General features: G+C 71.0%; 43 protein-coding genes, 1 tRNA gene, 1 rRNA gene and 3 pseudogenes (1 of these 48 running past the window's edge). 17 read left to right on the forward strand and 31 right to left on the reverse strand.

Annotation, left to right across the window (positions count from 1 at the left end):
• The 5 genes from IE212_RS17935 to miaA all read right to left on the reverse strand — a co-directional run.
• On the reverse strand, nt 1-1,351 hold the 5' portion of the coding sequence (locus tag IE212_RS17935) for a M1 family metallopeptidase (protein ID WP_190198871.1). Its footprint begins 140 nt before the window's first position; the window shows 1,351 of its 1,491 coding nt (coding positions 1-1,351); it begins with the start codon at nt 1,349-1,351; the stop codon falls past the left edge of the window.
• A gap of 118 nt (nt 1,352-1,469) precedes the next feature.
• A complete protein-coding gene (locus IE212_RS17940) occupies nt 1,470-3,638 on the reverse strand; it encodes a RelA/SpoT family protein (protein WP_190198872.1) in 2,169 nt (722 codons plus the stop codon).
• Nucleotides 3,639-3,936: 298 nt separating this feature from the next.
• Nucleotides 3,937-4,809 carry a diaminopimelate epimerase gene (gene dapF / locus IE212_RS17945; RefSeq protein ID WP_190198873.1) on the reverse strand — a complete coding sequence of 291 codons (873 nt, stop codon included), beginning with the start codon at nt 4,807-4,809 and terminating at the stop codon, nt 3,937-3,939.
• Between the two features lie 93 nt (nt 4,810-4,902).
• Nucleotides 4,903-5,412, reverse strand: coding sequence for a hypothetical protein (locus IE212_RS17950; protein ID WP_190198874.1), 510 nt, complete (start codon nt 5,410-5,412; stop codon nt 4,903-4,905).
• A 108-nt stretch (nt 5,413-5,520) separates the two neighbouring features.
• Nucleotides 5,521-6,459, reverse strand: a complete 939-nt coding sequence (miaA, locus tag IE212_RS17955; protein WP_190198875.1) for a tRNA (adenosine(37)-N6)-dimethylallyltransferase MiaA — start codon at nt 6,457-6,459, stop codon at nt 5,521-5,523.
• 228 nt (nt 6,460-6,687) lie between these two features.
• Here miaA and IE212_RS17960 point away from each other — a divergent pair, with 228 nt between their 5' ends.
• A complete protein-coding gene (locus IE212_RS17960; RefSeq protein WP_373301402.1) occupies nt 6,688-6,927 on the forward strand; it encodes a hypothetical protein in 240 nt (79 codons plus the stop codon).
• A gap of 28 nt (nt 6,928-6,955) precedes the next feature.
• Nucleotides 6,956-7,354, forward strand: coding sequence for an antitoxin (locus IE212_RS17965; protein ID WP_190198877.1), 399 nt, complete (start codon nt 6,956-6,958; stop codon nt 7,352-7,354).
• Between the two features lie 112 nt (nt 7,355-7,466).
• Here the strand turns inward: IE212_RS17965 and IE212_RS17970 are convergent, their stop codons facing one another.
• The 3 genes and pseudogenes from IE212_RS17970 to IE212_RS34975 all read right to left on the reverse strand — a co-directional run.
• Nucleotides 7,467-8,180 (reverse strand): class III extradiol dioxygenase subunit B-like domain-containing protein, encoded by a 714-nt coding sequence (locus tag IE212_RS17970; RefSeq protein WP_190198878.1) that lies wholly within the window; start codon nt 8,178-8,180, stop codon nt 7,467-7,469.
• A gap of 84 nt (nt 8,181-8,264) precedes the next feature.
• Nucleotides 8,265-9,791 (reverse strand): tRNA (N6-isopentenyl adenosine(37)-C2)-methylthiotransferase MiaB, encoded by a 1,527-nt coding sequence (gene miaB / locus IE212_RS17975; protein ID WP_190198879.1) that lies wholly within the window; start codon nt 9,789-9,791, stop codon nt 8,265-8,267.
• 70 nt (nt 9,792-9,861) lie between these two features.
• A pseudogene (locus IE212_RS34975) lies at nt 9,862-9,963 on the reverse strand (DNA-binding response regulator); the annotation flags it as partial.
• 156 nt (nt 9,964-10,119) lie between these two features.
• On the opposite strand from IE212_RS34975, the pseudogene IE212_RS17980 reads away from it, so the two are divergent.
• Nucleotides 10,120-10,261: pseudogene (locus IE212_RS17980) on the forward strand (cation:proton antiporter); the annotation flags it as partial.
• Nucleotides 10,262-10,411: 150 nt separating this feature from the next.
• On the opposite strand, the gene IE212_RS17985 reads toward IE212_RS17980, so the two are convergent.
• Nucleotides 10,412-10,819 (reverse strand): pyrophosphohydrolase domain-containing protein, encoded by a 408-nt coding sequence (locus IE212_RS17985; RefSeq protein ID WP_190198880.1) that lies wholly within the window; start codon nt 10,817-10,819, stop codon nt 10,412-10,414.
• A gap of 96 nt (nt 10,820-10,915) precedes the next feature.
• Between IE212_RS17985 and IE212_RS17990 the strand changes: the two genes are divergently transcribed.
• Entirely contained in the window at nt 10,916-11,917 is a 1,002-nt protein-coding gene (locus tag IE212_RS17990) for a TAXI family TRAP transporter solute-binding subunit (RefSeq protein WP_190198881.1), read from the forward strand.
• A gap of 19 nt (nt 11,918-11,936) precedes the next feature.
• Here the strand turns inward: IE212_RS17990 and IE212_RS17995 are convergent, their stop codons facing one another.
• Together IE212_RS17995 and IE212_RS18000 are read right to left on the reverse strand one after the other, a co-directional pair.
• Nucleotides 11,937-13,340 (reverse strand): sensor histidine kinase, encoded by a 1,404-nt coding sequence (locus IE212_RS17995; RefSeq protein WP_190198882.1) that lies wholly within the window; start codon nt 13,338-13,340, stop codon nt 11,937-11,939.
• A gap of 9 nt (nt 13,341-13,349) precedes the next feature.
• Nucleotides 13,350-14,036, reverse strand: a complete 687-nt coding sequence (locus tag IE212_RS18000) for a response regulator transcription factor (RefSeq protein ID WP_190198883.1) — start codon at nt 14,034-14,036, stop codon at nt 13,350-13,352.
• A 288-nt stretch (nt 14,037-14,324) separates the two neighbouring features.
• Here IE212_RS18000 and IE212_RS18005 point away from each other — a divergent pair, with 288 nt between their 5' ends.
• From IE212_RS18005 to IE212_RS18035, 8 genes are all read left to right on the forward strand, one after another.
• Nucleotides 14,325-15,101, forward strand: a complete 777-nt coding sequence (locus IE212_RS18005; protein WP_190198884.1) for an amino acid ABC transporter ATP-binding protein — start codon at nt 14,325-14,327, stop codon at nt 15,099-15,101.
• An 82-nt stretch (nt 15,102-15,183) separates the two neighbouring features.
• Complete coding sequence (locus IE212_RS18010; RefSeq protein WP_190198885.1) at nt 15,184-16,026, forward strand: glutamate ABC transporter substrate-binding protein; 843 nt, start codon at nt 15,184-15,186, stop codon at nt 16,024-16,026.
• 75 nt (nt 16,027-16,101) lie between these two features.
• A complete protein-coding gene (locus tag IE212_RS18015; RefSeq protein WP_190198886.1) occupies nt 16,102-16,767 on the forward strand; it encodes an amino acid ABC transporter permease in 666 nt (221 codons plus the stop codon).
• Nucleotides 16,764-17,660 carry an amino acid ABC transporter permease gene (locus tag IE212_RS18020; protein ID WP_190198887.1) on the forward strand — a complete coding sequence of 299 codons (897 nt, stop codon included), beginning with the start codon at nt 16,764-16,766 and terminating at the stop codon, nt 17,658-17,660. The genes IE212_RS18015 and IE212_RS18020 overlap by 4 nt, the downstream gene beginning before the upstream one ends.
• A gap of 185 nt (nt 17,661-17,845) precedes the next feature.
• Nucleotides 17,846-19,453, forward strand: coding sequence for an FAD-dependent monooxygenase (locus IE212_RS18025; RefSeq protein WP_190198888.1), 1,608 nt, complete (start codon nt 17,846-17,848; stop codon nt 19,451-19,453).
• A gap of 114 nt (nt 19,454-19,567) precedes the next feature.
• Nucleotides 19,568-19,639 (forward strand): putative leader peptide, encoded by a 72-nt coding sequence (locus IE212_RS35635; RefSeq protein ID WP_310851512.1) that lies wholly within the window; start codon nt 19,568-19,570, stop codon nt 19,637-19,639.
• A 97-nt stretch (nt 19,640-19,736) separates the two neighbouring features.
• Complete coding sequence (locus IE212_RS18030; RefSeq protein WP_190198889.1) at nt 19,737-20,285, forward strand: cupin domain-containing protein; 549 nt, start codon at nt 19,737-19,739, stop codon at nt 20,283-20,285.
• A gap of 17 nt (nt 20,286-20,302) precedes the next feature.
• A complete protein-coding gene (locus IE212_RS18035) occupies nt 20,303-20,701 on the forward strand; it encodes a rhodanese-like domain-containing protein (RefSeq protein ID WP_190198925.1) in 399 nt (132 codons plus the stop codon).
• Between the two features lie 42 nt (nt 20,702-20,743).
• On the opposite strand, the gene recX is transcribed toward IE212_RS18035, so the two are convergent.
• From recX to IE212_RS18055, 4 genes are all read right to left on the reverse strand, one after another.
• Complete coding sequence (gene recX / locus IE212_RS18040) at nt 20,744-21,526, reverse strand: recombination regulator RecX (protein WP_190198890.1); 783 nt, start codon at nt 21,524-21,526, stop codon at nt 20,744-20,746.
• A gap of 3 nt (nt 21,527-21,529) precedes the next feature.
• On the reverse strand, nt 21,530-22,648 hold the full coding sequence (gene recA / locus IE212_RS18045) for a recombinase RecA (protein WP_190198891.1): 1,119 nt from the start codon (nt 22,646-22,648) through the stop codon (nt 21,530-21,532).
• 224 nt (nt 22,649-22,872) lie between these two features.
• Complete coding sequence (locus IE212_RS18050; RefSeq protein WP_190198892.1) at nt 22,873-24,120, reverse strand: AI-2E family transporter; 1,248 nt, start codon at nt 24,118-24,120, stop codon at nt 22,873-22,875.
• An 84-nt stretch (nt 24,121-24,204) separates the two neighbouring features.
• Nucleotides 24,205-24,399 (reverse strand): DUF3046 domain-containing protein, encoded by a 195-nt coding sequence (locus tag IE212_RS18055; RefSeq protein WP_190198893.1) that lies wholly within the window; start codon nt 24,397-24,399, stop codon nt 24,205-24,207.
• Nucleotides 24,400-24,478: 79 nt separating this feature from the next.
• Between IE212_RS18055 and IE212_RS18060 the strand changes: the two genes are divergently transcribed.
• Nucleotides 24,479-25,432 carry a hypothetical protein gene (locus IE212_RS18060; protein ID WP_190198894.1) on the forward strand — a complete coding sequence of 318 codons (954 nt, stop codon included), beginning with the start codon at nt 24,479-24,481 and terminating at the stop codon, nt 25,430-25,432.
• Here the strand turns inward: IE212_RS18060 and IE212_RS18065 are convergent, their stop codons facing one another.
• From IE212_RS18065 to IE212_RS18075, 3 genes and pseudogenes are all read right to left on the reverse strand, one after another.
• Nucleotides 25,433-25,744, reverse strand: a complete 312-nt coding sequence (locus tag IE212_RS18065; RefSeq protein ID WP_190198895.1) for an AzlD domain-containing protein — start codon at nt 25,742-25,744, stop codon at nt 25,433-25,435.
• Nucleotides 25,741-26,463 carry an AzlC family ABC transporter permease gene (locus IE212_RS18070; protein WP_190198896.1) on the reverse strand — a complete coding sequence of 241 codons (723 nt, stop codon included), beginning with the start codon at nt 26,461-26,463 and terminating at the stop codon, nt 25,741-25,743. The genes IE212_RS18065 and IE212_RS18070 overlap by 4 nt, the downstream gene beginning before the upstream one ends.
• Nucleotides 26,349-27,317 (reverse strand): annotated as a pseudogene (locus IE212_RS18075) (AraC family transcriptional regulator); the annotation flags it as partial. The gene IE212_RS18070 and the pseudogene IE212_RS18075, both read right to left, overlap by 115 nt.
• A 242-nt stretch (nt 27,318-27,559) precedes the next feature.
• Here IE212_RS18075 and IE212_RS18080 point away from each other — a divergent pair.
• Genes IE212_RS18080 through IE212_RS18090 form a run of 3 tightly spaced genes read left to right on the forward strand, consistent with a single transcriptional unit; the run spans nt 27,560 to nt 34,164 of the window.
• Complete coding sequence (locus tag IE212_RS18080; protein WP_190198898.1) at nt 27,560-32,479, forward strand: ATP-dependent helicase; 4,920 nt, start codon at nt 27,560-27,562, stop codon at nt 32,477-32,479.
• 41 nt (nt 32,480-32,520) lie between these two features.
• Complete coding sequence (locus tag IE212_RS18085) at nt 32,521-33,348, forward strand: Fpg/Nei family DNA glycosylase (RefSeq protein ID WP_190198899.1); 828 nt, start codon at nt 32,521-32,523, stop codon at nt 33,346-33,348.
• 51 nt (nt 33,349-33,399) lie between these two features.
• Nucleotides 33,400-34,164 (forward strand): SDR family NAD(P)-dependent oxidoreductase, encoded by a 765-nt coding sequence (locus tag IE212_RS18090; protein ID WP_190198900.1) that lies wholly within the window; start codon nt 33,400-33,402, stop codon nt 34,162-34,164.
• A 35-nt stretch (nt 34,165-34,199) separates the two neighbouring features.
• On the opposite strand, the gene IE212_RS18095 is transcribed toward IE212_RS18090, so the two are convergent.
• The 10 genes from IE212_RS18095 to IE212_RS18140 form a co-directional block, all read right to left on the reverse strand.
• The gene (locus IE212_RS18095; RefSeq protein ID WP_190198901.1) at nt 34,200-34,457 is read right to left on the reverse strand and encodes a hypothetical protein; all 258 of its coding nucleotides are present in this window, start codon (nt 34,455-34,457) and stop codon (nt 34,200-34,202) included.
• A gap of 151 nt (nt 34,458-34,608) precedes the next feature.
• The gene (locus IE212_RS18100; RefSeq protein WP_190198902.1) at nt 34,609-35,079 is read right to left on the reverse strand and encodes a Dps family protein; all 471 of its coding nucleotides are present in this window, start codon (nt 35,077-35,079) and stop codon (nt 34,609-34,611) included.
• A gap of 217 nt (nt 35,080-35,296) precedes the next feature.
• Entirely contained in the window at nt 35,297-35,677 is a 381-nt protein-coding gene (locus IE212_RS18105) for a helix-turn-helix domain-containing protein (protein WP_003993396.1), read from the reverse strand.
• A 109-nt stretch (nt 35,678-35,786) separates the two neighbouring features.
• Complete coding sequence (locus tag IE212_RS18110) at nt 35,787-36,332, reverse strand: CinA family protein (RefSeq protein ID WP_190198903.1); 546 nt, start codon at nt 36,330-36,332, stop codon at nt 35,787-35,789.
• Nucleotides 36,329-37,204, reverse strand: coding sequence for a CDP-diacylglycerol--glycerol-3-phosphate 3-phosphatidyltransferase (gene pgsA, locus IE212_RS18115; protein ID WP_190198904.1), 876 nt, complete (start codon nt 37,202-37,204; stop codon nt 36,329-36,331). The genes IE212_RS18110 and pgsA overlap by 4 nt, the downstream gene beginning before the upstream one ends.
• On the reverse strand, nt 37,201-38,682 hold the full coding sequence (gene rimO, locus IE212_RS18120) for a 30S ribosomal protein S12 methylthiotransferase RimO (protein ID WP_190198905.1): 1,482 nt from the start codon (nt 38,680-38,682) through the stop codon (nt 37,201-37,203). The genes pgsA and rimO overlap by 4 nt, the downstream gene beginning before the upstream one ends.
• Before the next feature lie 93 nt (nt 38,683-38,775).
• Nucleotides 38,776-39,624, reverse strand: a complete 849-nt coding sequence (locus IE212_RS18125; protein WP_190198906.1) for a helix-turn-helix domain-containing protein — start codon at nt 39,622-39,624, stop codon at nt 38,776-38,778.
• Nucleotides 39,625-39,852: 228 nt separating this feature from the next.
• Nucleotides 39,853-42,588, reverse strand: a complete 2,736-nt coding sequence (locus tag IE212_RS18130; RefSeq protein ID WP_190198907.1) for a DNA translocase FtsK — start codon at nt 42,586-42,588, stop codon at nt 39,853-39,855.
• Between the two features lie 127 nt (nt 42,589-42,715).
• Entirely contained in the window at nt 42,716-43,396 is a 681-nt protein-coding gene (locus tag IE212_RS18135; protein WP_190198908.1) for a response regulator, read from the reverse strand.
• A gap of 307 nt (nt 43,397-43,703) precedes the next feature.
• On the reverse strand, nt 43,704-49,169 hold the full coding sequence (locus IE212_RS18140) for a HAMP domain-containing protein (protein WP_190198909.1): 5,466 nt from the start codon (nt 49,167-49,169) through the stop codon (nt 43,704-43,706).
• A gap of 380 nt (nt 49,170-49,549) precedes the next feature.
• On the opposite strand from IE212_RS18140, the gene IE212_RS18145 reads away from it, so the two are divergent.
• Complete coding sequence (locus tag IE212_RS18145; RefSeq protein ID WP_190198910.1) at nt 49,550-52,297, forward strand: SpoIIE family protein phosphatase; 2,748 nt, start codon at nt 49,550-49,552, stop codon at nt 52,295-52,297.
• Nucleotides 52,298-52,340: 43 nt separating this feature from the next.
• Here the strand turns inward: IE212_RS18145 and IE212_RS18150 are convergent.
• The 3 genes from IE212_RS18150 to rrf form a co-directional block, all read right to left on the reverse strand.
• Nucleotides 52,341-52,416 (reverse strand) — tRNA-Thr (locus IE212_RS18150).
• 72 nt (nt 52,417-52,488) lie between these two features.
• Entirely contained in the window at nt 52,489-53,151 is a 663-nt protein-coding gene (locus IE212_RS18155) for a DegT/DnrJ/EryC1/StrS family aminotransferase (RefSeq protein WP_190198926.1), read from the reverse strand.
• A gap of 114 nt (nt 53,152-53,265) precedes the next feature.
• Nucleotides 53,266-53,382, reverse strand: a 5S ribosomal RNA gene (gene rrf / locus IE212_RS18160).
• Between the last annotated feature and the right edge of the window lie 2 nt (nt 53,383-53,384).

Genomic DNA, 53,384 nt, shown 5'->3' on the forward strand with positions numbered 1-53,384 from the left:
AGTCGGCCGTCGAGGCGTTGCCGTCCCGGTGGCGGCCGACCCAGGCGCGCTGCAGGCTCTCGAAGGCCGTGGCGCCGATCTCCTGGCGGAGGGCGTACAGGACGAGCGCGGCGCCGTCGTACACGTTGTGCCGGAAGATGCCGATCTTGTTCCCGGGCTCCGGTGCCTTGGGGGCGGCGGGTGGGCCGCCGGCCGCGCGCCAGCCGTCCGAGGCGCCGTACGCGGACTTCATACGGTCCCGCAGCGATTTGCCGCCCTGCTTCTCGGCGTAGAGGGCCTCGTACCAGGTGGCGTGTCCCTCGTTGAGCCACAGGTCGGACCAGGTGCGGGGGCTGACGCTGTCGCCGAACCACTGGTGGGCCAGCTCATGGACCATGATCGACTCGACGTACCACTTCGGGTGGGCGGGCTCGGTGAAGAGCTGCCGCTCGAAGAGGGAGAGTGTCTGGGTCTCGAGTTCGAAGCCGGTGGTGGCGTCGGCCACGAGCAGGCCGTAGGTCTCGAAGGGGTAGCGGCCGAGCCTGCTCTCCATCCAGGCGATCTGCCCGGGGGTCTTCCTCAGCCAGGGTTCGAGTGCCTTGCGGTGCCGGGTCGGTACGACGTCCCGCACGGGCAGTCCCTGCGGGCCGGAGCGGTGCAGCACCGTGGAGCGGCCGATGGAGACCTGCGCGAGTTCGGTGGCCATCGGGTGCAGGGTGCGGTAGGTCCAGGTGGTCGAACCGCCGGAGGTGTGCACACCGGCGGGCAGGCCGCCCGCGACGACCGTGTGACCCTCGGGCGCGGTGACCCGGATGGTGAACATCGCCTTGTCGGACGGGTGGTCGTTGCCGGGGAACACCAGGTGCGCGGCGTCGGCCTGGTTGGCCATGGCGAGGCCGTCCGCGGTGCGCACCCAGCCGCCCTCGCGGCCCCTGGGCGGCACGGGGTCGCTGGTGTGCCGCACGGTGATCCTCATCCGGTTGCCGTCCGGCACGGGTTTCCCGGGCGTGATCACGAGGTCCTCACCGGCGGCGGCGAACTTCGCGGGCTCGCCGTCGACCTCGACCGAGCGGACCGTGCCGTGGGCGAAGTCGAGGTTGACGCGTTCCAGGTCCGCGGTCGTCCACGCGTCGATGGTGGTGACGGCCCGCAGCGGCTTGTCGTTGGTGCCGGGGTAGGTGAAGGAGAGGTCGTACGCCGCCACGTCGTAGCCGGGGTTGCCCAGATGCGGGAAGAGGCGGTCGCCGACGCCGAGCGGAACCACGGGGGCGCTCGCGGCGACGAGGCTGACGGAGACGGCCGTGGCCAGCAGCACCGCCGCCGTTCTGCGGGGGCGCGTGCGCGGAGCGTGTCTGTGGGGGGTGAGGAACATGCCCCACGGCTATCAGCGGGTGCCCGCCCGACCCGGACGACACGCGTCCGGCCCACCCGAACCGGGGACCGGCGCCTGCGCCGGTGGCCGCCCTCGGGTGGCCGAAATCCGGACCGGCTCAGCTCTCCAGCGGCTGCGGCTGGGCCCGGCCCACGTCGTACACCCCGGCCACGTTGCGCATCGCGCGCATCAGGGCGGGCAGGTGGGCCGCGTCGGGGAGTTGCACGGTGTAGGTGTGGCGAACCTGTTGCTGGGCCGGGGGCTCGACGGTGGCGGAGACGATCTCGGCGCCCTCCAGGGCCATGGCCTCGGTGAGGTCCGCGAGCAGGTGCGGACGGACGAACGATTCGGCGACCAGCGTGACCCGGCAGTCGGTGGCCTCGCCCCAGCGCACGCCGGCCTCGGTACGCCCCGCGTCCTTCATACGGGCCACGGCCGCGCATTCCACGCGGTGCACGGTGACCGCTCCCCCGCGCACGGCGAAGCCGACGATCTCGTCGGGTGGCACCGGTGTGCAGCATCCGGCGAGCCGGACGGTCGCGCCGGACCGGTCGGTGAGGACGTTGCCGGGGGCGGGTCCGTCCGGGTCGGTCGCGCCGGCGGTGGCGGGCCGGGGAGCCGCCGTGCGTCCCTCGGCCTGCCGGTCCTCCCCGGGGTCGGTCCGCTGGGCCTCGGCCTGCGCCGGGTGGGCGGCCAGCCACCGCTGGATGGCGATCCGGGCCGCGGGTGTGTGGGCGTGCTCCAGCCATTCGCGGGAGGGCTCGGACGCCGGGTCCTGCCCCATGAGGAGCTGGACGGTGTCGCCGTCCTTCAGGACGGTGCTCAGCGTCGCCAGGCGGCCGTTGACGCGGGCGCCGATGCACGCGTGCGCGTCCTCGCCGTACTGGGCGTAGGCGGCGTCCACGCAGGTCGCTCCCTCGGGCAGGCCGAGCGTGCCGCCGTCGGGCCGGAACACGGTGATCTCGCGGTCCTGGGCGAGGTCCTCGCGCAGGGTCGACCAGAAGTGGTCGGGGTCGGGCGCCGCCTCCTGCCAGTCGAGGAGCCGGGAGAGCCAGCCGGGGCGGGTGGGGTCGACGCGCTCGCCGTCGGCCGGGTCCTCGGCGGCCGGAGCGTACGGGTTGCCCAGCGCCACGACTCCGGCCTCGGCGACCTTGTGCATCTGGTGCGTGCGGATGAGGACTTCGACGACCTGGCCGTCCTCCCGGGCCACAGCCGTGTGCAGCGACTGGTACAGGTTGAACTTCGGTACGGCGATGAAGTCCTTGAACTCCGAGACCACCGGCGTCATGCAGGTGTGGAGTTCGCCCAGGACGCCGTAACAGTCGGCGTCCTCGTTGACGAGTACCAGGACGCGGCCGAAGTCGGAGCCGCGGAGCCGGCCGCGTTTGCGGGACACCCGGTGGACGGAGACGAAGTGGCGGGGCCGGATGAGCACTTCCGCCGGGATGTCCGCCTCACGCAGCACGCCGCGCACCTCTTCGGCGACCTCGGCGAGCGGGTCCTCCGCGCGGCCCGCGTTGCGGACGATCAGTTCCCTGGTGTGCGCGTACTCCTCGGGGTGCAGGATCGCGAAGACCAGGTCCTCCAGTTCGGTCTTGAGAGCCTGGACGCCGAGCCGTTCGGCGAGCGGGATGAGCACGTCACGTGTCACCTTCGCGATGCGCTCCTGTTTCTCGGGGCGCATGACGCCGAGGGTGCGCATGTTGTGCAGCCGGTCGGCGAGTTTGATCGACATGACGCGTACGTCGTTGCCGGTGGCGACGAGCATCTTGCGGAAGGTCTCGGGCTCGGCGGCGGCGCCGTAGTCGACCTTCTCGAGTTTGGTGACCCCGTCGACGAGGTAGCGGACCTCCTCGCCGAACTGCTCGCGGACCTGTTCGAGCGTCACATCCGTGTCCTCGACGGTGTCGTGGAGCAGGGACGCGGTCAATGTCGTGGTCTCGGCGCCGAGTTCGGCGAGGATCAGGGTGACGGCGAGCGGGTGCGTGATGTACGGCTCGCCGCTCTTGCGCATCTGGCCGCGGTGTGAGGACTCGGCCAGGACGTAGGCGCGGTGCAGGGGATCGAGATTCGCGTCGGGGTGGTGGGCGCGGTGGGCCTCCACGACGTGGCTGATGGCGTCGGGCAGCCGGTCGCGGGCGGCCGGACCGAGCAGGGCGGCGCGGCCGAGGCGGCGCAGGTCGATCCGGGGGCGGGCCTTTCTCCGCGGGGCCGTCGGCGTCACCGGTCCTGACACCGCGCCCGGCATCGGGCCTGGGGTCACGGAATTCGTGGCCTCCGCACTCATGGGCACCTCCGGCTGCGTGGACCGGCGGACGGGGTGCCCCAGGGCGGACACGGCTCAGGGGGTGGCTTCGGTCCCCCGTCCGGGCCGGTGCTTGATGCTATCGAGCCCACCACGCGTGGCTGACCGCCTCTCGCCGAGCGTGAAACTGATCACCCATTCGAGCGACGTATGTGAGGTTTGCACCCCCGTACGTCGAGAGCGCGACGCTCTACTTCCCGCCAAATGGCCGGTTCCCGACGGGCGTTTCAGGTCCGAGCGGCCCGCGGGGCCCGGTCGTTCCCGGCGGGCTGTGCCCTGCTCACGCGGCCGCGGTGTCGTCCAGCCACTCCGCGTCGATCTCGCCCTCGGCGACGATCACCGCCGGGCCCGTCATCTCGATCTGTCCGCCGGGCCGCTCGGTGATCACCAGGGTGCCGCCGGGAACGTCGACGGTGTAGGTCACCGGCGTGCCGGTGACCGCCGGGTCGGCGCCGTCACGGCGGGCGGCGGCCACCGCGACCGCGCAGGCACCCGTGCCGCAGGAACGGGTCTCGCCGGAACCCCGCTCGTGCACGCGCATGGCGACGTGCCCGGGGCCGCGGTCGACGACGAACTCGACGTTCACACCGTCCGGGTAGGCGGTGGCCGGGCTGAAGGGCGGAGGGGAGAGCAGGTCGCCGGCGTGCTCCAGGTCCTCCACGAAGGCGACCGCGTGCGGGTTGCCCATGTTGACGTTCCGCGCGGGCCAGCTGCGCTCGCCGACGCTCACCCTGACGTCGCCTTCGGGGAGCAGCGCCTTGCCCATGCCTACGGTGATGTCACCGTCCTTGGAGATGTGCACGGTCTTCACGCCTCCGCGGGTGGCGATCGCGAGGTCGCCTTCGGCGGCGTGTCCGGCGCGCTGGAGGTAGCGCGCGAAGACGCGCACGCCGTTGCCGCACATCTCGGCGATCGAGCCGTCGCCGTTGCGGTAGTCCATGAACCACTCGGCCTCGGCCGCCATGCCCTTCGCCTCGGGGTGGGCCGCGGATCGCACCACGTGCAGCAGGCCGTCACCGCCGATGCCCGCGCGGCGGTCGCACAGGGCGGCGACGGCGGCCGGTGACAGTTCCACGGTGTTCTCGGGGTCCGGGACGATCACGAAGTCGTTCTCGGTGCCGTGACCCTTGAGGAAGGGGATCCGCGTGCTCATGCCTCGATCGTACGGGGCGCTCCGCGGGGCCTCACCGCGCGCACGGGCGGAGCCGTACAGCGGCAGACCCCCGCCCCTGACGGGTCGCGGTCTCTAGCGGAGCCTCGCCACGCGCCAGACCGCCAGCGCGACCACCGCCGCCACCATCACGGCGTACGCGAGGACGACCCGCCAGTCCGCTCTGCTGCCTGACCCCCTCGCCGGAAGGCCCGGCCAGGTGTACCCCACGCGGCGGGCCGCCATCATGCCCCAGCCGGCCGCGCACGAGCAGATCAGCAGGCCGAGCATGGCGATGACGGCGCCGCTGTCGCCGAAGTCGAAGGCGAGCGGGAACGCGAACATCAGGGAGCCCATTGCCGCGAGTCCGACGATGGGCGCCAGCTGCCAGATGCGCAGCCGGCGCTGCGGGCGCAGCTCGACCTCGACCTCGGCGAACATCTCGCCGGGCTCGGGGCCGTCGTCGGTCACACCCTGCGTCTCGTCGGGCCCGTCGGAGCTGAGACTGTCCGTCTCCTGCTCCGGTCCGTCCCGGTGACCCGGGTCGTCCGGCCCGGCGGTGACGTGATCGGTGCTTCGTGCGGTGTCGCGAGGGCCGGCCTCCATCGCCACGCGCCCTCCCAACTAGGACTCAACTCGGTCGATCGAAGCTCGATGATGGCACGCCGCCGATGGCCCGGATGACGGCCTGGGCGTCCCGATGCCATGACGTGATCAGGCTGTAACCGGTCGTTCGACCAAAGACAGCGCGAGCTGCGGAAGTTCTGTGAGATCGGCCGCGGCTCCACTCAGCCAGTGCACCCTGGGATCGCGCCTGAACCACGAATCCTGACGGCGCGCGAAGCGCTTGGTGGCACGCACGGTCTCGGCCCGCGCATCCTCGAGGGTGCACTCACCGGCGAGCGCCGCGAGCACCTGCTGGTAGCCCAGTGCCCGGGAGGCCGTGCGCCCTCCACGCAACCCCTGCGCCTCCAGCGCGCGGACCTCGTCCACGAGTCCGGTCTCCCACATCCGGTCGACCCGGCGGGCGATGCGCTCGTCCAGCTCCGGCCTGGCCACGTCGACGCCGATCTGCACCGTGTCGTAGACCGAGTCGTGGCCGGGGAGATTGGCGGTGAAGGGCCTCCCGGTGATCTCGATCACCTCCAGGGCCCGGACCACCCGGCGGCCGTTGCTGGGCAGGATCGCCCGGGCGGCCTCGGGGTCGGCGGCCGCCAGGCGGGCGTGCAGCGCGCCCGGTCCGCGCAGCGTGAGTTCCTCCTCCAGGCGGGCACGGACCTCTGGGTCGGTGCCGGGAAACTCCAGGTTGTCGATGGCTCCGCGCACGTACAGTCCGGAGCCGCCGACCAGGATCGGCCAGCGGCCCTCGGCGAGCAGCGCCTCGATCCGTTCCCGGGCCAGGCGCTGGTACTCCGCGACGGACGCCGTGACGGTCACGTCCCAGATGTCCAGGAGGTGGTGCGGCACGCCGCCGCGCTCCTCGAGCGTCAGTTTGGCGGTGCCGATGTCCATCCCTCGGTAGAGCTGCATGGAGTCGGCGTTGACGACCTCGCCACCGAGACGCTGAGCCAGAAAGACGCCCAGATCGGACTTTCCGGCCGCAGTTGGTCCGACGACGGCGATGACGCGGGGGGCGGGAGATGCACTGCTCACCGACCCAGTCTCGCAAACCTCGAACCCCACTCTCGAACGAGTTACGTGACGCCGCCGCCGCGGGGTCGTTGCCCGTTCGAGGTTCCTGCCGCCGGATCACAGAGCGGTGGCCCGGGCCGGGCAAACGGACGCACCGGGCGACGCGGAATTTCGCCCGCACGAGTAACGTATGGAGTGGATATGGGCGTTTTTGCACGACTTCTCCGGCGGTCGAAGGCTACGGAGGAGGTGCCTGCCGCCGAGGCTCAGGCCGACGCGGCCAAGGCCGGCTCCGAGGCCGAGAAGGCTTCCGCGACACGAGAGGCCGGCACGGCGGAGGGGGCCGGCGGGGCAGCGGGAACGGCCGGCCCAGCGGCCGAAGCCGCCGAGGTCACCGAGGTCACCGAGACCGAGAGCGTCGACATCCCCAAGCAGCAGTCCACCGACAAGGCGGCCGACAACGAGGCCGGTGAGGGCGCCCGTACGTGACCGCGCCGCGCGAGGGAAGGTGAAAACCATGGGTCTGATGCACACCATGAAGACCAAGCTGGGCCCGGCCAAGGGCAAGGTCTCGGACTTCGCGCAACGCCACGAGGGCAAGATCCACCACGGTCTCGACAAGGCCGCGCAGGCCGTCGACAAGACGACCAAGGGCAAATACAGCGACAGGATCCAGTCGGGCACGGGCAAAGCCAAGGGAGCCATGGACCGACTCGCGCACAAGGGCGACGGCGGACCGGAGGCGGGCGGCACGGCACCGTCGGCGGGGGCGGGCGGAACACCCCCGCCGGAAACGGCGAGCACCGCGCCACCGGACCCGGGCCGCACGGCACCACCGCGCGAAGCGGGCCGCACGGCACCGCCGGAGGCGGGTGACCCTACGCCGCCGGATGACGCGCCACCGCCCACTTCCTGAAGCGCGCATCGGCACATCGGCGCACTCGAAGGGCACGAAGCGCACATCGGCGGACGGCCGCGGAGCACGGGGGCTCCCGGCCGTCCGCCGTTTCCCGTGCCGGCCGCCAGGGCTACGACCAGCCGGCCACGATGTATCCCACGCCGTACGGCGCGTCCTCGTACAGCAGTGACCCGCCGAGGCCCGCTCCCTCGGCGGCGCCCGCGAGGACCTGCCAGGGGGCCCGGCCGGACACCTTCAGCTCACGGGCGAGGCCGGTGTCCATCGCGTTCAGTGCCGGCAGGTCAGCCGCGCCGAGCGCCCGTGCGAGCTCCCTGTCGAACGGCGCCGCGCGTTCGTCGAGGTAACCGGGGGCCTTGAGGGTCCGGCACGCGCTTGCGTCACCCATCACCAGCAGCGCGACCCGCTCGTCCCGCGCGGCGACCTCCCGTCCGATCCGCACGCACCGCTCCGGCCCGAGCCGCTCCCCGACTCCGAGGCCCTCGACCGGGACGCCGGACCGTTGCGTCCGCTCCAGCAGCCAGGCGGCCACCGCCAGCGAGTACGGCAGTCGCCGTTCCGCGTCCGCGCCTGCGGCCGCCCCGAGCCGCACGTCGAGATCGACGCCGAAGCCGCGGAACGAGCCCCGTGTGCCCTCCGGGAACGTCTCGGTCCCGGCGCCGGCCATCGGTCCGACCACCACGAGACGCCCGGGCCGGGCGGCGGCGATCACACCCATCGCGTCCGAACAGGCGGCCCGCGCGGCGTCGAGCTCCGGGGCGGCCCCCGCGGCGACGGCGGGAACGAGAAGGGGCGGACAGGGACAGACAGCGGCGGCGACAAGCATGATCGGCAGGGTAACCCTCAGGTGGCGTTGCTCCGCAGGCAGCGGCCACGTCCGAAGCCCCGGCTCGGGCAGCCGCCGTCCGGCTCAGTCGCAGCCGCAGCCGCTCGCCGCCACCGGAAGCGGCTCCGGGACGCCGACCTTGGGCAGACCGAGCAGCACACCGGCCGGCTGGGACGGCTTCGCCGACTTCTCGGCGTTGCGCTTCTCCCAGGCGTCGCCCGCGCGCGTCCGTCGTACGTCGAGGACGGCGCCCTCGGCGAGGAGGTGGTGCGGAGCGGCGTAGGTGATCTCGACGGTGACCACGTCGCCGGGGCGGACCTCCTGGTCCGGCTTGGTGAAGTGGACCAGGCGGTTGTCGGGGGCGCGGCCGGAGAGGCGGTGGGTGGATTCGTCCTTGCGGCCCTCGCCCTCCGCGACCATGAGCTCCAGCGTGCGGCCGACCTGCTTCTTGTTCTCCTCCCAGGAGATCTCCTCCTGGAGGGCGACGAGACGCTCGTAGCGGTCCTGGACGACCTTCTTGGGGATCTGGCCGTCCATCTCGGCGGCCGGGGTGCCCGGGCGCTTGGAGTACTGGAAGGTGAAGGCCTGGGCGAAGCGGGCCTCACGCACCACGTGCAGCGTCTGCTCGAAGTCCTCCTCGGTCTCGCCGGGGAAGCCCACGATGATGTCGGTGCTGATCGCCGCGTGCGGGATGGCGGCGCGGACCTTCTCGATGATGCCGAGGAAGCGCTCCTGGCGGTAGGAGCGGCGCATGGCCTTGAGCACCGGGTCCGAGCCGGACTGCAGCGGCATGTGCAGCTGCGGCATCACGTTCGGCGTCTCGGCCATGGCGGCGATGACGTCGTCGGTGAAGTCGCGCGGGTGCGGCGAGGTGAAGCGGACGCGCTCCAGACCGTCGATCCTGCCGCAGGCCCGCAGCAGCTTGCTGAAGGCCTCGCGGTCACCGATGTCGGAGCCGTACGCGTTGACGTTCTGCCCGAGCAGGGTGATCTCGGAGACGCCCTCGGCGACCAGCGCCTCGATCTCGGCGAGGATGTCGCCGGGGCGGCGGTCCTTCTCCTTGCCGCGCAGGGCGGGGACGATGCAGAAGGTGCAGGTGTTGTTGCAGCCGACGGAGATGGAGACCCAGGCGGCGTACGCGCTCTCACGGCGCGTGGGAAGCGTCGATGGGAACGCCTCGAGCGATTCGGCGATCTCGACCTGCGCCTCCTCCTGCACGCGGGCGCGCTCCAGCAGGACGGGCAGCTTGCCGATGTTGTGCGTGCCGAAGACGACGTCCACCCAGGGCGCCTTCTTCACGATGGTGTCGCGGTCCTTCTGGGCCAGGCAGCCGCCGACCGCGATCTGCATCCCGGGGCGCGCTGCCTTCTTCGGCGCCAGGTGGCCGAGGTTGCCGTACAGCTTGTTGTCGGCGTTCTCCCGCACGGCGCAGGTGTTGAAGACGACGACGTCCGCCTCGCCGTCGGAGCCCTCCGGGGCGCGCACGTAGCCCGCGTCCTCCAGCAGACCGGCCAATCGCTCGGAGTCGTGGACGTTCATCTGGCACCCGTAGGTGCGTACTTCATACGTGCGCGTGCCGCCCACTGCCTGGCTCCGGTCGATGCTGCTCATGGGGACAAGGGTAGGCGGTCGGCGGACGTGGCCCGGTCGCCTGTGGACAACCCGGCCACCGGGCCCACGCCTCGATGAGCCCCGCCCGGATCGCGTACCTGGTCAGCTCCAGGCGGTCGCGCATGCCGGGCTTCTGCAGGAGGTCGGCGCGATGGCGTTCGACCGGCTTGGCGCGGGGTGAGGCCGGCGCCGATCAGGAGGGCCCGTTCGCGCATGCCGGTGATGCCGGCGCCCTCCGGACGCCGTACCTCCTGGCCGGTCCGGCCTTCGACGGGGACGGGCGCAGTCGACCAGACCGGAGGGGTGGTGCGTCTTGAGGTTGGAGACGCTGAACGCCCTGCCGGGCGCGGTCGTGGTGCTGCTGTCGGCTGGGGGCCGGTGGCCGCGCCGTCGTCCTGGCCGGTGTCACCTGGACCTTGTCGTCCGGCGTGATCGCGAAGGCCCTCGCTGCCCTGGGGCGGGTCGGGTCCTGCTGCCGGCTCTGCGACTGGCCGTCGTCACCGCCCTGACGAAGATCGCCACCGGTACGACGCCCTGGACGACGAAGGCGCAGACGCCGCTGGCGGACTGACGACGGGGGCGCTGTGGCTTGTCGTCCGCCCCACAGCACCCCCGGTCCGTCAGCCGGCCCCTTCCGGGGCCCATCCCTGCCTCCGCAGCACCCCCGTCACGTCCGGTGCCTCGTAGTGCTCCCCCTTGAGCACCTTGCCGTCCTCGCGACGGGACACCGAGCCGTCGGGGCCGATCTTCGTCATGTTGGAGCGGTGGATCTCGGCGAGTACCGCGTCCAGGTCGATGCCGTGGACGAGGGCCGTGCCGTAGGCGACGTAGACGACGTCCGCGAGTTCGTGGGCGAGCCGGTCCAGCGGGCCCGTCACCGACACCTCGGCGACCTCGGCGGCCTCCTCCGCGAGGAGCTCGCCGCGGTGGGCCGCGAGTCGCGGGGAGATCTCCGTGGGGGTGCTGCGGGCGTCCAGGCCGAAGGCGAGGTGGAACTCACGGACCAGGTCTGCGGGCGAGGAGCTCATGGGGGCGACTGTAGTGGCCGCCGCTGACAGTGACCCACCTCGTCCTGTGACCCCTGCCCTGGTCAGAGGGGCACCCCGGCTGGCAGGATCGCCCGCATGTCCAGGACGCTCCCCCCGATCGGCAGGCGCCGGGCCCTGCAGGGCGGCGCCGCCTCCCTCGTGGTCCTCGGTCTGCTGCTGTGGTGGCTGCGCCCCTGGGCGGAAGAGCCGCCGGCCGGGACCATCAGGTTCAGCACGGGCACGCGCGCGGGGGTCTACTACGAGTACGGCGAACTGCTGCGCGCCGAGATCGACAAGGACATGCCCGACCTGAACGTGCGCCTGCTGACCAGTGCCGGTTCGCAGGAGAACGTCAGGGACGTGGCCACGGGCGACGCCGACTTCGCGATCGCCGCGGCGGACGCGGTCGCCACCTACAAGCTCGGCAGCGGCCCGGGCGCCGGCCGGCTGCGCGGTGTCGCGCGCCTGTACGACGACTACGTCCAGCTCGTCGTACCACCGGACTCGGACATCCGCTCGGTGGCGGATCTGCGGGGCAAGCGCGTCGCCATAGGGCTGCCGAGCTCCGGCGTGCGGCTGATCGCGAACGGCGTGCTCAACGCGGCCGGTATCGACCCGGAGAAGGACATCAAACCGTCGTCCGACGGCATCGACACCGGCCCCAAACGGCTGGGACACGGGCTCGACGCGTTCTTCTGGTCGGGCGGGCTCCCCACGGACGGGCTGAGCAGGCTGGCCAGGAAGTCGGCGTCGGCCTTCCGGTTCGTGCCGATCGACGCCGCCCTCGTCGCCAAGCTGCACGACCAGGGCGGCGCCACCCGCTACTACCGCGCCACCAAGATGCCGGAGTCGGCCTACCCCACCATCCAGCGCGGTGATCCGGTCCCCACCCTGGCGGTGTCCAACCTGCTGGTCACCCGCAACGACATGGACCCCCGGCTCACCGAGTGGCTGACCCGGACGGTGATCGACAGCCGGGACGGCATCGGCGCGACCGTCCACTCCGCCCAGCTGGTCGACGTCCGCACCGCGATCTACACCGATCCGCTGAAGCTGCACGACGGGGCCCGGCGCTACTACACGTCCGTCAAGCCGTAGCCGGAGGCCCATCCGGCCGTTACGCCGGTCCGTCCCGCGGCACCGACACCGTCACCTTGAGCCCGTGCGGCTCATGATGCTCGTACGCGATGGAGCCGCCGCCCGCCGCGAGCAGCGCCCGCGAGATCGACAGCCCGAGGCCCGAGCCCTTGATGTTCTGATGACGGCCGCTGCGCCAGAAGCGGTCCCCGATGCGGGCCAGCTCCTCCTCGGTGAGGCCGGGGCCGCGGTCGGTGACGACGACGGTGGAGGTGTCGCCGTTGGGCGCGACCGTCACCTCGACACTCTGGCCCTCGGGCGTGAACTTCACCGCGTTGTCGATGACCGCGTCCAGCGCGCTGGACAGCGCGACCGGGTCGGCCCACGCGGTCGTCGGCGGGCAGTCGCCCACCAGGCGCACGCCCTTGGCCTCGGCGGTCGGGGACCAGGCCGCGACGCGTTCGGCGGTGAGCGCGCCGATGTCGGTGACCTTCAGGTCCGCCTCGCTGTGCTCGGCCAGCGCCAGGTCGAGCAGGTCGTCCAGGACCTGCGCCAGGCGCTTGCCCTCGGCCTGGACGGAAGCGATCTCCTGGTTGCCCTCGGGCAGTTCGAAGGAGAGCAGCTCGATACGCAGCAACAGCGCCGCGAGCGGGTTGCGCAGCTGGTGCGAGGCGTCCGCGACGAAGGCGCGCTGCTGCTCCAGGACGTCCTCGACGTTGTCGGCCATCTCGTTGAACGACCGGGCCAGACGCCTGAGCTCCGGTGGCCCGCCCGCGGCGGCGACCCGGGACTTCAGCCGCCCGGTGGCGATGTCGTGGGTGGTGGCGTCCAGGACCCGGACCGGTTTGAGCACCCAGCCGGTCAGCCGCAGGGCGGCGCCCACGGCCAGCAGCATCGCGGCGGACTCGCCCGCGCCGATGACGAGCCAGCCGTGCAGCGTGCGGGAACGCATCTGCCCGGTGGGCGAGTCGGTCACGACGACCGCGACCACGTCGCCGTCCCGGATGACCGGCGAGGCGACCACGAGGGTGCGGCGCTGCCAGGGCCACACCTGCTTGGGGTCGTGACTGCGGCGGCTGAGCAGCGCCTCGTCGAAGGCGTCCCGTACCTCGCCCTCCGCCGGCAGGGACCATTCCTCCGGCGCGTGAGCCATGGCACTGCCGTTGCGGTAGAAGACACCGGCCCGGATGCCGTAGACCCGGTGGTAGCTGTCGAGTTCCGTGCTGAGCGCGGTCAGGCGCTCGTTCTCGAACGCGCTGGTGGCCTCGTCGGGCGAGTCGGTGACGAACTGGGCGAGGGCGGCGAAGCGCGCGGTGTCGTCGATCCGGTCGACGACGACGTTCTGCTGCTGGGCGCCGGCCAGGCTGACGGCGAGCGGCACGCCCAGCGCGAGCAGTACGGCCGCCATCAGGACGATCAGCAGCGGAAGCAGACGAGTGCGCACCCGGCCCCGCTACCCGGCAGGCGCGACGAGCCGGTAGCCGACTCCGCGAACGGTCTCGATGAGGGCCGGCATGCGCAACTTGGCGCGCAGGGAGGCGACATGCACCTCGAGAGTCCGTCCGGTCCCCTCCCAGCTCGTCTGCCACACCTCGCTGATGATCTGCTCCCGCCGGAAGACCACCCCGGGCCGCTGCGCGAGCAGCGCCAGCAGATCGAACTCCTTGCGGGTCAGCTGGACCACCGACCCGTCCACGCTGACCCGGCGCGTGGGCAGCTCTATGTGCACGGGGCCCAGGCGCATCTGGGTCTCGATGCCGCTCGAAGTGTCCTCGTGGGACGTGCGCCGGCTCACCGCGTGGATCCGGGCGAGCAGTTCCCCGGTGTCGTACGGCTTCACCACGTAGTCGTCGGCGCCCAGATTGAGGCCGTGGATGCGGGAGCGCACATCGGAGCGCGCGGTGACCATGATCACCGGGGTGCTGGTGCGCTTGCGGATCTTGCTGCAGACCTCGTATCCGTCCTGGTCGGGCAGGCCGAGGTCGAGCAGGACGACACCGAAGCCGTCGCTCTCGGGGACGAGCGCCTGGAGGGCCTCCTCACCGCTGCGCGCGTGCGTGACGGCGAACCCGTGCCTCGCCAGTACCGCCGACAGGGCGGCGGCGACGTGGTTGTCGTCCTCGACGAGCAGCAGTCTCATCCGGGCCCCCTTCGGTTCACTGGCCGTACGATCTGGATGTGTAGAAAAACGGGTGCACGCGCGCGGGCACCCTGTGCAGTCACGCTGATGGATGAGGACGGCGTCAAGAGGGTTCCGGTTGCGGAGCGCTTCCGTTACCCGGCCGATATGAGCGCTGCTCATAAGTGCTACGACACGTGTCCGATTGCTATCGGATCGTGATGCTCAGATTCCCCTCAGATGTAATGACGCAGGTCGTAGAGGGTTACTACTGTCCTCCGAAACCGAGGAGGACGGAGCCTGAGAGCGATGACCGAAGTATCGGTGGCCAAGCAGGATATGGCCGCGACCGGCGAACTGGTCGTCCTGAAGAGCGTCAACAAGCACTTCGGCGCGTTGCACGTACTCCAGGACATCGACATGACGATCGCCCGCGGCGAAGTCGTCGTGGTCATCGGACCCTCCGGGTCCGGGAAGTCCACCCTGTGCCGCACCATCAACCGCCTGGAGACGATCGACTCGGGCGCGATCACCATCGACGGCAAGCCGTTGCCCGCCGAGGGCAAGGAGCTGGCCCGGCTGCGGGCCGACGTCGGGATGGTCTTCCAGTCCTTCAACCTCTTCGCGCACAAGACCGTGCTCGAGAACGTGATGCTCGGCCAGATCAAGGTCCGCAAGAAGGACAAGAAGGCGGCCGAGGAACGGGCCCGTGCTCTGCTCGACCGGGTCGGCGTGGGCGCGCAGGCCGACAAGTACCCGGCGCAGCTCTCCGGCGGCCAGCAGCAGCGCGTCGCGATCGCGCGGGCACTGGCCATGGAGCCGAAGGTCATGCTCTTCGACGAGCCGACCTCCGCGCTCGACCCCGAGATGATCAACGAGGTGCTGGAGGTCATGCAGCAACTCGCCCGCGACGGTATGACGATGATCGTCGTCACCCACGAGATGGGTTTCGCACGATCGGCTGCAAATCGCGTGGTCTTCATGGCGGACGGCCGGATCGTCGAGGAGGCTGCGCCCGACCAGTTCTTCAGCAACCCGCGCAGTGACCGTGCCAAGGACTTCCTGTCGAAGATCCTGCACCACTGACGGCACGGGCCGCGTCGAACGCGACCCAGTCGCCCGCCCGTCGAGGGCCCGCATCTCCTTCACCAGCCAAAGGATGTTCACGATGAAGCTCCGTAAGGTCACCGCCGCCTCGGCCACCGTCTTCGCTCTCGCCCTGACCGCCACGGCGTGTGGTGGCAACAACAGCACCGGCGGCGACTCCGGTTCCGACGGCGGCGGCAAGAAGATCACGGTCGGCATCAAGTTCGACCAGCCCGGCCTCGGCCAGAAGACGCCGCAGGGCTACGCCGGTTTCGACGTCGACGTCGCCACGTACGTCGCGAAGAAGCTCGGTTACGACGCGGACCAGATCGAGTGGAAGGAGTCGAAGAGCGCCGACCGCGAGACCATGCTGCAGCGCGGTGACGTCGACTTCATCGCCGCGACCTACTCGATCACCCCGGAGCGCCAGGAGAAGGTCGACTTCGCCGGCCCGTACCTGCTGGCCCACCAGGACGTGCTGCTCCGCGCCGACGACAACAAGATCAAGTCGCCGAAGGACCTGAACAACGCCAAGCTCTGCTCGGTCACCGGCTCCACCTCGGCGCAGAACGTCAAGGAGAAGCTGGCGCCCAAGGCGCAGCTGCAGCCGTACCCGACGTACTCCGCCTGCCTGCCCGGCCTGCAGAACGGTGCCGTGGACGCGCTGACCACCGACGACTCGATCCTCGCCGGTTACGCCGCCCAGGCCCAGTTCAAGGGCAAGTTCAAGCTCGGCGGCTTCAAGCTGACCAACGAGAACTACGGCATCGGCGTCAAGAAGGGCAGCGACCTCAAGGACAAGATCAACAAGGCTCTTGAGGAGATGGTCGCGGACAAGTCCTGGCAGAAGGCCGTGGACAAGAACCTCGGCCCGGCCAACTACAAGAACGAGCCCGCGCCGAAGATCGGCGACATCAAGAGCTGAGGCAACGCCTGAAAGGTGCGCCGCCCTGCGGAGCGGCGCACCCGGGTATCCCTATACGCGGAAGCGCGGGAGATCGTGTTCGACTTTCTTGAGGGTTACGACCTGCTGGGAGCCTTCTGGACGACAGTGCAACTCGCTGCACTGTCCGCCGTCGGCTCTCTCGTCTGGGGCACGCTGCTGGCCGCCATGCGCGTCGGCCCCGTGCCACTGATGCGCGGCTTCGGGACCGCGTACGTCAACATCGTGCGGAACATCCCGCTGACCGTCATCATCCTGTTCACATCGCTCGGCCTGAACCAGACGCTGGGGGTCTCCCTCGGCGCGGACGACGTCGAGACGATCAACTTCCGGCTCGCCGTCCTGGGGCTGATCTTCTACACCTCGTCCTTCGTGTGCGAGGCCCTGCGATCCGGCATCAACACGGTGCCGGTCGGGCAGGCGGAGGCGGCCCGCGCGATCGGCCTCAACTTCAACCAGGTGCTCGGTCTGGTGGTGCTGCCGCAGGCGTTCCGTTCGTCCGTCGTCCCGCTGGCGAACGTACTGATCGCCCTGATCAAGAACACCACGGTGGCCGCCGCCATCGGTGTCGCCGAGGCGGCGGTGCTGATGAAGGAGATGATCGAGAACGAGGCTCAGTTGCTGTTGATCTCCGCGATCATCGCGTTCGGATTCGTGGTCCTGACGCTGCCGACCGGTCTGATCCTCGGCTGGGTGGGCAAGAAGGTGGCGGTGAAGCGATGAGTTCCGTTCTGTACGACGCCCAGGGCCCTCGCGCCAGGCGGCGCAACGTCGTCCTCACGGTGGTCTTCCTGGTCGCCCTCGCGGCTCTGCTGTGGTGGGTGTACAAGGCCCTCAAGGACAAGGGCCAGCTGGAGTGGGCCCTGTGGGAGCCGTTCTTCTCCGGCAGCGAGGCCTGGACCACGTACATCTGGCCCGGTCTGCAGAACACGCTGAAGGCCGCGGCCCTGGCGATGATCATCGCGCTGCCGCTCGGCGCGGTCCTCGGCATCGCCCGGCTGTCGGACCACGCCTGGGTCAGGATTCCGGCCGCGACCGTGGTCGAGTTCTTCCGGGCCATCCCCGTGCTGGTCCTGATGATCTTCGGTCTCGCGCTGTTCGCCGAGTACACCGCCGTGAGCTCCGACGACCGTCCGCTGTATGCGGTCGTCACCGGTCTGGTGCTGTACAACGCCTCAGTCCTCGCCGAGATCGTCCGGGCAGGCATCCTGGCCCTGCCCAAGGGCCAGTCCGAGGCGGCGATGGCGATCGGCCTGCGGAAGGGGCAGCTGATGCGCCTCATCCTGCTGCCGCAGGCGGTCACGGCGATGCTTCCGGCGATCGTGAGTCAGCTCGTCGTCATCGTGAAGGACACCGCGCTCGGCGGCGCGGTCCTGACCTACGCGGAGTTGCTCGCCGCCGCCGGCACGATGAGCGGCTACTACGGCGGGAACATCATCCAAAGCCTCATCGTCGTGTCCGTGATCTTCATCGTGCTCAACTTCGCCCTCACCTCGTTCGCGAGCTGGCTCGAGCGCCGGCTGCGGCAGGCCAAGAAGTCGACGGGCGCGGTCGTGGGCGCGAACGACGCACAGATCGCCGGCACGACCGGGACCGGCACCGGAGGCACCGTCTGACGCTCGGTCACCTCATGTGACACCATCAGGGGCAGTGGCATGATCGCCACTGCCCCTGATCACTTGACGCAAGCACCGGCAATGGGTTGCATACGTTCTGTGATCGTGCACCCTGCTCCGACTTCCTGTTCACCTACGTCTCTCATGACACTCAGGACAACACCGCGGGCAGGGGGCGCCGCGCCGTGGACCCCGTGATCATCGTCGGAGCGGGGCCCGTCGGACTCACGCTCGCTCTGGCACTGGCCCGTCAGGAGGTGCCCTGCGTCGTCCTCGACGAGGGGCCGGGCAAGGACGAACCCCGTGCGGCGCGCACCGTCGTCCTGCGTGAGGACACCGCCGCCCTCATGGAACGGCTGACCGGTGTGCCCCTGGACCAGGCCGGTGCCCAATGGGCCGGATGGCGGTCGGTACGGCGCAAACAGGTGATGCGCGAGGTCTTCTTCGACGGCACCGAGCCGATCCCGCTGCACATCACCCAGCACGTCCTGACCGACGCCCTGCGCGCCGCTCTGTCGAACGAACGGCTCGTCAAGGTGGCCGTGGAGAGCCGCCTGGACGGCATCGAACAGGAGCCCTCGGGGGTCACGGCCCACACCCGCGGGCCAAAGGGCACCTGGTGGCGCGGCAGTTACCTGGTCGGCTGTGACGGCCCCCGCTCGACCGTGCGCAAGCTCCAGGACATCCGCTTCCCGGGCCGTACCGCGGTGGAACGTCACGCCGTCGCCGCCCTGCGCACGGAACTGCCCTGGCCCGACGAGGCGTTGCTGCACCGCTCGCCCCCGTGGCGCATGTCGGGCCCGTCGGCCGGCGAGGTCACCGCGCGTCCCCTGCCGGACGGCGTCTGGCGTCTGGACTGGCTGCTGCCGCCCGGCAAGGACCTGGTCACCCCCGAACTGCTGCTGACCCGCATCCGGGAGACCCTGGCCGGCTGGGCGGGCGGCACGACCCCGCCGTACGAGCTGCTGGACACCGGCGTTCACACGGTCCACCACCGTCTGGCCCGCCGCTGGCGCGCCGACCGTGTCTTCCTCGCCGGGGACGCGGCCCACCTCCTCGGCGCCCTGGGCACGCACGGGCTGGACGAGGGCCTGCGGGACGCCGACAACCTCGCCTGGAAACTGGCTCTGGCCTGGCATCACGGGCCGCACGAAGCGCTCCTCGACAGCTACCAGGCCGAACGGCGCGCGGTCGTCGCCGCCCGGCTGCGCGCCGCCGACCAGGCGCTGCCGTTGCTGCGCGGCGGCGGGGGCCTGCGCTCCTACGTCCCCGGCTCGGCCCGTGGGCACGACGCGCTTCTCACGGACGGTCACCTGGGGTACGGCCAGCTCGGCGCGCCGGGGGCGTACGCGGACTCGCCGCTCGCGCCCGGGAAGCTCGAAGGAGAGGTCCCCGTCGACACACCGCCCGGAGCACCGGTCACCGATGTGACGGTCACCGCGGAGGACGGCACGTTCGTACAGCTGAGGGACCGGCTCGGCCGGGGCTCGCTGCTCGTGGTGCTGATCGCGCCGGGCACCGGTGTGTGGGAACGCAAGCACTGGGTCGGTGCCGGCATCATGCCCCGGCTCGCGGCCGCGGTGTCGGCGCTGCCGCACCCCGCCGAGCTGCTGGTCGCCGAGAGCTATCCGGGCGCACCCGCGCACTCGGTGCTCCTGGTGCGCCCCGACGGGCACCTGGTCACCGCGCTGAGCGGGGTGCGGCCGGCCGACCTGTACGCCGCGGCCGAGGCCACGGTGGGCGGACCGGTGAAGGAGCAGGCCGAGGCCGGTGCTTCGGCGGGCTCTCACTGAGCCCCGGGGGCATCCTCGGCAGACGTGACCACTGTCACTGTGCGTCCGCATGGTGACAATGAGTTGACCGGTCCGGACGGCCATGGTGTACTCCGGTGCGTGACCGACACCTGTGTGCGCCTGTGGCGGAGGGTCCATATGGACCTCCTCCGCTATGCGGGCTGCGTGTGTCGCCCGTCCTGCTGACTTCGCATCCTTCCTTCCCTCAGCGCGCGCCCCGCTCTCTGCGCCGCGGCCGTCGCGCCTGCCTCGCGAACCCTCCCAGGACCTCAGGACGGCACCCGTGTCTGTATCCCCTTCGGCGTCCCCCGCCACGTCCCTTTCCTCCTCCGCCGGATCGGCGCCCACCCAGGCAGACCTCTTCGACTTCGTGCGGCGCACGGCGGCCGACACCGAGCTGATCGCGTCCCTGCCGCTCGACCCCGAAGGCCGTACCTGGGTGCGGCTGGACGGGCCCGGCGGCAGCGAGGCATGGCTGATCGGCTGGCCACCCGGCACGGGCACCGGCTGGCACGACCACGCCGACTCCGTTGGCGCCTTCCTGACCGCCGCGGGTGAGCTCAAGGAGAACTCGCTCGCCGCGCGGCTGCCCACCGACGGCTGGAAGACCCTCGAACTCTCCGACGATGTCGACCGGCAACGCCGGCTGCCCGCCGGGCAGGGCCGCGCTTTCGGCCGGCACCACGTCCACGAGGTGCTCAACGAATCCCCCGACCGGCACGCGATCTCCGTGCACGCCTATTACCCGCCCCTACCGCAGATCCGCCGCTACAGCCGCAGCGGACCGGTCCTGCGTCTCGAGCAGGTGGAGCGGCCGGAGGACTGGCAGTGAGCGACAAGGGCCAGCAGATGGACTCCGACGCCCAGCCACCCGTCGGCATCGACGAGTGGTTGGAGCGTGTGCGCGCGGGCTACCAGCGGATCGAGCCGCGGCAGGCGTACGAGGCCGCCCGGGCAGGTGACGCACTGCTGGTGGACATCCGCTACGCGGCGCTGCGTGAACGGGACGGCCTCATCCCCGGCGCCCTCGTCGTGGAGCGCAACGAACTGGAGTGGCGTCTCGACCCACAGGGCAGCCATCGCCTGCCCGAGGCCACGCATCACGCCCTGCGCGCCATCGTGATCTGCAACGAGGGATACGCCTCCAGTCTGGCGGTCCACTCCCTGCGCCAGTTGGGACTGCACCGGGCCACCGACCTGGTGGGCGGCTTCCAGGCCTGGCGAAGGGCCGGGCTTCCGGTGGTGTGAGCCGGCGGTCCGAGCGGTGGGGCTGGTCGGCCGGCTTCCGGCTCAGAACCCCTCGTCCGCCAGGAACTCCGTGTCCTCGCCCGCTTCCTCCAGAGCCTGCCTGACCACACGCAGCGCCATGCCTTCGGGATAGCCCTTGCGGGCGAGCATGCCCGCGAGGCGGCGGAGCCGCTTGTCGCGGTCGAGCCCACGCGTGGCACGGAGCTTCCGGTCGACGAGCTCCCGCGCGGTCACCTCCTCCTGCTCGGAGTCGAGCTGGGAGACGGCCGAGTCGATCAGCGTGGGGTCGACGCCCTTGGTCCTGAGCTCCCGGGCGAGCGCACGCCGGGCCAGTCCTCTGCCGTGGTGACGCGATTCCACCCAGGCCTCGGCGAAGGCGCTGTCGTTGATGAGGCCGACCTCCTCGAACCGTGACAGCACCTCATCCGCGGCGTCGTCGGGGATCTGCCGCTTGCGCAGGGCGTCGGCGAGTTGCTTGCGGGTTCGCGGGGTCCCGGTGAGCAGGCGCAGGCAGATCGCCCGAGCCTGCTCGACCGGGTCCCCCGGAGGCTCCCCCTGCTCGGCCCTCGACGAGGTGAGGGCACCTCCGTCTTCGGTCATCACCTCACCGAAGTCACGCCGGCGACGCCCACGTCCGCGCCGCCCATCGGGCGTCCCGCCGTCACGCGAGCCGCCCCCGTACGCCCCGTCGCCCCCGTACAGCCGGTCGTCGTCCCCGTGCGGGTCCTCCCCGTCCACGGCCGAGCCCGTGTCGCCTCCGGTGCCCCTCCCCCGCGGGACACCGGAGGCGGACTCGTACTCCGCCCAGTCGGTTCGCCGTGTCACGGGTCAGCTCTTGGCTGCGGCGGCCTTGGACTTGCTGCTCTTGGCCGCCGCCGGGGCGGGAACCGCCGCCGCGTCGGCCGGAGAGACCGCGGCGTCCGCGCCCGGCTCGGCCGCCGCCTCCTCGGGACGCACGCCGACGCCCAGCTTCTCCTTGATCTTCTTCTCGATCTCGTTGGCCAGGTCGGGGTTGTCCTTCAAGAAGTTGCGCGCGTTCTCCTTGCCCTGGCCGAGCTGGTCGCCCTCGTACGTGTACCAGGCGCCGGCCTTGCGGACGAAGCCGTGTTCCACGCCCATGTCGATCAGGCCGCCCTCGCGGCTGATGCCCTGGCCGTAGAGGATGTCGAACTCGGCCTGCTTGAAGGGCGGCGCGACCTTGTTCTTGACGACCTTGCAGCGCGTGCGGTTGCCGACCGCCTCCGTGCCGTCCTTCAGGGTCTCGATGCGGCGGATGTCGATGCGCACCGAGGCGTAGAACTTCAGCGCCCGGCCACCGGTCGTGGTCTCGGGGGAGCCGAACATCACGCCGATCTTCTCGCGGAGCTGGTTGATGAAGATCGCGGTGGTCTTGGACTGGTTGAGCGCGCTGGTGATCTTCCGCAGGGCCTGGCTCATCAGGCGGGCCTGCAGACCGACGTGACTGTCACCCATCTCGCCCTCGATCTCCGCGCGCGGGACGAGCGCGGCGACGGAGTCGATGACGATGAGGTCGAGGGCTCCGGAGCGGACCAGCATGTCCACGATCTCCAGGGCCTGCTCACCGTTGTCCGGCTGGGAGAGGATGAGGTTGTCGATGTCGACGCCGAGCTTCTTCGCGTACTCGGGGTCGAGTGCGTGCTCCGCGTCGACGAAGGCGACCTGGCCACCGGCCTTCTGCGCGTTCGCCACCGCGTGCAGGGTCAGGGTGGTCTTACCGGAGGACTCCGGTCCGTAGATCTCCACGACACGGCCGCGGGGCAGGCCGCCCACGCCGAGCGCCACGTCGAGGGCGGTGGACCCGGTCGAGATGACCTCGATGGGCTCCTTGGTCCGGTCGCCCATGCGCATGACCGCGCCCTTGCCGAATTGCCGTTCAATCTGTGCGAGAGCGGCATCCAGGGCCTTCTCGCGGTCGGTTCCTGCCATGGGTTCCACCCGATTTGCTTGAGTCGATCGCTTCACGTCAAAGACGCTAACGCCTGCCACTGACAATGCGCCCCGACGCACGTCCGGCCTGTGGATAACGCGGGCACTTCCCTACCCAAAGTATGGCGAAACACCCAGCGTTGAGCCCGGCCGGAGACTCAATAGGAATGCATGTTCGATTTTCGTGTCAAGCGCACCACGCGGACAACACCGGACTCGGGTCCTCAGCCGTCGGACTTCCCCGCTCCCGGTCGCCGCACCCTGAGCCGCCTCGCGCGCGCGATCGGGCCCGGCCCCTGCCCCCGGCGGCGGTGGCCGTGCACCCGGGGGTCGTCCGTGACGTCGTACCGCTTCACGTACGCCCCCAGGAAGGCCTGCAGCGTGGCGACGGCGGGGATGGCGATCAGCGCGCCCACGGCACCGAGCAGCGCGGTGCCCGCGATGACCGAGCCGAAGGCGACGGCGGGGTGGATGTCGACGGTCTTGGAGGTCAGCTTGGGCTGGAGCACGTAGTTCTCGAACTGCTGGTAGACCACCACGAAGATCAGCACCCACAGCGCGTACCAGGGGTCCACGGTGAACGCGATCAGCATGGGCAGCGCGCCCGCGAGATACGTGCCGATGGTGGGGATGAACTGCGACACCAGGCCCACCCACACGGCGAGCACGGGCGCGTAGGGCACGTCCAGGGCCTGCAGCAGGACGAAGTGGGCCGCCCCCGAGATCAGCGCCATCAGACCGCGCGAGTAGAGGTACCCGCCGGTCTTGTTCACGGCGATCTCCCAGGCGCGCAGCACCTCCGCCTGCCGGGCGGGCGGCAGGAGGGAACAGATCGTGCGGCGCAGTCGGGGGCCGTCCGCGGCGAAGTAGAACGAGAACAGGCCGATCGTCAGCAACTGGAAGAGCCCCCCGATGACCTGGGCGGACACGTCCAGGACACCCGTGGCGCTGTTCTGCACGTAGTTGCGCAGCCAGTCGGAACGGAGCACGCCCTCCTGGATGTCCACGCGCTTCAGGTCGGTCTTGAAGTGCGTGTTGACCCAGTTGATGACGGAGTCGAGGTACTCCGGGAAGCCCTCGATCATCTTGATGATCTGGTCCGCGAGGATGGAACCGAGCAGCGTCACGAAACCCGCCGACACGACCATCACGCCGATGAAGACCACGAACGTGGCCAGCCCCCTCCGGATGCCACGCGAGGCCATCCAGCTCACCGCCGGTTCGATGGCGAGCGCCAGGAAGAACGCGATGAGGATGTTGATCAGCAGGCCGGTGAGCTGGTGGAAGGCCCAACTGCCCAGCTGGAACACGGCGACGAGGGCGAGCGCGAGCACCAGGGCGCGCGGCAGCCAGCGCGGCATGCGGCCGTTCGGCCCGGCGGCGGCCCCGCCCCCCGGGGGCGGGGTGGGCGGTGTCGCGCCGAACGGGGAGGACTGCTGGGCTGCCTGCCCTGTCTCGTCAGTTGGTGCCACGGACCAAGTCTCACCCACGCCACCGACAGCCGTCTGCCCGCCCGTGATCTGCGTGAGCGGTCAGTCAGCGGTCTCCACGATCGGTCAACGTCTCTCCCCCGGCACGTCCATCACCGCGCACACCACGTGCCAGACCTCCTTGGCGTCCCAACCCGCCTCGAGCGCCTCGTGCACCGTCCGCCCGCCGAGTTCCGACATCACATGGTCGCGCGCGAAGGTGTCGGCGTACCCCGGACCGAAGTGTTCCGTCATCCGCTGCCAGAAGACCGTCAACCGCATGCCTCCAGTATCCCGCCCCTGGGGTGGGCCTGAGCCGGGACCGCCTGCCGGTACCGCTTTCCGTCCTACGGTCTGACCCATGGCCCAAACAGGAGCTTCCGCACTCACCCCGACGCCCCAGACGCCCCCGCCGCACAGCCCCGTCATGCGCGCCGAGCGGTTCGTCTGGCTGACCGCGCGCGTGCTCGAACAGCACCTCTTCGCCCACCAGTTCCGGGGCGGCACCGCGGACCCGGTGGAGACCGCCCTGGACGCCTACCGCAACCCGGACGGCGGGTACGGCCACGCCCTGGAGCCCGATCTGCGCGGCCCGGTCAGCCAGCCGCTGCACACCGCGCACGCCCTGGGCGTCCTGGACGCGGTCGGACGCTGTGCCGGCCAGCGCGTGGAACGCATGTGCCGCTACCTGACGTCGGTCTCCACGGCGGACGGCGCCCTTCCGGCGATCCATCCGAGCCAGCGCGACTTCCCCACGGCACCGTTCCTGAACGTCGTGGACGACCCGCCCAGCGCCCTCCTGGCCACCGGGCCGGTGGTGGGACTGCTCAACCGCAACGAGGTGTGGCACGCCTGGCTGTTCCGGGCCACGGACTTCTGCTGGCAGGCGGTCGAGTCCCTGGAGGAGTCCCACCCGTACGAGATCGAGTCCGCCGTGGCCTTCCTGGACTCCGCCCCCGACCGCCCACGCGCCCAGGCGGCCGCCGACCGTCTGGGCCGCCTGGTGCGCGCCCGCCGACTCGCGGTCCTCGACCCCGGCGACCTGGACGCGTACCCCGTCCCACCCGGGTACGCCCCCGGCGAGCACCACTTCCCGTACGACTACGCGCGGACGCCCCGCTCGCTCGCGCGCGCGTGGTTCACGGACGACGAGATGGCCCGCTCCCTTGACCACCTCGCCGCCCAGCAGCAGGAGGACGGCGGCTGGCCCCTACGCCGGCGCCACTGGGCCCCGGCGCCCACCGTCGAGGCTCGCCCCTTGACGACGATCGAGGCCCTGCGAACGCTCCGGTCCTACGGCCGCGCCGTCAGCTGATCACCCGGCCCCCACGGCACGCACCCCCGCGGTCACCAGCACGGCCGCCGCGACGACGAGCAGGAACGGCGCCCGCAGCACCAGCGCCACGGCCGCGGCCACGAGCCCGGCGGCCCGCGCGTCCAGCACCAGCGTCTGCCCGTCGGCGAAGGTCTGCTCGGCCGTGAGGGCCGCGAGCAGCGCGACAGGCAGCAAGGCGGCGAGCCGCTTGACCACCGGCCGCTCCAGAGCCCCGGCGGGCACCAGCAGTCCGGCCAGCTTGACGGCGTAACACCCGAGGGCGGTGACCCCGATCGCGATCCAGATGTTCACCGCTCAGTCCCCTCTCCCCTGCGCCGGCCGTCCGCCCAGAGCACGACCGGCGCCGCCAGCGCGGCCATCAGAACCGGCACCCCGGCGGGCAGCACGGGCAGCAGCCCGAGCCCCAGCAGCACCGCGAGCCCGGCGACCGCCCGCTCGGTGCCGGACCGCAGCATGGGCGCGAGCAGCGCCAGGAACACCGCGGGCCCGGCGGCGTCCAGTCCCCACGCGTCGGTGTCCCCGATGGCCCCGGCGCCCAGAGCACCGAGCAGCGTGGTGAGGTTCCACAGCAGGTACAGACTCAGCCCGGTGACGACGAACCCGATCCGCGCACCGCGCCGCGTGGGCTGTGCCAGGGCGACGGCGGCCGTCTCGTCGATCACCCACTGGGCGGCGAACGGCCGCACCGCGCGCGGCAGGGCCAGCACCTGCGACAGCCGCAGGCCGTAGAAGGCGTTCCGCACACCCAGGAAGAAGGCCCCGGCAGCGGCCGTGAACGGGCCGCCCCCTGCCGCGAGGGCCCCCACCAGCGCGAACTGGGACGCTCCGGTGAACACCAGCAGACTGAGCGCAGACGTCTGCACCCATGTGAGTCCGCTCCCCGCCGACGTCACTCCGAAGGCGAACCCGGAGAGCCCGACGGCCACCCCCACGCCCAAGGCGTCCCGCACGACGGCACGGTCCGCCTTCCCACCTGTCCCGGTCTCTCTGAAAGCTGTCCGTTCTGCCATGCTCCCGACGCTACGAGCAGCGGCTACCGCAGGTCTTGTACGTTCTTGCGCTCCCGCTGATACGCCCCGGGTGGGACCCCGACCATCCGGCTGAAGTGCCGGTTGAGGTGCGGCTGATCGGTGAAACCCACGGCCACGGCGACCTCCGAGGGCGCCGTCCCCAGATCGAGCAACCGCCGCGCGCGCCGTACCCGCGCGTCCGTGAGCCACGCGTGCGGCGGCATGCCGTAGGCGTCCCGGAAGGCCCGCAGCAGAGCGAACGGGCTGGCCCCGAGCTCGGCGGCCAGCCGCTGCAGACTCGGCGGCCGCGCCATCCGTTCCTCCAGCACGCCCCGTGCGCGCGCCGCGATGCGGGCCCCCGCCGTCCGCACCTCCCGCCGTGGCATGGGCCCGCCGTTCAACCGCAGCAGCCTGGTCACGGCGGCCCGCAGCAAGGTGTCGGCGGCCAACGCGTTGCCCTCGTCGGCCGCCCGCAGCACCTGATGCACCAGAGCGGCGGCATAAGGATCGTCCACCACCGGACTGACGAACCCGGGCGTCCCCCGCAGCACCGTCGTCTCGGCCGCGATCTCGGCCACCACGTCGACGGACGGATACACGGCCCCGTACCGCCACCCCTCGGGCACCCCCGCCCGCCCGGTGTGCGGGACGTCCGGATTCACCAGCGCCAGAGAACCGGCGCCCGCATGCTGGTCGCCCCCGCCGTGGTGGAACACCTCCACCCCGTCGGCGATGGCGGCGATCACGAAGTTCTCATGCGTATGCCGCACGAACGTCTTCCGCACATACCGGGCCCGCAGCAGATCCACCCCGGGCAGCTCCTCGTACTGCCAGTGCCGCGCACGCTCGCTCATACGACCATTGTCCGCACGACGAGAAGGTCCACGGGCCCGCAGCCGCCGTACTACGCAAGGGGACGTGTCGGGGGGTGTCCGCCCGCAGCGGTTGGCGCGTCAACGGACAGTCACTCGGCATCCGACTCCATCGCGCCGTTCCGAGGACGGACACCCCCCGACACGGCCCCGCCCCCCCGACGAAACCGCAGGCGAACCCACGGCCCCCACCCACTGTCAGTGCCTAGGTGCACGATGGACCCATGGCCAGCCACGCACACCGAGCCCTGGACACCTTCTCCCCCGCGACCCGCGCCTGGTTCACGGGCGCCTTCTCCGCCCCCACCAGCGCCCAGGCCGGCGCGTGGCAGGCCATCCACGAAGGCTCGGACGTGCTGGTCGTCGCCCCCACCGGCTCCGGCAAGACCCTGGCCGCCTTCCTCGCCGCCCTGGACCAGCTGGCCTCGGCCCCGCCCCCCGCCGACCCCCGGAAGCGCTGCCGCGTCCTGTACGTCTCCCCCCTGAAGGCCCTCGCCGTCGACGTGGAGCGCAACCTCCGCAGCCCCCTGACGGGCATCCGCCAGGAGTCCGTACGCCTCGGCCTGCCGGAGCCGGAGGTCAGGGTGGGCATCCGCTCGGGCGACACCCCCGCAGCCGAGCGCCGCGCCCTGTCCACCCGCCCGCCGGACATCCTGATCACGACGCCCGAATCGCTGTTCCTGATGCTGACCTCGGCGACCCGCGACGCGCTGACCGGCGTCGAAACCGTCATCCTCGACGAGGTGCACGCCGTCGCCGGCACCAAGCGCGGCGCCCACCTGGCACTCTCCCTGGAGCGACTGGACGGCCTGCTTCCGAGGCCCGCCCGCCGCATCGGCCTCTCCGCCACGGTCCGCCCCGTCGACGAGGTCGCCCGTTTCCTCTCTCCGCGCCGCAAGGTGGAGATCGTCCAGCCCGAGTCGGGCAAGGAGTTCGACCTCTCCGTGGTCGTCCCGGTCGAGGACCTGGGCGAGCTGGGCGGCTCCCCTGTGTCGGACGGCTCGGAGGGCGCCGAACGCCCGTCGATCTGGCCGCACGTCGAGGAGCGGATCACCGACCTCGTCCAGTCCCACCGCTCCACGATCGTCTTCGCGAACTCCCGCCGCCTCGCGGAGCGGCTCTGCAACCGCCTGAACGAGATCGCCTACGAACGGGCCACCGGCGAGCCACTCGACGAGCACCACTCCCCCGCCGAGCTGATGGGCGGCTCCGGAGCAGTCCAGGGCGCCCCCCAGGTCATCGCCCGCGCCCACCACGGCTCGGTGTCCAAGGAGCAGCGCGCCCTGGTCGAGGAGGACCTCAAGGCGGGCCGCCTCCCCGCGGTCGTCGCCACGTCCAGCCTGGAGCTGGGCATCGACATGGGCGCGGTCGACCTCGTGGTCCAGGTCGAGTCGCCCCCCTCGGTCGCCTCCGGCCTCCAGCGCGTAGGCCGTGCCGGCCACCAGGTGGGCGCGGTCTCCACCGGCGTGGTCTTCCCGAAGTACCGAGGCGACCTGGTGCAGGCGGCGGTGGTGACCGAGCGCATGCGAACCGGCGCCATCGAGTCCCTCAGGGTCCCCGCCAATCCCCTGGACGTCCTGGCCCAGCAGATCGTCGCCATGACGGCCATGGACAGCTGGCAGTTCGACGACCTCCTCGCCGCCGTCCGCCGGGCCGCCCCCTTCGCCTCGCTCCCCGAGTCCGCCTTCACGGCGGTCCTCGACATGCTCGCCGGCCGCTACCCCTCGGACGCCTTCGCCGAGCTGCGCCCGCGCGTGGTGTGGGACCGCGTCACCGGCGAGATCACCGGCCGCCCGGGCGCCCAGCGCCTCGCCGTCACCTCCGGGGGCACGATCCCCGACCGCGGCCTCTTCGGTGTCTTCCTCGCGGGCGCCGATCCGAAGAAGGGCGGCGGCCGGGTCGGCGAGCTCGACGAGGAGATGGTCTACGAGTCCCGCGTCGGGGACGTCTTCACGCTGGGGACGAGCTCCTGGCGCATCGAGGACATCACCCGCGACCGCGTGCTGGTCTCCCCCGCCCCGGGCGTACCGGGCCGGCTGCCCTTCTGGAAGGGCGACCAGCTGGGCCGCCCGCTGGAGCTGGGCCGGGCGGTGGGCGCGTTCCTGCGCGAGGTCGGCTCGCTGCCCGAGGACGACGCCCGTCTGCGCCTGCTCGCCGCCGGCCTGGACGCCTGGGCGGCGGACAACGTGCTCTCCTACCTGGTCGAGCAGCGCGAGGCCTGCGGCCACGTCCCGGACGACCGGACGATCGTGGTGGAGCGTTTCCGCGACGAGCTCGGCGACTGGCGCGTGGTCGTGCACTCCCCCTTCGGCGCCCAGGTGCACGCCCCCTGGGCACTCGCCCTCGGCGCCAGACTCTCCGAGCGGTACGGCATGGACGCGCAGGTCATGCACGCCGACGACGGCATCGTGCTGCGCCTGCCGGACGCCGACCTGATGGGCCTGGAGCTGCTGGATCAGGAGCCGGTGAAGGCGGGCCGCGAGTACGACGCCGAGCAGGCCCCGGTGGGCGCCGCCGACGTCGTCTTCGACAAGGGCGAGGTCGACCAGGTCGTCACGGACCAGGTGGGCGGCTCGGCGCTGTTCGCGTCCCGCTTCCGCGAGTGCGCCGCCCGCGCGCTGCTGCTGCCGCGCCGCAACCCCGGCAAGCGCACCCCGCTGTGGCAGCAGCGCCAGCGGGCCTCGCAGCTGCTGCAGGTGGCGAGCGAGTTCGGCTCGTTCCCGATCGTCCTGGAGGCGGTCCGGGAGTGCCTCCAGGACGTCTTCGACGTCCCCGGCCTCGTCGAGCTGATGGGCGACCTGGAGTCCCGCAAGGTCCGCCTCGTCGAGGTCACGACTCCCGAACCGTCGCCCTTCGCACGATCCCTGCTCTTCGGCTACGTCGCCCAGTTCCTGTACGAGGGCGACTCCCCGCTCGCCGAGCGGCGCGCCGCGGCCCTGTCGCTCGACTCCCGGCTGCTGTCCGAGCTGCTGGGCCAGGCGGAGCTGCGCGAGCTGCTCGACGCGGAGGTGCTGGCGGAGCTGGAGCGGGAGCTTCAATGGCTCACCGAGGACCGCCGGATCAAGGACGCCGAGGGCGTCGCCGACGTCCTCCGCCTCCTCGGCCCGCTCACGGACGCCGAGCTCGCCGAGCGGGGCGCCGAGCCACAGTGGGCCGAGGAGCTGGCCGGTGCGCGTCGCGCCATCCGGGTCCGGATCGGCGGTGCCCGGCACTGGGCGGCGATCGAGGACGCGGGCCGCCTGCGCGACGCTCTGGGCACGGCGCTGCCGGTCGGCGTCCCGGAGGCCTTCACCGAGCCCGTCAAGGACCCGCTCGGCGACCTCCTCGCCCGCTACGCCCGCACCCACGGCCCGTTCACCTCGACCACGGCGGCGGCCCGTTTCGGCCTGGGCGCCGCCGTCACCGAGGGCGCCCTGCAGCGGCTCGCCGCGGCGGGCCGGATCGTCCAGGGCGAGTTCCACCCGGCCGGAATCGGCCAGGAGTGGTGCGACGCGACCGTGTTGCGCCGCCTGCGGCGCCGCTCCCTGGCCGCACTGCGGCACGAGCTGGAGCCGGTGCCGCCGGCCGCGCTCGCGCAGTTCCTCCCGCAGTGGCAGCACATCGGCAAGGGTCACTCGCTGCGCGGCATCGACGGGCTGGTGCGCGCCATCGAGCAGACACAGGGCGCGTCCGTGCCCGCCTCCGCCCTGGAGAAGCTGGTCCTGCCCTCCCGGGTCGTGAACTACACCCCGGCGATGCTGGACGAACTCACCGCGTCCGGAGAAGTGGTGTGGGCCGGGGCCGGCTCCCTCCCCGGCAAGGACGGCTGGGTCTCCCTCTACCTGGCGGACGCGGCGCCCCTGCTCCTGCCACCCCCGCACCCTCTGGAGCTGACGGCCCTCCACCAGTCCGTCCTGGACGTCCTCTCCGGCGGCTACGGTCTGTTCTTCCGCCAGATCGCCGAGCAGGTCCGCGCCACCACCCACCCCGAGGCGACCGACCCGCAGCTGGCCGACATCGTCTGGGACCTCGCCTGGTCAGGGCGCCTGACGAACGACACGCTCACCCCCATGCGCGCCCTGCTCGGCTCGGGCCGCACCGCCGGTTCGACGGCCCACCGTGCCAAACGCGCGGTCCCGCGCGGCCGCTACGGCTCCCTGACGGCCGCGGCCCGCACGGCGTCCCGCTCCGGCCCACCGACCGTCGCCGGCCGCTGGTCCCTGCTCCCGGCCCACGAACCGGACCCCACGGTGCGGGCCCACGCCCTCGCGCGCACGCTCCTCGACCGGCACGGCGTGGTGACCAGAGGCGCGGTGTCGGCGGAGGGCGTCGAGGGCGGGTTCTCGGCGACGTACCGCGTGCTGTCGGCCTTCGAGGAGAGCGGCCAGGCCCGCCGCGGCTACGTAGTGGAGGGCCTCGGCGCGGCACAGTTCGCGATGGACGGCGCCGTGGACCGCCTGCGCGCCGTGTCCAACGCCCGGGACCGCGGCGAGGACCTGCCCGGCCCGGTCCCCGGCCTCGGCCCGTCGTCCCCCGCCCACGACTTCGCCGGGCCGGACGATTCCGCCGCGTGGGCCGACCACACCGACGACCCGGGCCACGACGCCTTCGCCGGCTTCGGCCCCGCGTTCGGCAGCCCGGCCACCAACCGGTCCCGGGACGAGTACGTCTCGCCCCGCGACTACGCCCCGCAGGGCATCCCGCCCTGGCAGAACGGCGGTCGCGCCCCGTACGCCCCCGGCTCCCCGGGCGGCCGCACCCGCCCGGACGCCGCCTCCCGGGCGCTCGTCCTCGCCGCCGCCGATCCGGCGAACGCCTACGGTGCCGCCCTGGCCTGGCCCGAGCCCCCGACCGGCGCCGGACACAAGCCGGGCCGCAAGGCGGGTTCGCTCGTCGTGCTGGTCGACGGTGAGCTGACGCTCTACATGGAGCGCGGCGGCAAGACCCTGCTGGCATGGGCCGCCGCCCCGGACGGCGACCCCGCCGACGACCCCCGTCTGCGCTCCGCGGCGGAGGCCCTCGCCGCAGCCGCCCGCGCGGGCTCCCTCGGCACGGTCACCGTGGAGCGCGTCAACGGTGCCCAGGCCCTGACCTCCCCCATCGGCGCCCTGCTGGAAGGAGCGGGCTTCATCGCGACCCCCCGCGGACTCCGCCTGCGCGCCTGATCCCCGGACCCGGCCACCGCCCGCCGTGCCACCCTTGACCCATGCCCGAAGGTGACACGGTCTGGCAGACCGCGAGGCGGCTGCACGGCGCCCTCGCGGGCAAGGTGCTGACCCGCAGCGACCTTCGGGTGCCCCGCTTCGCCACGGCCGACCTCACGGGGCGCGTGGTCCTCGACGTCACTCCGCGCGGCAAGCACCTGCTGACCCGCGTCGAGGGCGGTCTGACCCTGCACTCCCACCTGCGGATGGACGGCGCCTGGAAGGTGTACCGGAACGGCCAGCGCTGGAGCGGCGGCCCCGGCCACCAGATCCGGGCGATCCTCGGCACCTTTGACCGCACGGCCGTCGGGTACCGCCTCCCCGTTCTGGAACTCCTGCGCACCGCCGACGAGCACCGAGCGGTCGGCCACCTCGGCCCGGACCTCCTCGGCCCGGACTGGGACCCCGAGCAGGCCCTCACCAACCTGCTCCAGGACCCCGCCCGCCCCCTCGGCGAGGCCCTGCTCGACCAGCGCAACCTCGCGGGCATCGGCAATGTCTACAAGTGCGAGCTCTGCTTCCTGCTGGGCGTCACCCCCTGGCTTCCCGTGGGCGAGCTGCCCGCCGAGCGCGCCGCGCACCTCCCCGAGCTGGCCAGGAGGCTGCTGGAGGCCAACCGGGACCGGTCGATCCGCAGTACCACGGGCCGCCGCGGCCCGGACCTGTTCGTGTACGGCCGGGCCCCCCGCCCCTGCCTACGCTGCCGCACCCCGGTCCGCGTCGCCGACCAGGGCGACGGCTCCCGCGAACGTCCCACGTACTGGTGCCCCACCTGCCAGCCGGGCCCCGCCCCCGCCGCGCGGCGCGGCCGTTCCGACGCGACCGGATGATGACCGCCATCTAATTGACGACCTGTCAGAAAAGCCCGTACGGTCCGGTACATGCCCGTCACGGCGTACGACCTCACCGGCCGCACGGCGTTCGTCACCGGCGCGGCGAGCGGCATCGGCCGCGCCTCGGCTCTCCTGCTCGCCGAGGCGGGCGCCATTGTGCACTGCGCCGACCGCGACGCCGAGGGCCTGCGCGAGACGGCGGCCCTGATCGAGGACGGCGGCGGCACCGCCCGCGTCCACGTCCTCGACGTCACCGATCGCTCCGGTCTGAGACAGGCGGTCACCTCCTGCGCCCGCCTGGACGTCCTCGCGGCGATCGCCGGGATCATGCACAGCAGCCCCGTGCTGGAGACCCGCGACGAGGACCTCGACCGGGTGATGGCCGTGAACTTCAAGGGCGTGCTGTACGCCTGCCAGGAAGCGGCCCGCCTGATGATCGTCCGCGGCACCCGGGGCAGCATCGTCACGATGGCCTCGGGCGCCGTCGACACCGGCGGCCCCGGGCTGCTCTGCTACGGCGCCGCCAAGGCGGCGGTGGTCCAGCTGACGAAGACCCTGGCGACGGAGGTGGGCCGGCACGGCATCCGGGTCAACGCGGTGGCGCCCGGCTGGATCCGTACCCCCATGACCGACCGCCACGAGGGCGAGGCCCAGGCGCGTACCGAGGCGGCGATGGCCCGCATGTCGCCCCTCGGCCGGGTCGGCGCCCCCCGGGACATCGCGTACACGGTCCTCCACCTGGCATCCGACGCCTCGGCCTTCACGACGGGCCAGATCATCCGCCCGAACGGGGGCGTGACCATGCCCTGGTGAGGCAGGCATCCGCCTGCCCGCCTTCGCGCCCCGTTTCACTTGCGCCGGGACACCGCCCTTCGAGTTCCCGCCGCCCACACCGCCCGCCACCGCCCCGCACCGAGCGCCCCGCCGGCCTGAGCCTTCGCGACACAGTGCACCGGCAGCACGCTCAGCCCCCATCCCCCTGCGGCGACGGCCGCCTCCAGCGCCCCCGCACCCGGCACGAGCACCAGCCGGGCCACAGCCCACCACCACAGCGCCCCCAGCCCCAGCGCGGCCCCGTGAGCCCCCCAGCGCCCTATCCCCGCCATGGCCGGCACTTCCAGCCAGGCGCTATCCGGCTACTCAGCGGGGCGGCGGACAGCGCACGGCAACGGCACCCCGAGGCATCGCGCACCCCACCACGACGCGCCACGACGCGCCAGGCGGGCGAACCCCCGGCCCGCCCGCCGCCCGCTCCGGTCACCCGTTCTCGGCCTGGAACATCCAGTGATGCTTCTCCAGGTCCGCCGTGATGCCGATGAAGATGTCCTGGCTCACCGGATCCGGCTCACCGGTCGCCTCGACCCGCTCCCGCATCCGGGCGATCACCGCGCCCAGCGCGTCGACGAGCGTCGCCACGGCGGTCGTGTCGTCGACCCACCCCTCGGGGGTCACGCCGATCCCGCTGCCGACGGCCACGGTCGCGGCACGCCCGTCAGGCGGGATCCCGAGCGCCGCGGCGCGCTCCGCAACGATGTCGGAATACTTCCGCGCCGTGTCGACGACCTCGTCGAGCTGGAGATGCACGGAACGGAAGCGCTGCCCCACCACGTTCCAGTGGATCTGCTTCGCCACCAGGGCGAGATCCACCAGGTCCACAAGCGCACCCTGCAACGCCTCCGACACAGCCTTGAGGCTCGCGTCGGACAATGGGCTCTTCACGACGTACATCCGCACCTCCCGTTGGCCGTCCCCGTCATCCCTCAACGATGACCGCCGCACGCCATACCGGCAAACGCACACAAAACGGGCACTCGGCGCAAGCGAAAACCCCGGGCGGCACCCCTCCGGATCTCCCGGAGAGGCCCGGCCGGGGCCTCGGACACCTTCCCTGGCGCCTCGTACGCGTCACCCGCACGCACAGCGACAGCCGTGTGCGCGGAAACACTCACGCGGCGACGACGTCCACCGCCTCGGCGGGCGCCTTGATGGTCACCCGTTCCGGTGGCACACCGGTCACCGAAACGGAACCCAGCATCGGTCGAACCGGCGTGGGCACAGGCTCGCTGGGGGTGGCCGCAGCGGACTGGGCCAGCTCGGCGAGGGCGAGTTCGTCGCTCACTTCCCGCATGAGCTCGGACATCCGTACGTCCAGCGCGTCGCAGATGGCGGAGAGCAGCTCGGAGGAAGCCTCCTTCTGCCCCCGCTCCACCTCGGAGAGATAGCCGAGTGAGACTCGGGCGGACGAGGAGACTTCGCGCAGAGTACGGCCCTGGCGCTGGCGCTGCCGACGCAGCACGTCACCCAGCAGGCGACGGAGCAGAATCATCGGTGGCTCCCTCCTCGGACCGCGTAGCCGCATCCATTACGCCCCACCGTACCGCCTTGCGCCGCGGCCGTGCGGGGAGCGATGTCGTGTTCACTCAGGGCTGCAAACATCAAAACCCCCCGTTCCGTTCCGTATCCTGTGCCCGCTCATTCCCAGTCTGTTCGCCCGCAAGCTCCTTCAGGAGCAGTGCGAGTACGCTCCGTACACTCTCTCTACGAATTTCCTCGCGGTCGCCGTTCAACCGCAGAGCCGCCACTTTTCCGCCGCCGGCGGAACCGATTTCCGTGCCGAACGGCCCGTCCACGGCCACGAAGACCGTCCCGACGGCCTGGCCGTCCTGCGGATCGGGACCGGCGACGCCGGTGGTCGCGATGCCCCAGTCGGTTCCAAGCGCCTTGCGTACGCCGGCCGCCATCTGGTCCGCGACCTGCGGATCCACCGCTCCTCGCGCCTTGAGCAGACCGGCATCCACACCGAGCAGTTCGTGCTTCAGTCCGGTGGCGTAGGCGGTCACGGAACCCCGGAAGACCTTGGACGCCCCGGGGACCGATGTGATCTCCGCGGCGACGAGGCCGCCCGTCAACGACTCAGCGACGGCGAGCGTCTCACCCTTGACCGTGAGTAGTCGCACCACGTCGGTGGCCGTGGAACTCACGCTTCCTTCTCCTCCAACGCGGCCTTCCGCTCGGCGATTCCCCGCCTGCGCAGCACAATGGCCTGTTTCACATAGTCGAGCCCGGTCACGACGGTCAGAACAACCGCCACGGCCATCACCCACCACCTCAGGGTGGCCAGCCACCCCGTCAGCGCCAGCACATACATGCCCACGGCCACACCCTGGGTGAGGGTCTTCAGCTTGCCTCCGCGGCTGGCGGGGATGACGCCGTACCGAATGACCAGAAAACGCAGCAGGGTGATTCCGAGTTCCCGCCCGAGGATGACGCCGGTCACCCACCACGGCAGATCACCGAGCGCGGACAGACAGATCAGCGCCGCTCCCATGATCGCCTTGTCCGCGATGGGGTCGGCGATCTTGCCGAAGTCCGTGACCAGGTTGTACGTGCGCGCCAGGTGGCCGTCGAAAAGGTCGGTGATCATGGCGACGGCGAAGGCGGCCCAGGCCAGCGACCGCCATGCCGGGTCATAGCCGCCGTCAGCGAGCATCAGCGCGACGAAGGCGGGGACGAGCAGCAGCCGGAGCATGGTCAGCAGGTTGGCGATGTTCCACACACTGGCCTGGTTGACGGCCGCGGCCGCGATCTTCCCACCCCGAGCGGGCTTCCCGTCGCCGTCGACGGCGGCGCCTTCCGGCCCTTCCGTACCGCCGGCCCCGCCCTGATCCACGCCGGCGGACGCCCGGTCTCCCGCACCGGACGGCACTGCGCCATCAGCCGACCGCGCTGCCGCACGGCCGACCGCCGCTCCCGGAACCTTCCCCGAGGGCGCGGAGGCCGTGGAAGCCGCACCGGCCGCCGCCCTCCTCGCGCCGGAGGCACCTCCCGCCGCGGATGCCGGGACACCGGTCATCTGCCCGCCTCCTCACTCCACGCAGGCGCGGCGTTCGAGCCCTGAAGCGGCTCGGCCACCAGGTCGACACCCTCCGTACCGACCACCTTCGCCTCGACCATACGGCCGACGCTCAGGCCCGCGCCGCTCGTGAGCAGCACCTGACCGTCGGTCTCCGGGGCCTGGTGCGCCGCGCGGCCGTACACGCCGTCCTCGTCGTCCACGGACTCCACGAGCACGTGCACGCTCTGGCCGACCCGCTCCTCGGCGCGCTGCGAGACGAGCTCCTCGGCGAGCCGTGAGACGCGGGCCAGCCGCTCGGCGACGACGTCCTCGTCGAGCTTGTCGTCGTAGGTCGCGGCCTCGGTGCCCTCCTCGTCGGAGTAGCCGAAGACGCCGATGGCGTCCAGCCGCGCGCCGTTCAGGAACCGCTCCAGCTCGGCGAGGTCGGCTTCGCTCTCACCGGGGAAACCGACGATGAAGTTGGAGCGCACGCCCGCCTCGGGCGCCTTGTTGCGGATGGTGTCGAGCAGCTCCAGGAACCGGTCGGTGTCGCCGAAGCGCCGCATCGCGCGCAGCACGCCGGGCGCGGAGTGCTGGAAGGACAGATCGAAGTAGGGCGCGACCTTCGGGGTCGAGGTCAGCACGTCGATGAGCCCGGGACGCATCTCGGCAGGCTGGAGGTAGCTGACGCGGACCCGCTCGATGCCGTCGACCTCGGCGAGCTCGGGCAGCAGCGACTCCAGCAGACGGATGTCGCCCAGGTCCTTGCCGTAGGAGGTGTTGTTCTCGGAGACCAGCATGATCTCCTTCACACCCTGCTCGGCCAGCCACCGGGTCTCGTTCAGCACGTCCGAGGGCCGGCGGGAGATGAAGGAGCCACGGAAGGACGGAATGGCGCAGAAGGAGCAGCGCCGGTCGCAGCCGGAGGCGAGCTTCACGGAGGCGACCGGGGAGCCGTCCAGCCGGCGGCGCAGGGGCGCGCGGGGCCCTGAGGCCGGGGCGAGGCCCTCCGGAAGGTCGGCCGGGGCGTGCCCGGGGAGCGCGACCGCTTGGGCGGACTCCTGACGCTCGGCCGGGCTGATGGGCAGCAGCTTGCGCCGGTCGCGCGGCGTGTGCGCGGCGTGGATGCCGCCGCTGAGGATGGTCTGGAGCCGGTCGGAGATGTCCGCGTAGTCGTCGAAGCCGAGCACGCCGTCGGCCTCGGGAAGGGCCTCGGCGAGCTCCTTGCCGTACCGCTCGGCCATGCAGCCCACCGCCACGACGGCCTGGGTTCTGCCCTGCCCCTTGAGGTCGTTGGCCTCCAGGAGGGCGTCGACCGAGTCCTTCTTGGCGGCCTCGACGAAGCCGCACGTGTTCACGACGGCGACGTCCGCTTCCTCGGCGTCCTCGACGAGCTCCCAGCCGTCCGCCTCCAAACGGCCTGCGAGCTCCTCCGAGTCCACCTCGTTACGGGCGCAGCCAAGGGTGACGAGTGCGACGGTACGGCGTTCAGGCATGGGCTCAAGAGTACTTCGTCCCGCCGACACCCCACGTCGACGGGGTTGGCCGAGACCGGCCAGCCCCGTGCGGCGGGCACCCCTTCGGACCAGTTACCCGGCCTCGGGGTCGCCCTTGGTGTAGGTCAGGCGTTCGACGGAGCCCGGCTGGAAGTCGTCCTCGATCTTCTTGCCGTTGACGAAGAGGTCGATCGCGCCGGCGTCACCGAGGACGAGGTGGACCTTGGAGCTGTCCTGGAAGGTCTTGGAGTCGCCCTGCTTGAGGACTCCGTCGAAGAGCAGCCGGCCGCTGTGGTCCTTGGCGGAGATCCAGCTGCGGCCGTCGGCGGCGGACACCCGGACGGTCACCTTGTCCTGCGGCGCGGCCGCGATGGCACTGTCGGAGGGCTCGGGCTCGGGTGCGGCGGGCTTCTTGGACTTCGGGGTCGGGGAGTCCCCGGCCGTGGGCGTGGAGCCCTCGGCGACGTTGGTCTCGTTGCCGCCGCTGTCGCCGCCCTGGAACATGGTGAACCCGACGAAACCGATGACGGCGACGATCGCGGCGACCATGGCCGCGGTCCAGTTCGGCCCCCGCCGCTCCGGACGGATCCGTTCCGCCTCGAAGAGGGGGGCTGCCGGAGTCGGTGCCGGGCGTCCGCCGTGCTCGTCACCGTACTGGGCGAGCAGCGGCGCGGGGTCGAGGCGGACGGCCTTGGCCAGGGTCCTGATGTGCCCGCGGGCGTAGACGTCACCGCCGCAGGCGGTGAAGTCGTCCGCCTCGATGGCATGCACGATGTTCGCGCGGACCCGGGTGGCGCTACTGATGTCGTCGACGGTCAGACCCGCTGCGATACGCGCCTGCTGCAGGGCACGGCCGATGGCGGGGCGGGCTTGCTCGCGGTCGTCTTCGACGCGCTCGTCTTCGAACGGACGCTCGTCTTCAGGGGAGTTGCCGATGGACACGGGGGCGCCTTTCGAGCGTGTAGCCGCCTGTGCTGGGAGTTCAGTCTAGGGGGGTGACAAAAGGGTGAGGCAACCGGGCGGTGGCACTTTGTACGCCATCGGAATGGCCCGACAATCCGATGGCGGGGTCGCGGTTTTGCCGCTTCCCTCAACTTGACGTACACCGACGGGAAACGGTTGCCCGCTCATCCCTTACGGGTGAGTCACGATCCGGACACTCCCGCTTCCCTACCCATCAGACTCCCCACGGATCAGTGCGAGCACGCCATCCAGCTCGTCAGGCTTCACAAGAACGTCACGTGCCTTGGAACCCTCGCTGGGCCCGACGATGTTCCGCGACTCCATGAGATCCATCAGCCGTCCGGCCTTGGCGAAGCCCACGCGCAGTTTCCGCTGGAGCATGGACGTCGAGCCGAACTGCGTGGAGACGACCAGCTCGGCCGCTTGGCACAGCAGGTCGAGGTCGTCGCCGATGTCCTCGTCGATCTCCTTCTTCTGCTTGGTGCCCACGGTGACGTCGTCCCGGAAGACGGGCGCCATCTGGTCCTTGCAGTGCCGGACGACGCCCGCGATCTCCTCCTCGGTCACGAAGGCGCCCTGCATACGAACCGGCTTGTTCGCGCCCATGGGCAGGAACAGCCCGTCACCCTTGCCGATGAGCTTCTCGGCGCCCGGCTGGTCGAGGATGACCCGCGAGTCGGCCAGCGACGAGGTGGCGAAGGCCAGTCGTGACGGCACGTTGGCCTTGATCAGACCGGTGACGACGTCGACGGACGGACGCTGGGTGGCGAGCACCAGGTGGATGCCGGCGGCGCGGGCGAGCTGCGTGATGCGCACGATCGCGTCCTCGACGTCCCGCGGCGCGACCATCATCAGGTCGGCCAGCTCATCCACGATGACCAGCAGGTAGGGGTACGGCTGGAGCTCCCGTTCGCTGCCCTCGGGCGGTTTGACCCTGCCCTCGCGCACGGCACGGTTGAAGTCGTCGATGTGCCGGTAGCCGTAGGCCGCCAGGTCGTCGTAGCGCAGGTCCATCTCGCGTACGACCCACTGGAGGGCCTCGGCGGCGCGCTTGGGATTGGTGATGATGGGCGTGATCAGGTGCGGGATGCCCTCGTAGGCGGTCAGCTCGACCCGCTTGGGGTCCACGAGGATCATGCGGACGTCCTCGGGGGTCGCCCGCATCATGATCGAGGTGATCAGGCAGTTGATGCAGGACGACTTGCCGGAGCCGGTAGCGCCGGCGACCAGCATGTGCGGCATCTTCGCCAGCGAGTGCATGACGTAGCCGCCCTCGACGTCCTTGCCGAACGCGACCAGCATCGGGTCGTCGTCCTCCGCCGACTCCGCCAGACGCAGGACGTCACCGAGGTTGACCATCTCCCGGTCGGTGTTCGGGATCTCGATGCCGACCGCGGACTTGCCGGGGATCGGGCTGATGATCCGCACGTCCGGGCTGGCGACGGCGTAGGCGATGTTCTTGGTCAGCGCGGTGATCCGCTCCACCTTCACGGCGGGGCCGAGCTCGACCTCGTAGCGCGTGACCGTCGGCCCGCGGGTGAAGCCGGTGACGCTCGCGTCCACCTTGAACTCGGTGAAGACGGTGGTCAGCGCGGCGACTATGGCGTCGTTCGCGGCGCTGCGGGCCTTGCCCGGACCGCCGCGCGTCAGCAGGTCGAGGGCCGGCAGGGAGTAGGTGATGTCACCGGACAGCTGGAGCTGCTCCGCGCGCGAGGGCAGGTCGCGGGGCTCGGCGGGCGGGGCCTTGGTGAGGTCGCGGACGCCCGGCTTGGGCTTCCGCGGCTCCGGCTTGTCCTGGCCGGTCTTGTCCTGCTGGGGACGGGCGGCCGGGACGGGTGTCGGGGTCGTGGCTTCCTGGTCCCCGACCCGCACGCCCTGGGTGAGGTCGGCGACGACCGGCGAGGGCGGCATCCCGTGCAGGACGGCACCGTCGAGCGCGGCGGCGGCCGCCGCCGCGACGTCCACGGCGTCCCTGGGCCGGTCCATGTCGGGCTGCGGCACCGCGGACCGCCGGGGACGGCCGCGGCGCCGTGCGATGGCCTCCTGCTCGGCGCCGTCGGGGTCGTACGCCTCGGGCGCCGGCGCACGCCGGCCGCGCGGCCGGGCGGGCAGCGCCTCCCGCCACTGCTCCTCGTAGCGCTCGTCGTCCTCGCCGTACTCGTACTCGGCCGGGTCGCGGAGGATCCCGAGCCGCACACCGAGCAGGCGCAGCCGCTGCGGGATGGCGTTGACCGGTGTGGCCGTGACGACCAGCAGCCCGAACACCGTCAGCAGCACGAGCAGCGGTACCGCGAGCACGTCCCCCATGGCGAACGACAGCGGGGTCGCCACGGCCCAGCCGATGAGACCGCCGGCGTCCCTTATCGCCTGCATGCCGTCGCCGCGCAGGGGCGAGCCGCAGGCGATGTGGACCTGTCCGAGCACGCCGATGACCAGCGCGGACAGGCCGATGACGATGCGCCCGTTGGCCTCGGGCTGCTCCGGGTGCCGGATGAACCGCACGGCGATGACGGCGAGCAGTATCGGCACCAGCAGGTCGAGCCGGCCGAAGGCACCGGTCACCAGGATCTCGACCAGGTCGCCCACGGGGCCCTCCAGGTCGGCCCAGGTGCCCGCGGCGACGATCAGCCCCATACCGAGCAGCAGCAGGGCGATCCCGTCCTTGCGGTGCGCCGGATCGAGGTTCTTGGCGCCCTGCCCCACGCCCCGGAACACGGCGCCCACCGCGTGCGCGACGCCGAGCCACACGGCGCGCACCAGCCGGTAGATGCCTCCGGTGGGGCTGGGCGCCGGTTTGGGCGCGACCTTCTTCGCCGCGGCCTTCCTGGCGGGCGCCTTCTTCGCGGGAGCCTTTCTGGCGGCGGCCTTCTTCGCCGGAGCCTTCGCGGAAGCGGCCGCCTTCTTCGCGGGCGACTTCTTGGCTGCGGAGGGACGTGAGGCCATGGGTGTGAGGTTACCGGGGGAGACGGCAGGGGACACGCGTGCCCACAGCTTCACCCGTTCGTGTCGCTCCGGCAGAGGCGTGGAATTGACGCACGCTCATGGCCGGACAACCGTGCCCGCCCGGCCGTCAGTTCTGCGAGGAGAGCGGTGACGTGCTGCCGGTGCCCGGCTCGAGCGCGTCCAGCGCGCGCCGCAACCCCGTGAGCTTGCGCTCCAGATGAGCGGCGGTCGCCACGGCGGCGGCGTCCGTCGACTCGTCGTTGAGCTGCTTGGTCAGCGCCTCGGCCTGCTCCTCGACGGCCGCGAGCCGCGCGGAGAGCTCCGCCAGCAGACCGGCCGACTCCTTCGCCTCGCCGCCCTCGTCCTTGCCGTTGCCCTCCAACTGGAGCCGCAGCAGCGACGCCTGCTCACGCAGCTGGCAGTTCTTCATGTACAGCTCGACGAAGACGGAGACCTTCGCGCGCAGCACCCACGGGTCGAACGGCTTGGAGATGTAATCGACCGCGCCCGCCGCGTACCCGCGGAAGGTGTGGTGCGGGCCGTGGTTGATCGCCGTGAGGAAGATGATCGGGATGTCCCGGGTCCGCTCCCGCCGCTTGATGTGCGCGGCCGTCTCGAAGCCGTCCATGCCCGGCATCTGCACGTCCAGCAGGATGACCGCGAAGTCGTCCGTGAGCAGCGCTTTCAGCGCCTCCTCCCCGGACGATGCCCGCACCAGCGTCTGATCGAGCGCAGAGAGGATCGCCTCCAGCGCCAGCAGATTCTCCGGCCGGTCATCGACCAGGAGGATCTTGGCCTTCTGCACCATGGCCCGCCCTCCTCGCCCCGGCGTGGGGCCTCCCCTGTCCGCAGGACCTGAGGAAACATCGGTGGATGTCGCCCCAGGGGACGACTCCCTTGCGCCGCCCGTCCTTGTGCCGGTCATCGTAGCCGCACCCCGCCCGTCGCCACACCCTGTCACCGTGATGTCACTGTGCACATAGCAGAAACGCAGCAGGAGACCAGAAGGTTCCCCGGATCTCGTACTTCTACACGACTATGCGCACTTCGAGTTCGCAACTGCGTGTGAACACCGAACCTTCCCGCCAACGTTGCGTAATGGCCCACCGTTCCCCTCATTCCCCTCGCATCCACTGATCCATCACCGTCAGCAGGTGATCGGGGTCGACCGGCTTGGTGACGTAGTCGGAAGCCCCCGACTCGATCGCCTTCTCCCGGTCCCCCTTCATCGCCTTCGCGGTCAGCGCGATGATCGGCAGCCCGGCGAACTGCGGCATCCTGCGGATCGCCGTGGTCGTCGCGTACCCATCCATCTCGGGCATCATGATGTCCATCAGGACGACAGCCACGTCGTCGTGCTGCTCGAGCACCTCGATGCCCTCACGGCCGTTCTCGGCGTACAGCACGGACAGGCCGTGCTGCTCCAGGACGCTGGTCAGCGCGAAGACGTTACGGATGTCGTCGTCGACGATCAGGACCTTCTGGCCGCCGAACCGGATGCCGCGCTGCGGCTTCGGCGCCGTCTCCTGCTCGGCGGAGCCCCACTGTTCGGGCTGGGTGGGACGCGGCGGCAGCTCGGGCATCCTGCGCCGCCGCCGGAAGAGGGCGGCCGGACCGTTCTGCGTGTCGCGGTACGACTTCACCTCGGCCGGCGTCTCGACCTCCACCTCGGACAGCTCCGCCTGGCCGGACGCCACCAGGTCACCGGCCTCCAGGGCGGGCAACTGCTGCTGATAGCCCTGCGGCGGCAGTTCACTCGGGTGCAGCGGCAGGTACAACGTGAACGTCGATCCTCGTCCCGGCTCGCTCTGCGCGTGGATCTCACCGCCGAGCAGCTGTGCGATCTCCCGCGAGATGGACAGCCCGAGACCCGTACCGCCGTACTTGCGGCTGGTCGTGCCGTCGGCCTGCTTGAACGCCTCGAAGATCACCCGCATCTTGCTGTTCGCGATGCCGATGCCGGTGTCCGTCACGGAGAACGCGATCAGGTCCGCGTCCGGATCGGTCAGGGACCCCGTCTCCAGCAGCTGCTCCCGGATCTTGTGCGGCACGTCGTCCCGCGCCGGCCTGATGACCAGCTCCACCGACCCCGAGTCGGTGAACTTCACCGCGTTCGACAGCAGGTTGCGCAGCACCTGCAGCAACCGCTGCTCGTCGGTGTGCAGCGTGGCCGGCAACTCCGGCGAGACGCGTACCGACAGGTCCAGGCCCTTCTCCGCGGTCAACGGGCGGAAGGTGGCCTCCACGTAGTCCACGAGCTGGACGAGCGCGATCCGCGTCGGGGAGACATCCATCTTGCCCGCCTCGACCTTCGACAGGTCCAGGATGTCGTTGATGAGCTGGAGCAGGTCGGACCCGGCCCCGTGGATCGTCTCGGCGAACTCCACCTGCTTCGGGGAGAGGTTCCCCTCGGCGTTGTCGGCGAGCAACTTGGCCAGGATCAGCAGCGAGTTGAGCGGCGTACGCAGCTCGTGCGACATGTTCGCCAGGAACTCGCTCTTGTAGCGCATCGACACCGCGAGCTGCTCGGCGCGCTCCTCCAGAACCTGCCGCGCCTCCTCGATCTCGGTGTTCTTCACCTCGATGTCGCGGTTCTGCTGGGCCAGCAGCTCGGCCTTCTCCTCCAGTTCGGCGTTGGACGCCTGAAGGGCCTTCTGCCGCTGCTCCAACTCCGCGGAGCGCTCCCGCAGCTGCTCGGTCAGCTCCTGCGACTGCGCCAGCAGCAGCTCCGTCTTGGTGTTGACGGAGATGGTGTTGACGCTCGTCGCGATCATCTCCGCGATCTGGTTCAAAAAGTCCTTCTGAATCTGCGTGAACGGCGTGAAGGACGCCAGCTCGATGACGCCGAGCACGCTGCCCTCGAACAGCACCGGCAACACGATCACCTGGGCGGGCGGTGCCTCACCGAGCCCCGAGGAGATCTTCAGATAGCCGCTGGGAGCGTTCTCCACCAGAATCGTGCGCTTCTCCTCGGCGGCCGTCCCGACCAGCGCCTCACCCGGCTGGAACGACGTCGGCATGGAGCCCATCGAGTAGCCGTAACTGCCGAGCATGCGCAGCTCGTACTGGTCCTCGTCGGCGGCGCTCATGTCCTCGCCGTCGACCAGCGGCATCGCCACGAAGAACGCGCCGTGCTGCGCGGACACCACGGGCGTCAGCTCGCTCATGATCAGCGAGGCCACGTCCTCCAGGTCCCGGCGGCCCTGCATCAGCGCCGAGATCCGGGCCAGGTTGCCCTTCAGCCAGTCCTGCTCCTTGTTGGCGATCGTGGTGTCGCGCAGGTTGGCGATCATCTTGTTGATGTAGTCCTGGAGCTCCTGGATCTCCCCGGACGCGTCCACATCGATCTTCAGGTTCAGGTCGCCCCGGGTCACCGCGGTCGCCACGCGCGCGATGGCGCGCACCTGCCGGGTCAGGTTCCCGGCCATCTCGTTCACGGACTCCGTGAGGTCCCGCCACGTGCCGTCGACATCCCGCACGCGCGCCTGACCGCCGAGCTGCCCCTCCGTGCCCACCTCGCGGGCCACCCGGGTGACCTCCTCGGCGAAGGACGACAGCTGGTCCACCATCGTGTTGATGGTCGTCTTCAGCTCCAGGATCTCGCCGCGCGCGTCGATGTCGATCTTCTTGGTCAGGTCGCCCTTGGCGATGGCCGTGGTCACCATGGCGATGTTGCGCACCTGGCCGGTCAGGTTGGACGCCATCTGGTTCACGGACTCGGTGAGGTCCTTCCACGTCCCCGCCACACCCGGCACGTGCGCCTGACCACCGAGAATGCCGTCCGTGCCCACCTCACGGGCCACCTTGGTGACCTGCTCGGCGAACGAACTCAGCGTCTTCACCATCGTGTTGATGGTGTCGGCGAGCTGCGCCACCTCGCCGCGCGCCTCGATGGTGACCTGCCGCGTCAGGTCACCGTTGGCGACCGCCGCCGAGACCTGGGAGATGTTCCGCACCTGTGTGGTCAGGTTCTTGGCCATCAGGTTCACGTTGTCGCTCAGGTCCTTCCAGATGCCCGTGACACCCGGAACGTGCGCCTGGCCGCCCAGGATGCCCTCGGTGCCCACCTCACGGGCCACCCGGGTCACCTGCTCCGCGAAGGAGGACAGCTGGTCCACCATCGTGTTGACGGTCGTGACGAGCTCGAGGATCTCGCCCTTGGCGTCGACGGTGATCTTCTTCGACAGGTCGCCCCGGGCGACCGCGGTGGTGACCTCGGCGATGTTGCGCACCTGGATGGTCAGGTTGTTGGCCATGCCGTTCACCGACTGGGTGAGGTCCTTCCAGGTGCCGGAGACGCCCTGCACCTCGGCCTGACCGCCCAGGATGCCCTCGGTACCCACCTCACGGGCCACCCGCGTGACCTCTTCGGCGAACGACGACAGCTGGTCCACCATCGTGTTGAGGGTGTTCTTCAGCTCCAGGATCTCGCCCCGCGCGTCCACGGTGATCTTCTGCGACAGATCACCCCGGGCCACCGCCGTGGCCACCTGGGCGATGTTGCGCACCTGGCCGGTCAGGTTGGACGCCATGCCGTTCACGGAGTCGGTCAGGTCGCGCCACACACCGGCGACGCCGGGCACCTGCGCCTGACCGCCCAGCCGGCCGTCCGTACCCACCTCGCGCGCGACCCGGGTCACCTGGTCGGCGAAGGCGGACAGCTGGTCCACCATCGTGTTGATGGTGTTCTTCAGCTCCAGGATCTCCCCGCGCGCGTCGACGTCGATCTTCTGCGACAGGTCACCCCGGGCCACCGCCGTCGTCACCTGCGCGATGTTCCGCACCTGGGAGGTGAGGTTGCCGGCCATCGAGTTGACGGAGTCGGTGAGCTCCTTCCACGTGCCCGAGACGCCGTCCACCCGGGCCTGACCGCCGAGGCGCCCCTCCGTGCCCACGTCCCGGGCCATCCGGGTCACCTGGTCGGCGAAGGACGACAGCTGGTCCACCATCGTGTTCACGGTGTTCTTCATCTTGAGCATCTCGCCGGAGACGTCGACCGTGACCTTCTGCGAGAGGTCGCCGTTGGCGACCGCCGTCGTCACCTGGGCGATGTTCCGCACCTGTCCGGTGAGGTTCCGGAACGCCGTGTTGACGGAGTCCGTGAGGTCCTTCCACGTCCCGGCCACACCCGGCACCTGCGCCTGGCCGCCCAGCTCACCCTCGACACCGATCTCGCGCGCCACACGTGTCACTTCGGCGCCGAAGGCGGACAGCTGATCCACCATCGTGTTGACGGTGTTCTTCAGCTCCAGCATCTCGCCGGCCACGTCCACGGTGACCTTCTGCGACAGATCACCATTGGCCACGGCCGTCGTCACCGCGGCGATGTCCCTCACCTGGGTGGTCAGATTCCGGAAGACCGTGTTCACCGAATCGGTGAGATCCTTCCACGTCCCCGCCGCACCCGGCACGTTCGCCTGACCGCCGAGCTGCCCCTCGGCCCCGACCTCGTTGGCAACGCGAGTGACCTCGTCCGCGAAGATCCGCAGTGTCTCGGTCATCTGGTTGATCGTGTCGGCGAGCTGCGCCACCTCACCGCGCGCCGGCACCGTCACCTTGCGTGACAGGTCACCGTTGGCGACCGCGGTCGTCACCTCCGCGATCCCACGCACCTGGGCCGTGAGGTTCCCGGCCATGGTGTTCACCGAATCGGTGAGTTCCTTCCACACACCGGCGACGCCCGGCACCTGCGCCTGGCCGCCCAGCGCGCCCTCGGTGCCCACCTCACGGGCCACCCGGGTCACCTCGGAGGAGAAGGCCGACAGCTGATCCACCATCGTGTTGACGGTGTTCTTCAGCTCCAGCATCTCGCCGGCCACCTGCACGGTGACCTTCCGGGACAGATCACCCTTGGCGACCGCCGTCGTCACCAGCGCGATGTCCCTCACCTGAGCGGTGAGCCGGTTCGCCATCGTGTTGACGGAGTCCGTCAGGTCCCGCCAGGAACCCGACATGCCCCGCACCCGCGCCTGCCCGCCCAGCTTGCCCTCGGTGCCCACCTCACTGGCCACACGCGTGACCTCGTCGGTGAACGTCGACAGCTGGTCGACCAGGTTGTTGACGGTCCGCCCGACCTTCAGGAACTCGCCGCGCAACGGCTGCCCGTTCCCGTCCGGCACCTGGGTCCGCAACTCCATACGCGGCGACAGATCACCCTCGGCCACCGCGGACAGCACCCGGCTGACCTCGGAAACCGGCCGCACCAAGTCGTCCACCAGGGCGTTCGAGTTGTCGATCGCGGTCGCCCAGGAGCCCTCACAGGCCCCCGTCTCCAGCCGCTCGGTCAGCTTGCCCTCACGGCCCACCATCCGCCGCACCCGCGCCAGCTCGCCCGTGAGATGCAGATTGCGGTCGGCCACCTCGTTGAACACGGCCGCGATCTCGGCCATCACGCCGTCGCCGGACACCGTGAGCCGCTTGCGGAAGTTCCCGTCCCGCATGGACACCAGGGCCGCCATCAGCCGGTTCAGGGCCGCCGTGTCCACCTCCGTGGTGCCGCTGCGCACTCTGCCCTGGTTGCTCGGGGACTGTCCGCCCTTCGCGCGCGCCTTCTTGCCACGCGTCGCTGCGCCAGACTCCACTGTGTCCCTCCCGCAGGGATTCGACCGTCACTGCTGTGTTCGGGTACCACGCTCGCCGTACCGGTTACTACTGCGTATTCTCCCGCCCTGCATACCAGGCCGTGCCCTGGGGGCTGCTGCCCACCGCACGCGGGAGACACTCAGCCCGCCCGGACTTTCACAAGAAGCTTGCCCAGTGTTTCACCCTGCCCGAACCAGGCCATAACAGTTCGGCAGCTTCGCACATCGTCCGCACACCCTCCGGACGGAAACACTGCAGACCGGCATCCGCACGGACCGCGAAGGTAAGTAACCTTGCATCCGGCTGTCCAGCCACGCCGGTCCGTCCGGCCTGGGCGGTGGCACGAACACGAGCGGGCATCGGAGGGGCGGCCGCACACATGACCACCGGACTGATCCCGGGGGACCAGCCCTCGGAGCCGACGGGCGGCATGCCGCGACAGCGGCGCGAGCCGGCCGGCCCCACAGCCCAGTACATCGAGAACCGGTCGAGGAGTTCTGTGATCACCGCGCGCGCGGCCGCCAGCTTCGAGCCCGTCGGACGATCTGTCGCGAGCGCCCGCTCCTTCGTCCGCGACACCCTCCAGGGCTGGGGTTTCGCCGACATCGTCGACGACGCCGTCGTTCTCACCAGCGAACTGGTGACCAACGCCGTCGTCCACGCGGGCACCTCCGCCGACGTCCTCTGCCTGCGCAGCGACGAGGATGTGCGCATCGAGGTGGCCGACCGCTATCCCGAACGCGAGATCCCGCTCCAGGCCACGGCCGTCAACATGGGAAGCCCTGACCGGGAGGGCGGCCGCGGGCTCCAGCTGTGCGCGGCCCTCGCCGGCCGCTGGGGCGTCGAGTACACCCCCACCCACAAGACCGTCTGGTTCCAACTCGACCTCCCCGCCCGTGCGGTGGGCACCCGAGCGGCCGGCCCGGCGCTCCCCGCCGACCTCCTCCCCCTCGCCGACGACAGAGTCCGCGTGGCGGTCATCCAGATCGACCGCACCGGCCACATCAGCGCCTGGAACGAGGACGCCGAGGAGCTCTTCGGCTATCCGGCCGAGCAGGTCACCGGCAAACCCCTGACCGACCTCGCCGCCTGGCCGCACACCCCCGGCACCAGCACCGGCATCGCGGAGGCGCTCCAACTCTCCCGCTGGGAGGGCAGTTACGGCATTCGCGCCGCCAACGGCCGTGTCACCCCCGTCTACGCCTCCCACCTGCGGGTCCGCGACACCGGCGGCGAACCGTCAACCGTGTGCCTCCTGGTACGCGACCACGAACGGGCTGTTCTCCAGACGCCCACGCGCGTCCCCGCCTCCGACGCCGCCACCAGCTCCGAGGGCCAGAACACCGACCCCTTCGAGGTGTTCATCGGCTCACCCGCCCCGGACGACCTCGACGGACTCCTCCAGCGCACGGTGGAACGCGCCCGCGACATGCTCGACGGCGACTCGGCGTTCCTCCTGCTGGCCACCGACGACGAGACGGAGCTGGAGGTCCGCGCCTCCACCGGCCTCCCCTCGGCCCGCCAGCGCTTCGCCCGCGTCCCCGTCGAGGCGGGTCCCGGCCGCTACGGTTCGGCCCGTATGCCTGCCGTCCACGACGACCTGACGGCGGTTCCGGGCGCGGTGCCCCTGCTGAACGGCACCGGCATGCGCTCGGTCGTCACGGTCCCGCTGAAGGTCGAGGGCCGCCTCACCGGCTCTCTCGGCGTCGCCGCAGAGGGGGCCGGCAGATACTCCAACGAGGAGGCCCTGCGCCTGCAGTTCGCCGCCGACCGCATCGCGCTGGCGGTGGAGTCCGCCCGGCTCGGCGAACTCGAACGCCTGCGCCGAGGCTCGCTGAGCTTCCTGGTCGAGGCCTCCGACCTCCTGGCCGGCACCCTGGACCGCGACCAGACCCTGGCTCTGATGGCCCAGATGACGGTCCCGACCCTCGCCACCTGGTGCGCCGTCTACACGATCGCCGACCAGGCCTCCGAGCCGTACCTGTCGTACGTGCTGCACGAGGACGAGGAGCTCATCGACGGCATCAAGTCCCTGCTGTCGAAGGTCCCCCCGCCGGACCCGGTGCCCACCCCGGGCGCCCGTGTCTGGACGACCCCCGCCGAGGTCGCCCACCAGGCGGCCCTGCGCAGTTCCATGCGCAGCCTCGGCCTCAGCGGTGGCCCGACCCGCCAGGTCACGCCCGGCATCGGCCCGACCCTCGCCACGGCCTCCGCCGTCGGCGGTGAGACGGTCGTCCTCCCGCTGGTGGCCCGTAACCGCGTGATCGGCATGCTGACCCTCGGCAAGCCGACGGACGAGCACTTCCGCCAGGAGATCCTGGAACTCGCCGAGGACCTGTCCCGCCGAGCCGCCCTGGCCCTGGACAACGCCCGCCTCTACTCGGAGCGCACGGCGATCAGCCAGTCCCTCCAGCGCAGCCTCCTGCCCCCGGAACTGCCCATGATCGAGGGGGTCGAGGTCGAGGTCATCTACCGCGCGGCGGGCGAGGGCAACGAGGTCGGCGGCGACTTCTACGACGTCTTCCCCATCCGCGACGGCTCCTACGGCTTCGCCATCGGCGACGTCTGCGGTACGGGCCCGAACGCGGCGGCGGTCACGGGCCTGGCCCGCCACGCCCTGCGTCTCCTGGCCCGCGAGGGTCTCAGCGGACCGGCGGTCCTGGAACGCCTCAACTCCGCCATCCTCGACGAAGGCGCCCGCAGCCGCTTCCTCACCCTCCTGTACGGGGAGATGCGTCCGCAGGACGACGGCAGCGCTGAGCTGAAGGTCGTCTGCGCCGGCCACCCGCTCCCGCTGCGCCTGCGTCAGGACGGCACGGTCGAACCGGCCGCCGAGCCTCAGCCGCTCCTCGGCGTCATCGACGACCTCGAGTTGTACGAGGAGACGGTCACCCTCGACCCGGGCGACGTCCTGCTGTGCGTCACGGACGGCGTCACCGAACGCCGTGAGGGCGCCCGCATGCTGGGCGACGACGGCCTCGCCGACGTCCTCACGACGTGCACGGGCCTCACGGCCGGCGCGGTCGCGGCCCGCATCATGCGCGCGGTGGAACGCTTCGCGTCGGACGCCCCGTCCGACGACATGGCGATCCTGGCGATGCGCGTGCCGGGCCTCCACAAGGACTAGGACAAGAAGAAGGCCCCACCCTTACGGGTGGGGCCTTATCTACTGGAGCCCCCAAGCGGAATCGAACCGCTGACCTTCTCCTTACCATGGAGACGCTCTACCGACTGAGCTATAGGGGCCTGTCGCTTGGCGGTTTCCCGCGCGGCAACGGAATAGATCATACCCCGAACAGACCCTTGCTCCCAACCACGTCAGAAGGCGGGCTGCAGCAGCCCTCCGAGGGCATTGCAGGCAGACACGATCCGCTGCATGTCCCGCTTGGTCAGCGTGACGTCCACGGGAAGCGCGAGTGTCTCGTCGGCAGCCCGCTCCGTCTCCGGAAGGGAGACACACCGCCGGAATTCGGGCAGTCGATGAACCGGCGTCTTCACGGGCACCCGGCAGTCGACTCCCTTGGCCCGCACAGCTCGTGCGAACGCGTCCCGGTCCGGCCGCCCATTGCCCGGAACCCGCACGACGTACTGCTGATACGCGTGCCCATCGCCACCGCCCGGCGTCCGCACACCCCTCAACTTCGCGTCGAGATAGGCCGCCCGTTCCCTGCGCTGGGCTATCTCGTCATAGGGCGCCTCGGACTCTCCCTGTTCCAGCACGAGCAGTCCTTGTCGTGCTCCCAGCGCGTGCAGCCGCGGGATGTCGGCGATCCGGCCGAAGCGGTGTACGACAACCACGGCGGCGGTCCGCGGAGTCAGCGCCGCTTCCACAGCGGCGGGGTCGAGGCAGTAGGTGACAGGATCTATGTCGGCGAACACCGGCATGGCCCCGGCCATGGCAACGGCCTCGGCGACCTCGACGTTCCCGAAGGCCGGCACGACGACCTCGTCACCGAGTCCGACACCGGCGGCCCTGAGCATCGCAGCAGTACCCATACAGTGGATGCTGATCGCGCCACATGAACTCCAAGTGACGCGCAACAAAAAAGGGTTGGACCCCAAACCGAAGTTCGGGGTCCAACCCATTCAATATTTGTTCGGCGGCGTCCTACTCTCCCACAGGGTCCCCCCTGCAGTACCATCGGCGCTGTAAGGCTTAGCTTCCGGGTTCGGAATGTAACCGGGCGTTTCCCCTACGCTATAACCACCGAAAC

It is taken from the genome of Streptomyces djakartensis (assembly GCF_014651075.1).
Lineage (GTDB): Bacteria > Actinomycetota > Actinomycetes > Streptomycetales > Streptomycetaceae > Streptomyces > Streptomyces djakartensis.

Bases quoted from the DNA above. Each gene is read 5' to 3' on its own strand.
- IE212_RS17940 (WP_190198872.1), bottom strand. From the start codon at position 3,638: ATGAGTGCGGAGGCCACGAATTCCGTGACCCCAGGCCCGATGCCGGGC.
- dapF (WP_190198873.1), bottom strand. From the start codon at position 4,809: ATGAGCACGCGGATCCCCTTCCTCAAGGGTCACGGCACCGAGAACGAC.
- IE212_RS17950 (WP_190198874.1), bottom strand. From the start codon at position 5,412: ATGGAGGCCGGCCCTCGCGACACCGCACGAAGCACCGATCACGTCACC.
- IE212_RS17965 (WP_190198877.1), top strand. From the start codon at position 6,956: ATGGGTCTGATGCACACCATGAAGACCAAGCTGGGCCCGGCCAAGGGC.
- IE212_RS17970 (WP_190198878.1), bottom strand. From the start codon at position 8,180: ATGCTTGTCGCCGCCGCTGTCTGTCCCTGTCCGCCCCTTCTCGTTCCC.
- miaB (WP_190198879.1), bottom strand. From the start codon at position 9,791: ATGAGCAGCATCGACCGGAGCCAGGCAGTGGGCGGCACGCGCACGTAT.
- IE212_RS17985 (WP_190198880.1), bottom strand. From the start codon at position 10,819: ATGAGCTCCTCGCCCGCAGACCTGGTCCGTGAGTTCCACCTCGCCTTC.
- IE212_RS17990 (WP_190198881.1), top strand. From the start codon at position 10,916: ATGTCCAGGACGCTCCCCCCGATCGGCAGGCGCCGGGCCCTGCAGGGC.
- IE212_RS18000 (WP_190198883.1), bottom strand. From the start codon at position 14,036: ATGAGACTGCTGCTCGTCGAGGACGACAACCACGTCGCCGCCGCCCTG.
- IE212_RS18005 (WP_190198884.1), top strand. From the start codon at position 14,325: ATGACCGAAGTATCGGTGGCCAAGCAGGATATGGCCGCGACCGGCGAA.
- IE212_RS18010 (WP_190198885.1), top strand. From the start codon at position 15,184: ATGAAGCTCCGTAAGGTCACCGCCGCCTCGGCCACCGTCTTCGCTCTC.
- IE212_RS18020 (WP_190198887.1), top strand. From the start codon at position 16,764: ATGAGTTCCGTTCTGTACGACGCCCAGGGCCCTCGCGCCAGGCGGCGC.
- IE212_RS18035 (WP_190198925.1), top strand. From the start codon at position 20,303: ATGGACTCCGACGCCCAGCCACCCGTCGGCATCGACGAGTGGTTGGAG.
- recA (WP_190198891.1), bottom strand. From the start codon at position 22,648: ATGGCAGGAACCGACCGCGAGAAGGCCCTGGATGCCGCTCTCGCACAG.
- IE212_RS18055 (WP_190198893.1), bottom strand. From the start codon at position 24,399: ATGCGGTTGACGGTCTTCTGGCAGCGGATGACGGAACACTTCGGTCCG.
- IE212_RS18060 (WP_190198894.1), top strand. From the start codon at position 24,479: ATGGCCCAAACAGGAGCTTCCGCACTCACCCCGACGCCCCAGACGCCC.
- IE212_RS18070 (WP_190198896.1), bottom strand. From the start codon at position 26,463: ATGGCAGAACGGACAGCTTTCAGAGAGACCGGGACAGGTGGGAAGGCG.
- IE212_RS18080 (WP_190198898.1), top strand. From the start codon at position 27,560: ATGGCCAGCCACGCACACCGAGCCCTGGACACCTTCTCCCCCGCGACC.
- IE212_RS18085 (WP_190198899.1), top strand. From the start codon at position 32,521: ATGCCCGAAGGTGACACGGTCTGGCAGACCGCGAGGCGGCTGCACGGC.
- IE212_RS18090 (WP_190198900.1), top strand. From the start codon at position 33,400: ATGCCCGTCACGGCGTACGACCTCACCGGCCGCACGGCGTTCGTCACC.
- IE212_RS18095 (WP_190198901.1), bottom strand. From the start codon at position 34,457: ATGGCGGGGATAGGGCGCTGGGGGGCTCACGGGGCCGCGCTGGGGCTG.
- IE212_RS18100 (WP_190198902.1), bottom strand. From the start codon at position 35,079: ATGTACGTCGTGAAGAGCCCATTGTCCGACGCGAGCCTCAAGGCTGTG.
- IE212_RS18105 (WP_003993396.1), bottom strand. From the start codon at position 35,677: ATGATTCTGCTCCGTCGCCTGCTGGGTGACGTGCTGCGTCGGCAGCGC.
- pgsA (WP_190198904.1), bottom strand. From the start codon at position 37,204: ATGACCGGTGTCCCGGCATCCGCGGCGGGAGGTGCCTCCGGCGCGAGG.
- rimO (WP_190198905.1), bottom strand. From the start codon at position 38,682: ATGCCTGAACGCCGTACCGTCGCACTCGTCACCCTTGGCTGCGCCCGT.
- IE212_RS18130 (WP_190198907.1), bottom strand. From the start codon at position 42,588: ATGGCCTCACGTCCCTCCGCAGCCAAGAAGTCGCCCGCGAAGAAGGCG.
- IE212_RS18135 (WP_190198908.1), bottom strand. From the start codon at position 43,396: ATGGTGCAGAAGGCCAAGATCCTCCTGGTCGATGACCGGCCGGAGAAT.
- IE212_RS18145 (WP_190198910.1), top strand. From the start codon at position 49,550: ATGACCACCGGACTGATCCCGGGGGACCAGCCCTCGGAGCCGACGGGC.
- IE212_RS18155 (WP_190198926.1), bottom strand. From the start codon at position 53,151: ATGCTCAGGGCCGCCGGTGTCGGACTCGGTGACGAGGTCGTCGTGCCG.